Origin of the sequence: Rufibacter sediminis (assembly GCF_014269285.1) — a bacterium.
Lineage (GTDB): Bacteria > Bacteroidota > Bacteroidia > Cytophagales > Hymenobacteraceae > Nibribacter > Nibribacter sediminis.
In genome coordinates this window covers 115,343-173,013 of record NZ_JACOAF010000008.1, presented here as the reverse complement: position 1 = coordinate 173,013, position 57,671 = coordinate 115,343, and the positions used below count along the sequence as shown (strand labels likewise).

Genomic DNA, 57,671 nt, shown 5'->3' with positions numbered 1-57,671 from the left:
CGGCCGATGGCTTTCTGGTCTACCCGCACCAGCCGCTTGACGAGCTCCATGCCCACCACGATTCTGCCGCCGGTGGTTTGCGGAGCAGGGCTTTCTAAGGCTTCGGTTTCTTCTTCGGCTTCTGGGGGCAGGTTTTGGCCCAGGGTTTCAGACACCAATTCTACCAGCACCTGGCTCACCAGGCTACTCTTGCCGGAACCCGATACGCCGGTGACCGTGGTGAACACGCCCAGCGGGAACTCGGCGGAGAGGTTCTGGAGGTTGTTGCGGGTGACGCCGCTCAGCTTGAGCCAACCGAAGGGCGTGCGGCGGGTGCGGGTCATCGGCCGCGCCGTCTCAAACAAATAGGCGGCGGTTTGGGAGGCGGTGATGGGCTGCAGGCCTTCGGGTGGACCGCTGTAGAGAATTTCCCCGCCTTTCTCGCCGGCCGCCGGGCCTACGTCCACGAGCCAATCGGCTTGCCGGATCACGTCCAGGTTATGCTCTACCACAAACAGCGAGTTGCCTGCTTTCTTGAGGTTCTCCAGCGCCTGTAGCAGGGCCACGGTGTCACTGGGGTGCAGCCCCGCCGAGGGTTCATCCAACACGTACACTACGCCAAACAAATGCGAGTACAGCTGGGTGGCCAGCCGCAGGCGCTGCAGTTCGCCGGGCGATAAAGTGGGTGTGCTGCGCTCCAGGGACAGGTAACCCAGGCCCAGATCCAGGAGCACCTGCAGGCGGGCCGTCAAATCCTGGGCGATGCGCTCCTTCACCAGTTGCTGCTCGGGGTGCTGGTCCTGAGGAGCGGCGGTTGTGGCGGCGGCGGGTTGGGTGTAGGGCTGCAGGAGCTGGAACACGCGTTGCAGCGGCAGGCGCGACAGCTCGGTGATGTCATAGCCTGCGAAGGTGACGGAGAGCGAAGCGGGGTTCAGGCGTTTGCCGTGGCAGGTGGGACAGTCTGTGTGGAGCATGTACTGCATCACCCGCTTTTTCATCTGGGGGCTGTTGGTGTTGGCGAAGGTATGGAACACGTGCCGCCGGGCGCTGGTGAAGGTGCCCATGTAATTGGGTTCTTCTTTGCGTTGCAGGGCGCGACGGGTTTGGGCTGGGGTATAGCCGGGGTACACGGGCACCACGGGTTGCTCCTGGGTGAACAGGATCCAGTCGCGGTCTTTCTGGGGCAAGTCTTTCCAGGGGGTGTCTACGTCATAGCCCAGGGTCACCAGGATGTCGCGTTGGTTCTGGCCGCCCCAGGCGGTGGGCCAGGCGGCAATGGCCCGCTCCCGGATGGTGAGCGAGGGGTCTGGCACCATGCTTTCCTCGGTGACGTTATAGATGCGGCCCAGGCCGTGGCAGGTGGGGCACGCGCCCTCGGGGGTGTTGGGCGAGAACGCCTCGGCGTAGATGATGGGTTGGCCCGGCGGGTAGTCTCCGGCCCGGCTATACAGCATGCGCACCAGGTTAGAGAGGGTGGTCACGCTGCCCACGCTGGAGCGGGTAGTGGGCGTGCCGCGTTGCTGCTGCAGAGCCACGGCCGGGGGCAGGCCCTCAATGGCGTCTACCTCGGGCACGGCCATCTGGTGGAACAGCCGCCGCGCGTAGGGGCTCACACTCTCCAGGTAGCGGCGCTGGGCCTCGGCGTACAGCGTCCCGAACGCCAGCGACGACTTCCCCGACCCCGACACGCCCGTGAACACCACCAGCGCGTCTCGGGGAATGGTGAGGTCTACGTTCTTCAGGTTATGCTCGCGTGCCCCGCGGACGGTGACGAAGCCGGTAAAAGGGTTAGAGCTGCTTTGGTGCGGTTGTTTTGCCATCAGGCGAAGTTAATCACCAGAGTTTACATACCTGAAGGACCAAGAAAACTTATAGATAAAATGTCTACTACATAGGTAACCGCTCTGCAATTATTAATATATTGCTATATTAAGTATCGCAACTATGCCCCAGCCCTACTCCTATCTTAAATTCATATTTTTATTCTCTCTCTTTCATCTTTTTGCCCCCTGTAGCAAAGCTCTAGCACAAAGTAAAAGAGCCAACAACTGGTATTTTTCGGATTACGCTGGAATAAATTTCAATCTTAATCCGCCAACTCCAGCATTTGGAGGCCAAGTACACTCCGCTATAGGTAAGCCAGCCACTATTAGTGATGAAAGTGGCAATCTGCTTTTTTATACCAATGGTCATTCAGTTTGGAACAAGAACCATGTTCAGATGCCAAATGGTTTTGGATTAACAAAGGAAGGAGCAGGCGGAAATACCCAAACCTCAGTGATTATACCTAAGCCTGGTTCTTCCAATTTATACTACATTTTTACCACCAACCCAACCGGCACCAATGTGATAGAGGGTTTCTACTATGCCTTAGTAGATATTTCCTTACAGAATGGGCTAGGAGATGTCACACAGAAAAATATTGCCCTCCAGCAAAATATGAATGTTGGGCTAACAGCTGTACAACATGCAAACGGGAGAGACTATTGGGTAATTTGTCACCCATGGGAATCTTCCAATTACCTAAGTTATAAAGTAACGAGTGAGGGAGTAAGCCTAGAACCAGTTGTAAGTAAAGGCACAGTTAATCAGACATGGTGGACAGGCTGGACAGGGGGACAACTAAAAACCTCTCCAGATGGAGCTTGGCTTGCTTCAGTTGCTGAGAATGGAATCGAATTGAGTAAATTCTCCACTCATTCAGGAAAGCTGGAGAATCCTTTTATTATTGTAGATACAGAGGTGACATATAATTCATTTAGGGGAGTAGAATTTTCACCAAACTCAAACGTACTATATGCTTCAAGTTTGTATGAAGGTTTTTTTCAATTTGATTTAACTAAAGAAACCCAAAATGGAATAATTGAGTCCCTTAAAAGAATAAGAGAACCTCAAAGAAATATCAGCGAAGAATTACAATTAGCTCCTGACGGAAAGATTTATGTAGGAAAGGGAGGCGGAGATATGGATGGTGGATTAACCATAGGTATCATTAATAACCCCAACTCATTAACTACAAGTAATAAATTCAACCAAGATGCTATGCACTTACAAGGCTTATACGTTGACTACTGGTTACCAAATTTTATTACTTCTTATTTAGCTGCTCCGGCAGCTATTAGCTATTCAAATATTTGCCTTGGTGAGACAACTGCCTTTTCAGCAGCAGGCATTGGCAGCCGTGACTCTATCAGATGGTTCTTTTCAGACCCTAGCTCAGGAAGCGCGAATACCTCAACTACCTTGAATTCTGACCATACGTTTACCTCTCCAGGAACTTACAAGGTGTCGCTTAGAGTCTATCTGGGAGGTTCTTACAAGGAATTAGAGCAACAGGTAACCATCAAAGAAAAACCGCTAGTGAATCTTGGGCCAGATATCAAGGTATGTTCTAATGAAAAAGTAGAATTGGATGCCGGCGAAGGCACCCCGTATCTATGGTCTACCGGAGAAACGACCAGAAAGCTCATTGCGAAAGTCACTGGCGATTATTGGGTTGAAGTAAGCAACGGATTTTGTGCCGCCAAAGATGAAATCAAGGTAGAGATTACCCCCTTACCAATAGTGAACTTAGGACCAGATCAGCAACTCTGCTCCACCTCTCCTATCACCTTATCTGTAGGTAGTAATAACCAGGAATATAAGATTCTGTGGTCTACGGGAGAAGTCACTCCTACCATTACAGTACAGGAAAGTGGCCTTTATTGGGCTGAGGTTACCAATGAGTTTTGCAAAGTAAAAGATGAGATACAAGTTAGCTTCACTGGATTAACTGATCTCTTGATAAAAGCCTCCTCTACTTCCCCCAAACATGGCGAGACGATATCCTTAGAAGCTACCGGTGATCGCCTGACCTCTTTCAGATGGGATTTAGGGGATGGCACCTCATCAGATGCAACAACCCCTTTTCACACCTATGAATTTGCTGGCACCTACCCAATTACGCTTACAGCTTATAATGATTTTGGCTGCACGGCCGAAGCTTCAACCGAAGTGGTAGTAGCACCCTACATATTCATACCTAATATCTTCACTCCCAACGGTGATGGAAAAAATGAGGCATTCCAAATCACGTACAACGGCAGAGGCCCTTTTGACATAAAGATCTTCAACAGATGGGGCAAACAGGTGTACCAAGCCCAAAACAAAGACTTCAAATGGGATGGTTCAGGCTACAGTGACGGGGTTTACTATTATTTAATAAATTCAGAAACCGGCACTTACAAAGGGTTTGTAGAAATGATTCACTAGTTTGTCCCGAACGCCAGCGACGACTTCCCCGAACCCGACACGCCCGTGAATACCACCAGCGCATCTCGGGGGATGGTGAGGTCTACGTTCTTCAGGTTATGCTCGCGTGCCCCGCGCACGGTGACGAAGCCGGTGAAAGAAGCAGTAGGGAGAGAAGTATAATCTTGTGCCATGTTGTAAAAATAGGAGACTTAGGTCCACCCCGCTTACGAAAGGCTTAAGCAGCAGTTTTACTTCGTTTTTCTACCTATATACAAGGCAATTCCTGTTTGTAGGGTATTTTTGTGAAATCAGCCTATAAACAGGACGTACTTCCAGTTTTATTGAAGGGGTTTAAAGTATTCTCTTGTTAATTCAAGTAGTCACTGATTTTCTCGATCATTTCTGGCAAGCAGTCTTCTATCTCCGCTTTATAAGGATTATCACTGCTGAAGAGCATACAGGCGTACACCGTAGAAGAGTTGGCAATAGTTGCTTTGATGATATTCTTCACTCGGTACTGACGGAACCAGCTATCAAAAAGCTTAGCCCGAACACCTTGCCTGCCGTCTGCTTGGTCACATACGTACAGTAGCACCGTTCTTTTGTCTTTGAATAACTCCTGAATGAAAGAAACAATGGTATCTGAAATTCTGGGGTCAAAGGCATTAGTACGGGACTGAGGGGAAGACTGAAAAGGAGATGTAATCTCTTCTAAGGAACGTTGGCTTTCACGCAGTGGCTTAAAGCCAAACATAAGCGTATGGGCAGCAAAAAGGGTACCTTCTGGAAAGTACCCTTCTGCTTCGGTGGTATATACAATGTATGCTTTGCCCTGGTCTGTAAGGAACTGAAACCCGCTACTTACTTCTAGTAGCTCGTATGGATTCAGGTTTGACGAAGGTGATGTCATTGATTTGCTTCGCTTCAGGGTTCTCCAGGTAAGCATCAATCCGCTTTTTGTCAGCGGCCATTTGCTTCACTATGTTATCCCAGTCTACTTTCCGTTTTGTTTCGGTTGCCATAAGGCCCTCCTTTCTTGTTTACGTGCTTTGTAAGCGACTTTGCTTTCACCAAGACAACAGCACTATTTACAAAGTTATTATAATTTATACAAAACTATGCCCCAAAAGGTTTGGTGTATCCTACATACGAATCTTGAAAGTTTGACTTCTAAATGATATCGTTCTGTTTAAGGACTGTTTTCAGAAAAGTAGTACTTAAACAGAACGTTAGCAAAAGGTAGGTAGCGGCGCTGGGCCTCGGCGTACAGCGTCCCGAACGCCAGCGACGACTTCCCCGACCCCGACACGCCTGTGAACACCACCAGCGCATCTCTCGGGATGGTGAGGTCTACGTTCTTCAGGTTATGCTCGCGTGCCCCGCGAACGGTGACGAAGCCGTTGAAAGGAGTTTGGGAGGAAGAAGAATCTAAAACCACGTAAAATTTATTAGATGAAAGTTTAATTTTTTTAAAAATGAGAGGGATTATTCATTAAAAGCATCAGTATATTTATTTAACATATTATTAATAAACTTTTTAACCCTCTCTTGTCAACTGCGTAACCAATAATATTGACAGTACTAGCAGCTTTATTCTTTTGAAATTTAATTGAAAAAAGTAAATTGCTTCAAATATGGAAAACATAAAAGATAAAGTTCGCGGATTCGAATATGTAATTCACCAGTTAAAAAATTGGCATGATACAGTTTATGAACATCACCCTGTAGAAAACGATTTAAGCAAACTAAAGGTCATTAAATTACATTTTTTTATCTCTGCTGTATGTGCTGGATCAGACGATGACCTATTAAATTTCTTTGATTGTTTTTATGCGATGCCATACGGACATGTTGAAGGTGAAGTATATAGTAATTTAGACAAAATGGAGGCTTTCAAACTAACAGAAAGAAGGCTTGAAATTAGAGAAAATTTTAACAAAGACGAATATTTTAAACTTATTGATATTGGAATTAAAAATAAAATAGACAATTCAATAGCTAAGCTAAAAGAAATAAATATAAATTTAGTTAAATACGTCGCAATGGATTTAGTAGAATTGAGCCATAATTGGTATTCATGGCGAGCAATGTATAATTTAGCTAGAAGCTTTAACAAACAAAGTATAGCAATTCCAGTTGAAGTTATTCGCAATGAACCAAAAATATACAGTTTAGCAACTGTAGAATCACTATATGCAGTATATTGATAATTGTATCACTTTAATTAACTCATCTTTTCCTCAAAGCTTCTTCCAACCTAATCAATTAAGTACAGGCCAACAAGGAGAGCTCCTGTTTCTACAAAACTTAAAGTTAAAAGTAGACACTTTAGCTTTTTCTGTTTACGAAGCATTGCATTTTACAATAATCACAGGTGATTACATAAATTTCAATGTAGCAAAAACAAAGCTTCTCGAACTACAACAAGCAGTTGGTTCGGTGGGACCAGTTGTAGAACAAGGTTTATTAACAGCAGCTGGAAATCTAGGACAAACTTTATACAATGAAAGATTAAGTCATTCTTTTTCTTATTCCTTTAGCGGAATAATCAATGACAGTATAACCCTATTTAGACATTTAATTCAGCAAATAGAAAGTGAATTAACTAATCCAGAATTAACTTCACTTTTTAGGACGCACCAATTAGATGGAGGGCGAGAAAGCGCAGTAGCGCAAGTTACAGTCGCGCTCATAGGGATTGAATTTGAAACAAAGGTCCATTATGAAAGACTGAAGTTAAACCTAAGGATTGCAGCGATAGACCATAAGTTAATAGTTGCAAGGGAACCCTTAAGTGAGTTGCTACAAATAAAAGAAGCTTTGGGACTCCCTCAGGCTACTGACCCCTCTTACTTACTCTTGTTGAGAGACAAATGCAATTTCCTTTTGTATAAGATTTTGAAGAGGCTAGAAGAAGATGATCAGCGATACTTTTATACTCATGACTTACAAGACAAAGAAGTTAAAAAGGAAAACTTATCAATAAATTTCTATAGTAGCTTTAAGCAACTAACTGATTCCCATTACCAAGAGAATGAAAGACCAAACTTAGTACAAAAACAAAGATTTCAAAACTTTGAACCCCTATTCAGAAATAATGCATTAAACCTGTTTTCAGGTTTTCACACTTTAATTAAATATAAAAAAGATTTTCATCCTGATTTAAACAAATTAGATGAGGTAACTAAAAAGTTTGATTTGCTAGTTGAACAAACAATAGCAAATCAGACCCACACCCATTTATTTGATTCTAGAGCATCCTTGATATCACAAAATTATGCTCACAATAATTGTTTCTCTTTATGTTTACAAACTTGTGATATTGATTCAATTAAATCAAGACTGAAGGCGATCGAGGAATTACAAGACACAACAGAAGTTCACAATTACTTTCCCTTCTTTTATTACGCTTCTTTTTTAGAAAATAAAATTAAAGAAGCAATACCTCTTGCTGAGTCAAAGCAAGACCTCAACAAAATACACCAGACAATTAGGTTACTAGGCGAAACTTTAAAGAAGTGTTTCATAAGTTATGAATGGTGTAAAGACAGAACATTATTAGCCTTTCAATTACCTTTCAATGAATGCATCAAACCGATTATAGTTCAAGGCACAACTATAAACATATTTTTATCCTCGTCCTTCATATTACCATTAAATTACAACACAATATTACTCGAACGAGACAGATTAGAGCGGGAATACCTAAGACTTCAGACCTTATATGAAGTAAAGCAAGAAATCGTACAAGAAAAAAATGAAATTAAAAAACAAAAGGAAGATCTACAAAACTTCATCAACAGTCACGACAGAAAGCAAGTTGAAATATTGAGCATATTTGCCGCCTTTGTTTTCTTTACAGCTGGAAGCATCAAAGTTTTTGAAAAAGCGGTCTTGTTTTCAGAAGTTGTTTTATTCATGCTAGCGACAGCATATTCTTTAGGGCTTTTTGTGATATTAATCTGGTTGATTACCAGAAACTATTCAATTCCTATAACTTGGGTACATTTCGTCTTAATAGGCTGTTTCCTTGTATTTACACTTTTTTTAATTAGTTATTTAATGCACGTTCCATGGATTCATGGTATAATAACGTTTTTTGATTTTACTAGGCAAAGTTAACCAAGACTAACAAACCATTAAATCATAAAAAACGCATTAAAATAATTTTGCTAATTCAAAATTATTTTAATGCGTTTTTTATGATTTTCCACTTCCAATTTTACTATTCCCAAATGGTAATTAAATAAATATTATTTTATATATTTTAGTAAAATTATAGAATAGATAATTGATATTTATTAGCCTTCCCGCCTATGCTCCGCACTGAAGCTTCTACTCCGCTGGCGCAAGCCCGCCAAACCCGGGTCTCTTCCATTGATGTGGTGCGGGGATTGGCCATTGTCCTTATGGCGCTGGACCACGTGCGCGATCTGTGGCACACCACCTCGCTGGCGCAGGACCCGCTGTCGTTTGACACCACTACTCCGGCCCTGTTCCTGACGCGCTGGGTCACGCATTTCTGCGCGCCCACCTTTGTGTTCCTGGCGGGCACCTCGGCGTACCTGTCGCTGCACCGGGACGGAGACTACGGGCGCGCCCAGCGGTTCCTGCTTTCCCGAGGCGTCTGGCTCATGGTGCTGGAGGTAACGGTCATCAGCTTCGGGATCTGGTTTGACATCTTCTTCCGGACCACCATGTTCCAGGTAATCTTTGCCATTGGGTTCGGGTTTGTGGTGCTGGCGGCGTTGCTGCGGCTCCCGGCCCGGGTGATAGGCGGCATCGGGCTGGCTATACTGCTGCTGCACAATTTGCTCCCCCAGGTGGGTCCGGCCGAGGGCATGGCTGGTAAATTCGCCTACTCGTTTCTGTTCCGCCAGGGGTTCTTCCCGGCTACGGAGCATTTCGCGTTTCTGGTGGCGTACCCGGTGATTCCGTGGCTGGGCATTCTGCTGCTGGGCTTCGGCTTTGGGCCTGTTTTTCGGAAAATGGCCCCAGAACGCCGGAAGCTGCTGTGGATTTCGGCCGCCGTGGCCTTGGGTTTGTTTGCGGTGCTGCGGTTGGTGCAGGTGTACGGAGACCCAAGCCCCTGGGCGGTGCAGAAAACGGCGTTGTTCACGTTCCTGTCCTTCCTTAACGTGACCAAGTACCCGCCTTCGCTCCTGTACGCGGCCATGTTTCTGGGCCTTATGTTTTTAGCCCTGGTGTTGCTGGAACGGGCCCAAAACGGTATGGCCCGCTTCTTCACTACCTACGGCCGGGTGCCGCTGTTCTTCTACCTGGCGCACTGGTACCTCATTCACACGGGTATGCTGGGGCTCATGTTCTGGCAGGGCCTCACTTGGCAGCAACTGCCCTTCGGGACGCTGGAGTTTGGCCGGCCTAAAGTTGGGGTGGGCGTGGAGCTGCCGTATGTATACCTGGTCTGGATAGTGGTGGTGATGGTGCTCTACCCCGCCTGCCGATGGTACAGCCGCTACAAAGCCGCCCACCCCCAGAACCGGTGGTTGAGTTATCTGTAATTGGGCAAAGCCGTTGGCTACCGGAACCTCCGCGGGTAAAGCTGGAGCCAAAGAGTTATTCACCGGCCTCCGCGCCAAAGTAATTTTCTGGTATCTTGCTTCCTGCAAACATCCCAACCCGGTTTTGTCCGGCACCGCCCATTATGAACAAAGGAAGGTTAGAAGCATTCAGTGACGGCGTTTTGGCCATCATCATCACCATTATGGTGTTGGAAATAAAAGTACCGCACGGGGTTACCATGGCCGCCCTGAAGCCGCTGCTGCCGGTATTCCTCAGCTACGTGCTCAGCTTTATTTACCTGGGCATTTACTGGAACAACCACCACCACATGCTGCACAGCACCACTAAGGTGAACGGCAGTATCTTGTGGGCCAACCTGCACCTGCTTTTCTGGCTGTCTCTGATTCCGTTTACCACCGGCTGGATGGGCGAAAACGCGTTCGCTCCGGCTACGCTGGCGCTCTACGGTGTGGTGCTGCTGTTCTGCTCCATCGCGTACTGGCTTTTACAGCGCATGATCATCCAGAAGAACGGGGCCGATTCGCTCCTGTCCCACGCCATTGGCAAAGACCTGAAGGGCAAGCTCTCCCCTTTTCTGTACCTGCTGGGCATTGGCCTTTCCTTCTGGAGCCCCTGGGCTTCCAGCGTGGTGTACGTACTCGTGGCCTTCATGTGGCTCATCCCCGATCAGCGCATTGAGCGTACCTATGAGCTGAAGCAGTAAGCCCTTACTTCCCCTTGCCCCGGTTGAACAGGCCGGCTCCGGTTTCATTGGGTATAAACCATGAACTGCCCTCGCCGTTTAGGGGCCCTTTTCCGGAAAGCAGGCCCTAAACGGATGATGGTTTCTTGTGGTAAAAAGCGTCAATTCTTTCGGCTTCACCGGGCCGCCTGCTTTGTTTCGTTTTCCTGCCATACTCTATTGCCCTGCCTACCGGTATTCCCTCGGCAAAGTGCTCTTACAAGCCTGAGTTTTCTTTACAGCGAAGCAAGGGCTTTCTTTTTATGAAAGCTCTTTTTCTGCCCTCTTCAGCAACAAAATAGTGGAATAGTGCCACGGGTACTTTTTCAGGGCTGCGCTAATTACGGAGTGCGGCACCCTGTAAATACTGAATTTTCTTTTTAGCGGGTGATTATCTGCTTTTAAGCCAACGTTGGGTTGGCTGTTTTTCGTAAGGGCACCAATAGCAGGAACCGGACTGTTCCTCCCGAGGATATCAGCGCCTGCTTTTGGGCCCTTTTGCCTCACCCGCCAATACGCCCAGGTCACCGGAGTACCGGCAAAATGCAAAAGCAGAAAGCCAGCCCGGGCCTCCTCAGCGGACTGAGGCAGACCGCAGGTGCTTACCGCACCTGTTTTGAAACGAGGAGCAGATACCTCAACCAAACACAAAATGACACCTACCGACATGGATGAAGCTGAGCGCCAGAACCAGACAAGTGAAGTTTTCCGGAATTACCAGATTCCGCCGCAGTTCTTAGATGAAGTTTTCCGGGCCCCGGGCGCGGTGCACCCGCACTACGAGACCGTGCTCCAGCATTTCCTGGAGTTCTCCAAAGACGAGTTCAAAGAACTCAACGAGCACGCCAAGATGTCGTTTTTCAACCAGGGCATCACGTTCTCGGTGTATTCAGACAAGGCCAAAGGCGTGGAGCGCATCTTCCCCTTTGACCTGTTCCCCCGCATCATTCCGGCCGCCGAGTGGGCCCGCGTGGAAGAAGGCCTCGTGCAGCGGTGCCTGGCCCTGAACCTGTTCATGCAGGACATCTACTCAGACCAGCACATCCTCCGCGACAAAGTAGTACCCGCCGACCTGATTTTCTCGTCCAAAAACTACCTCAAAGCCATGCTGGGCTTCAAACCCATCGGCGGCATTTACAACCACATCTCCGGCACTGACCTCATCAAGCACTCAGATGGGCAGTATTACGTACTGGAAGACAACCTGCGGTGCCCGTCGGGCATCAGCTACGTGCTCTCTAACCGGGTGGCCATGAAACGGACGCTGTTCCAGATGTTCCGGCAATTCAACGTGCGCACCGTGAATGAATATCCGCAGGAGTTGCTGGCTACCATGCAATCGGTGGCCCCCCGGGGTATTGACATGCCCACCTGCGTGGTGCTCACCCCCGGCGTGTACAACTCGGCTTACTTTGAACACGCGTTCCTAGCCCTCACCATGGGCGTGGCGCTGGTAGAAGGCCGCGACCTGTACGTAGAGAAGAACTTTGTCTACATGAAGACCATCAACGGCCCCAAACGGGTAGACGTGGTGTATCGCCGCCTGGACGATGACTTCCTGGACCCCATGGCGTTCCGGGCCGATTCCATGCTGGGCGTGCCCGGCATCATGGCCGCCTATAAGAAAGGGAACGTGAATTTACTCAACGCGCCCGGTACTGGCTTCGCCGATGACAAAGCCGTCTACACCTACGTACCCGACATCATCCGGTATTACCTGCAGCAGGAGCCTATTCTCAACAACGTGCACACCTACCGCTGCGAGAAAGATGATGACTTCCAGTACGTGCTGGAGAACATGGCCAACCTGGTGATCAAACCCGTGGATGAAAGCGGCGGCTACGGCATCCTGATCGGGAACAAGGCCACCAAGGAAGAGCTGAGCGAGTTCAAAGCCCTGATCACCGAGAACCGGCGCAAGTACATTGCCCAGCCCATCATGAACCTCTCCATGCACGCCACCTTCATTGAGGGCGAAGACCAGTTTGAACCCCGCCACGTAGACCTTCGCTCGTTCACGCTTTTGGGCAAAGACCGGCAATTCGTGCTCAAAGGGGGGCTCTCCCGCGTGGCGCTCAAGAAAGGCAGCCTGATTGTGAACTCCTCGCAGGGCGGCGGCTCCAAAGACACCTGGGTGATGGCTGAAGACGGCCCCTCCATGTCTATGGAGCAGAACGGGTCCATGGAGCAAAGCATGACCATGAACGGCCAAACCATGACCATGGGTCCGCAGGGCATGTCCATCGGGACGCAGGGCAGCCTGTCTTCCCAAGCCCCCGGGGCGCAATAGAGCCGCTGTATAGGTAATGATCAGCAAAAGTAGGTCATCCCCCTACCCCCTTCCAAGGGGGACTTATCAGCTAATGCTTTTAAGAATATATAAAAGAACTGGCGAAAGAAGATAAGTCCCCCTTGGAAGGGGGTAGGGGGATGACAAGGCAGCTAAGAGGAGCAGTAACCGGTAGCTATGAAACAACCCGGAAGAACCTGAAAAACGACAATCTACCTATGCCTCTGAACCACTACTACAACAAAAATCTGAAGCACTTTGCCAGAGTAAATAGATTAGATTCTACCAAGGCAGAGATAAGGATGTGGTGTGAGGTGCTGGGCAAAGGCAAAACGGGATATACCTTTCTTAGGCAGCGTCCAGTTGATAGGTTCATTGCTGATTTCATGTGCCAGGAACTAAAACTGATTATTGAAGTAGATGGGTACTCCCATCAATTTAAAACCGCAGAAGACCAAATGCGGGACAGAGCTTTAGCAAACATGGGTTTCACGGTCTTAAGGTTTACCGATGAAGAGGTCATGAAAGACATTTCAAATGTGCAAAGATCAATTGAGCAATGGATTGAGGAAAATATGCCCACTAGGTAGCGCTTACCTAAAGAAGTAAAAATATTTAAGGAGAGATGATCAGCAGAAGTAGTTCATCCCCCTCCCCCCTTCAAAGGGGGACCACCAGATAAAGTACAAACAGAATAATTATCTAACTCAGGACTCAGAACTATATATACCGTATGCTTTCACGAATTGGAAATAGCTTGTTTTGGATGGGGCGCTACATTGTGCGGGCCGAGCACATTGCCCGGTACACCCGGGTGCAGTACGTCTCAATTGTGGATGCGCCGCTGGGCCAAAACCGCGAGGTCATCCTGGAATCCATCCTGAACATGGCGGGCAGCAAAGAGGCGTACTTTGGGGTGCATGACAAACTCGAAGACGACAAAGTCATTGACTTTATCTCCATCTCAGAAGCGAACGACTTCTCCATTCTCAGCTACATCGGGCGCATCCGGGAGAACGCGCGGGGCTCCCGCGACAACATCTCCATAGAACTGTGGGAGGCCATCAACCGGTTTTACCACAAAGTAAACGAGCTGATGAGCGCCGAGATGCCCTCGGAGGAAATTGAGTTCTTCGCCCGCCGCATTGAGGAAAACAGCTACATCACCAAAGGCTACATTGAGAACACCCTGCTGCACAACGATGTCTGGCAGCTCATCTCGCTGGGCATGCACCTGGAACGCGCCATTCAGGTCATCCGGATTCTGCAGACCAAGCTGGAGGACATTGACAAGCTGGATGCGCAAGTGAACGAGAGCGCGCTGGAAAACTACCAGTGGAGCACCACCCTCAGAAGCACCGAGGCTTTTGACATGTTCATGCGCTGCCATAAAACCAGCCCTACCCGGTCGCACGTGCTGGACTTTCTGCTCTTTGACACGCAGTTTCCCAAGTCTGTGGCGTACAGCATGGAAGGGATCAAGAAATGCATTGAAGGCATTGCCTTTCAGCAGGAAGAAGGCAAGCGCGAGTCACTGGAGTTTATGGCCGGGAAGCTGGCCTGCCGGTTCCAGTACCTCACCATTGAGGAGGTGGAAGACCGGGCTCCCCAGTTCCTGAAGCGAACGTTGGACAATGTATATGAACTTGCCAGCCTATTAGACGTTAAATACCTGAAATACAACTAGTGCCCACGGTGGCCTTGCCTATATGAAGACAGAATACGAGGTGGTGTACCGTACCCACAACACGTATGAGCAAAACGTACGGGAGGCCTTTTTCTCTTTCCTGATTCAGCCGTGCCCAGATGCCTCGCAGGTGGTCAAGAGCGTCGCGTTCTCCAATTCACTGGAAGCCGAGGTGTTTTCCCATGCCAACTCCTTCGGGTTTGAGGTGATGAACCTGCACACCATGAAGCCTTTCACCGAGTTTGAGTTCCAGATGAAAGCCGTGGTGGAGAAAAGTCAGCCGGTGTACCCCTTGGGCAGCACCCTGCCCGTGGCCGAAGAGCAGCAATTGTTAGGCGATCACCTGTTCTACCTGCAAAACCACTTGTACCTGGGCTTCGCGCATTATACCCGCCTGCAGGAGAGCCTCCGGAGCAAGTTACTGATGCGCGCACCAGACCAGGGCGTATATGACTACCTGCAGGCCCTGAACACGTTCATTTACGAGTTGCTGGAGTTTGACCCCGAACCAACGCACGTATGCACCTCGGCGAACGAGGTACTGAAACTGGGCCGGGGCGTGTGCCAGGACTACACCCATTTGTTTATCGCCATTGCGCGGCTGAACAAGATTCCGTGCCGGTACGTCTCGGGGTATTTGAACCAGGGCCTGAACCTGACCGGCTCGGCGGTGATGCACGCCTGGGCCGAGGCGTTTCTGCCGGGTTTCGGGTGGCAGGGCTTTGACCCCACCAACAACCTGCTCGCTGATGAGCATTACATCAAGGCGGCCCACGGATCTGATTACGCTGACTGTAGCCCCCTCAAAGGCACGCTTAAAACCAATGGGAGCCAGAAAACCAGCTACAGCGTAAAGGTAACGCCCTGCCCGCTCCCGGAAACAACTCCGCAGCCGCATAGTATCTCCAGCCAGATGATGTAACGGCTACCCGTCACCCTTCAACTCAGGTAAGGCTGCCGTCCTTTCACCCGGCCGCCGGCCGCTTAACAGAAAAAAAATGAAAACATATCACTGCACCTGTGGCAATAAATTGTTCTTTGAGAATTCCTTCTGCGTTAACTGCAACCGGGAGGTGGGCTGGTGCCCCGTTTGCCAGGGCATGCACGCCATGGAACTGGACGGCAAAGGCGCGTACGTGTGTACCAACCCAGCGTGCCGGGCCCATGTGGTGAAATGTTACAACTACTCGGTCCACAACGTCTGCAACCGCATGATAGAAGTGCCGCAGTCGCAGCGGCCCAACTTTGAGCAACTGTGCAGCTATTGTCAGCTCACCGAAACCATCCCTGATTTAACCGTGGAGGGGAATGCCCAGAAATGGTACGAACTGGAAGTTGCCAAGCAGCGCCTGCTCTACCTGCTGGACACGCTGGGTCTGCCTTACGGCTCCAAGGCCGAGAACTTTGAACTGCCGCTTTCCTTTGACTTCAAAGAAGATGTGGAGCCTTCCTCTATCCTGGGCTGGGTAGGGCTGGAGAAGGGAGAAAAAGTGTTCACCGGTCACGCCGATGGCAAGATCACCATCAACATTCGCGAAGCTGATCCCGTTGAACGCGAAAAGCTGCGCGTCTCCTTCGGGGAAACCCAGCGCACCCTCATCGGGCACTTCCGCCACGAGATCGGGCACTACTACTGGCAGCTGCTGGTGCAGGGCAAAGACGAGGAAGCGTACAAGGCCGTGTTCGGCGACCATGAAAACCCCTCCTACTCCCAGGCCATGGACCAGTATTACCAAAACGGCCCCAAAGCCAACTGGCAGAACAGCTACATCAGCGCCTATGCCACCATGCACTCCTGGGAAGACTTCGCCGAAACCTGGGGCACGTACCTGGACATGATGGCCGTACTGGATACCGCCGACAACCAGGATCTGTTGAAATTACCCGGCGAAAACCTGGTAGATTCCCAACTGGAAACCATGCTCACCCGCTACGCTGACCTCAGCCTAAAGGTGAACGAGGTAAACCGCTCCCTGGGCCTCCCCGACCTGCTCCCCGAGACCTTCTCTGACCCCGTAGTGGAAAAGCTCACCTACATTCACCGGCTCATCCAGAAGAACCGGAGAAAACCGGACTAGAAATAAATTGAAATTCAAAACGGGATGGGGCGCTGCAAGTTGATTGCAGCGCCCCATCCCGTTTTAGCCCTCTTTTCACCAAAACAGCCCTAAAACAGACCTGGTTCTTATTTCTTAGCTAACAGAAAAGAAGAAACACCCATTATTGCTAGCGCTCCAGCTTCTGCCCTGTGATTTTTAATGGAAGGTATAATCGTGTATAGCACGAACGTTTATAGCACGAAATCCCAAAATGAAGGCAAAACCATTTGCTAACAGAAAAGCTTCCTTATACCATCATTGCTGAATGCCTACCAAGTCTTTCCTACGAAGGTTCTCTTTATTCTGACCCACAATGGCCTAGCCCTCTATGGCGCGGAAGTTACTTCCGTGCCTAAAAGAGTTGTAAGTCACGGAAGTAACTTCCGCGCCATAGAGGGGACTTCGGAGCCAGCCTGGAAATCCAAGCCGTAGGGCTTTGCCATACATGAAGCGTTACGAAAAAGCTATTTGATAATGGTGTCTCCCCCCTTCTTAGAACCAGAAGCCTAGCTTTTCGCTTTGCTGTCTGGGTACTGAATGCTGTTTCTGAGTTCCTGGATGCGCTCGGGAGTAAACTTGGGCAGTTGCAGTTCGCCGGCCTCGCGCCATTGCCTAACCTGCTCCTCGCTGGCCTGGGTTTTCTCTTCGGACAGTCCCGTGTCACGGCCCAGGTACACCGTCTGTGACGGGAAGGCAAAGCCCGAGCCGCTGGCGTCAATCACATCCATCATGCGCAGCAGCAGGTCTTCCTGAATCTCCAGGAACTCATTGAAATCGGCGGTCATCACATAGGAGAACACTTCTAGGTTAAACGAGGAGGCCCCAATGCCCACAAACCGTACCCTTGCTGATTCTGGGTCAATCTTGGGGTGCGCGTACAAGATGGCCCTGAGCTCCACCAGCAGGTACCGGATCTGGTCTGGGCTGGTGTCACAGCGTACGCCAAACGTGGGGTGAAACCAGACGCGGTCACGGTGTGCGAAGTTCTCAATACGCTGCGAGGAGAAATCGCCGTTGGGGATGGTCACCACCGTGCGGTCGTTCGTCCGGATGCGGGTAGAACGCATGCCAATGGTTTCAACGGTGCCCACCGTATCGCCCACCTTGCAGAAATCCCCCACCCGGATGGGCTGATCGGCGATGAGCGTCACGCTGCCCACAAAGTTCTCCACGGTTTTCTGCGCACCCAACGCCAACGCGATACCACCAATCCCCAGCGCGGCCAGGCCAGTAGTCACATCAAAGCCCAATGTGCCCAGGAAAGCGATGATCCCGAACACGATGATCGCGATTTTGGACCCGCGCCGCAGAAACAGCACCGCCGACAAAGCCGCCTGGTTCCGTTTGCGGGTCAGGCGCCGCTCCAGGTACTGCGACATCACCTCAATCAGCCGCCACAACAAGAGCAGGAACACCATCAGGCCAATGAGCACCGTCAACTGACTGAACTGCTGGCGCACAATAATGGAGATGCCCACCCGCTGGGTGGTGGCAATAAACAGCCACAAGGCCAAATACAGTTGCAGAGGCAAGGTAAACGCCTGGATGATGCCCGCAATGTGTTCTTCCCGTGCCCTCCGCCAGCCACGCTTGATCAGAAACACCACCAACCGGATGGTCACCCAAGACGCCGCATACGCCAGGGCCACAATCAGCAGCAAGAAAAACCATTGCCCCACGGGCACGCCGTTCCATTTGGTATCTACCGCCACCTGAGGCATTACTTTGTCGGCGAGGGGCTTGCTGGCCTGTTCAATCACCGCCGGAATGCGTTGCACCGTCTGGGAGGAGAAAAGCCAGATGGGGCCGCCTTCGGGGTCTTCCAGTTTCTCCAGGAACAAGTCAAACTCTTCGCCGTTGACGGTAGCCGAGCCCACCCGGTCCAGATTAGGCCCCAGGTTATCGTCTTCGCGCCCGCTGTACGTGTCATTAATCAACGAATACGGGATAATCTCGCCACCCTGGTCCAGGAGCCGTTGCAGGGCGTGCGCCAGTTTGGCCCCGTCCTGTTCCAGTTGCAGGGTACTGTCCAGATTTAAGTACAGGGCGGCTTTGTCATAATTCTCGTCAGCGATGGATTTGATGAAGCCCTGCACCGTCCCGCGCGGCGTACGGCGGCCCAAAGAGTCCAGTGGCCAATCGGGGGTGAGCACCTCCGCCACGGTGGTGTCTTTGGGTTCCTCCTGCGCTTGCCCGGGCAAGGTGCTCATGGTGAACAGTAGCAGCACCAAAAGGACTATCCGGCCGGGGGCTGAGGCTCGTTTCAGGAAAAGGCAATGGAAATAGGAAAGAAGATGGGTCATAAACGGCATCTGTGGTTAAAATAGTACAGAGGCAGGGGGACAACCTCAGGTATGATTCTATCGCACCAACTGGCGGCACGGACGAGGAGCTGTTTTTACTCCCCTCCCTATAAAACGTGTCATCCGCCCCGGAGTTATATAGAGATCTTCTGGAACCGAGGATCATCGCCGTTCTCCTTCCCTTCCGTTCCTCTCAAAACATCAGAAAATCAAGGTTTTTTAATCAATCGAGAGCACCACCCAGAATCTTCCCGTTTCCCCGGAATGGCCCAGAAACTTTTGTGTAGTTGCGGCAAAACTGATAATCTACAGGAGCCTGTCCTGCAAAACGGCGGAAGAACTTAAGCTTCTACTGAGACGCAAACTCAGCTTAAAATTCAAACAGATTTGGCTTGCCCATCACTGCCGTTGGCTGGAAGTAGTGAGTTGCGGTAGGCTATATAAACCAAAAAGGAACAGATCGCTTTCGGGCCGTTTTGATGAAACGAGGCCTAAAGCGATCTGTTCCTTTTTACTTATGATTATGCTCGGTAATATGAGTGTTGCAGATTCTCCCGTTCCGAAAGAACAATCAACTTCTGCAGCGGAATACCAGTCACACGCAATAGGCAACAATCAGAAGAGTCTCTGCTTGTTGTGTTTTAGAGCAGTTTTCTGAAAAACGGCTCCAATTCGGCTGCCATGATGCCATGCTCGGCCACGCTGGGGTGACCGGTGCAGCCGCTGGCCTGCATGGGTTTAAAGAAATGCAGGGCGACGGGTTTGGAAGTTGGATACGCCGCATCAATCTGGTTTTTTATAGAGGTCAGGCAGTTTTCCAGGGTCTGCCTTCTGGCTCCGTTCATCATGGGGCTGCTGAGCAAAGCGATGCTGGCTTGCGGGTATTTCGCTTTTACGTTCTGTACAAACCCTACGTAGGCCTTCACGAAAGCGGCGCTGTCGAACGGTAGCCGAGGGGTTTTCCCGTCTCCGTCGCTGAAATCGTTCGTGCCCAGGGCGATGCTCACAATCTTCGGAGTGAACTTTGCAAAATCCCAGCTCTGTAGATTATGGGCCTGGAAATCAACTTTCTCGTAGACCTGCGGCAAGGTGGGGCCATTGCTGTTCCAGTTTCGGTAGGCTCCGTACCCGCTCACGCTGCTTAACACAAAACTGGCGTTCAGGGCCCGGGCCACGCGCGGACCGTACGCCATATAGGCATTGTGCTGATCGTGGTACTCACCGGTACCGCAGGGCACTTCAGACGGATCAGCCGCCGCGCCGCAGGTGATGCTGTTCCCGATGAACTCGATCAATGGAAGTTTTGGCGCGGGCAAAGCCGCCAAGTTGGTACCGGTGATTTTGTGCAGCACCAAGGGCCCCGAGTGGGCTTCGGTGGTTTTATAGACCCACACGGTATGCTTGCCCGCCGCCGGAGCCGTTATTACCAAGGTATCCTGCTGCCCCGTCACCCGTACCCGCTTCTGGTACATGCCGTCCACCTCGTACTGCAAATAACTATGGCCGCCGGCATAAGGTGCGGAGGCGATTACTTGCACCTGAGTTCCCTCAAACCGAAAGCCCACGTGCGCGGCAGACGAGAGTAACTCCAAATTTTGGTCTTTGTTCACCAGATATCTGCCCAGCGGCTGCAACGAGGCCGCCGACAGTTCCTGCCCCGCAGCTGGATTATCGTTCCTTTTGAGGGTCGTGCACCCTATGCACATGGCACAAAAAGCCACTGCCAGAGGCCAGTACTTAACTTTCATAGAGAGGATGTAAAATGAAGGGGCTGGAGCCTAAACAAGGCTCTTGTTTCCTTTGTAAAAATAGCAAAAGAAGGCAGATCTGACGCAGAGAATCTCTTTCCCTGAATCAGACCGCCCATGTTTGAGACTTCCTCCTGAAAGGCAGGGCCGTTGAGTTCTAAAAATAGAACTGGTTCAAGTTTGCAACTTGGACCTAAAATGAGCTGAAGTTTTCAACTTCAGTGAGGCGACAGCCTCAAACTATCCAAGGATGGCAATGGACTTAACCTCAGTTTAAGGCTACAACGTAGAACTTTACGGCCCTACCCCTGAAGGGGTATCTGGCATAGATGGGTTTCAGGAATGTTCTTTGGTTTGGCTTTCGTTTTAGGAACTGCAGCAAAGCGGTGAGGCACCCCTTCACGAGGTGGAGTTTCAATCCACTGCCGAACCAATCATTTAACTCTTTTCAAGCAGATCTCATCTACTCTCCGTTTTAAGCCTTGTTTTGGGAAAAGGCATCCAAAACGCTTCGGACGGGTTGAAAAGCAAAAACGCCGCTGCCAGGGGAATCCTGACAACGGCGTTCTGCTATCGAAAAGATATTACATCAATCAATCATCGCAGTGGCCGGGTCCTTTCGTGCCTTCGTTGTACGCGCCCAGAATGCCCGCCCAGGCGGTAAGCTGCGCTTTGGAGGCGGTAGTGTAAGGAGACGAGATGGTGTTGCGGTAGCTTCCGCCCGCCTTGGCTGTGAAGTAAGCGGTGGCTTGCGCGAAAGCGGCGTCCACCTCCGGAGTAGAAGAGGCTTGGGTCATGTTCAGTTTGGCGGCAATGTATTGGTGCGCCAAAATGATGTACCCGTTGCCTCCTTTCGGCGGCGTGTTCAACAGTTGCAGGTAGGTCATGCCGCTTCCGTAGAAGATATCATCATGTAAACCACCCCAGTTGGAATCGGCTTTTTTGCCGGTGGCGTGGTTTTTCCAGTAGCCTTGGGTGTAGGTACAGCCATACACTTTAGGCGGGCAGTTGAAGACGATGTTGTCCACGGCCCCGGAGCCTTTGAGCGTACCACCGGCACCCAGGTAGATTTCCATTCTGGCCACCCCTGCGGTACCGCCCAGGTTAACGATCTGCTTGCCGTTGTCTCCGCTCACTTGCAGCATCACGGTTTTCAGGACGTTTCCGCCAGTGCCGTACAGCACTACTTTTCCGCCGGCTTCGTAATCATCCACGTCCAGCACGGTCACGGAAGTCAGCGATACCGTTCCGAAGGAAGTGAAGTCAAACACCATTTTTCCGCCGGTGTTGGAGTCATAGGCCATGGATGGGTCATTGGTGCGGTTAATGATCATCACGTTGCCCAAGGCAGTATTGTTGGCATACGGCCCTGAGGCACCTCCGGTCCCTACGCCGCCACCGCCAAAGGCTTGGTTCGGGGTAAGGATGTCATCAATTTCGTTGACATCGTTCACTGGCGTTGGCTGGCCTGAGTTGAAGATATTGGGCACATCGGCGGAGGCGTAGGTGTTAGTGCCTGTTCTTCTGAAGGCACTCACGTAAATAGGCGTTGAAGACTGGTCGCTGGTCACGTAAGACAGGAAGCCGTCCTGACCGCGCACGTACCGGTTGAAGGTCACGGTTTCGCACTCAGATTTTGGCAGGCAGTTGAACACGATGTTGTCAATTGCGCCGGAACCGGTCATGGAAGCGCCTGGTCCCAGGAAGACTTCCATGCGCACCACGCCCGCGGTATTGCCCAGGTTCACGATCTGCTTGCCGTTGTCGCCGCTTACCTGCAGCATCACGGTTTTCAGCACGTTTCCGGAAATCCCGTACAAAACCACTTTCCCGCCGGCTTCATAGCTATCCACGTCCATGACGGTGATGGAATTCATGGTGACGGTGCCGTAGCCGGAGAAGTCAAACACCATTTTACCCCCGGTGTTGCTGTCATAGGCCTGGGCCGGATTAGTAGACCGGTTGATGATTAACAGGTTGCCCAACGCGGTGTTGTTCTCGTATAGGCTGCCTTTGGCCCCACCGGCCCCCATTCCGCCGCCGCCAAAATCTTTGTGCGGGGTAAGAATGTCATCGATCTCGTTGACATCGTTCACGGGAGTTGGCTGGGCCGAGTTGAAAATGTTGGCCGTATTGACTGAGCTGTAGGTGTTCGCCGCTGTTTTACGGTAGGCGCTCACGTAGATGGGCGTGGAGGCCTTGTCACTCATCACTGCATTTACGAAGCCGTCTGAACCCTTGGTAAATTTATCAAAGGTTACCGTTTCACAGCTCTCACTGGTCATCGCGTTTTGGCTGGCACTTCCCCCCAGAACCTCTGGTTTCGCCAACTCTTCTTCCTCTGGGCTACACCCAAATACCACAGTAGCCGCAGCAACGAACATGCTGATTTTGAATAAATTTGCTTTCATAATAGCTTACTGTTAAGGTTAAAGATTGATTAAAGAATAGATAGCTTAATTTACATAATGTTCTCGTCTCCACATCTACTATTTGATAACAAATATTATGATTTTTATAAAAATCAGTATTTTATACATCTATTTTGCGCCTGTTTTTATTAAATCGATAGAAAATCGTCATAAAAACACTTATTTTATCATCAAAATTACTTACCAGTAAGTAGTGCCTGTGTAGGTACTTGAAACAGATCAGCCCTCTTCCGCCTCCCCCCTGCTGCGGCCGGAAATCCTGGCTCCAGCCTCTGGCATTTCCCGCACCCGCTAATTCCCATCCTCCGGAGAGCTCCTTTCCGTTTATGGCCCATTTTTGGCAAAAGGGCTCCTATCTGGATACTGCCTCCACCCCCTGAAAAAAGAAACGCCGTTGCTAGAAGTTCTAGCAACGGCGTTTCAGAAGGTACTCCCGGCAGCGGAGCCCGGCATCAGGGCATCGGGAAATGATTTTCCTTTACCAGGTCCTTTGTTCCGGAGTAGGCAGGGGTTAGATGCAGTTAAACATGATGTTGTCAATGGCACCTGAACCGCTCAGGCTTCCGTTAGGCGAAATACCGTTTGGTCCCAGGATGATCTCCATTCTGGCTACGCCCATGGTACCGCCTAAATCCACCAGCTGTTTCCCGTTGTTGCCGCTTACTTTCATCATCACTTCTTTGATCACTTTGGAAGAAGCATCGTAGAGCACCACCTTGGTACCAGCCTCATAATCATCCACGTCCAGGATGGTCAATGAGCTCATGCTTACGGTACCGTAGTTAGAGAAGTCAAACACAATTTTACCGCCCAGGTTGTTATCATAGGCTTTCATTGGGTCAGTGGTACGGTTACAGATCAGCATGTTGCCCAGCGGCAAGTTGTTCACGTAAGCGCCGGCGGCACCGCCGTCACCTACCCCGCCGCCACCGAAGTTCTGGTGAGGAGTCAGGATATCGGTCACTTGGTTTCCGATGGAGGTTGGCTGCGCCGAGTTGAAGATGTTGGCCGCGTTCACTTTGCTGTACACGTTGGTAGCCGTTCTTCTGAAAGCCGATACCAGGATTGGCTTAGTCGATTGGTCGCTGGTTACTGAGTTCACAAAGCCGTCTTGGCCTTTGTTGAATCTGGTGAAGGTGATGGTTTCACACGGTGGTTTAGGTCCGCAGTTGAAGGTGATGTCATCAATGGCACCGGAGCCGTTCAACTGGCCGCTTTGCCCCAGCGTAATGACCATTTTCACCACGCCTGCGGTACCGCCCAGGTTAACTACCTGCTTGCCGTTGTTTCCGCTGACCGCCAGAGGCACGGTTTTGATCACTTTGCCCATCATGTCCTTCAGTTCTACTTTTCCGCCGGCCTCATAGGAGTCCACGTCCAGTACGGTGATGGAATTCATGGTCACGCTGCCGTACCCCGAGAAGTCAAAGTACAGTTTGCCGCCGTTGTTGGTGTCATAGGCCGGATTCGGACTATCAGTGCGGTTGATGATCATCACGTTGCCCAGGGCAGTGTTGTTGGCGTAGGTCTTTCCTTTACGGCCGCCATCCCCTACTCCCCAGCCGCCAAAGTCTTTGTGGGGCGTCAGGATGTCATCCACTTCGTTGCCTAGGGGCCCGGTCTGCCCAGAATTGAAGATGTTCGCCGAGTTCTTGTCCATGAAGGTGTAAGGCGCTGTTCTTCTGTTCGCAGTCACCAGAATAGGCGTGGTGGCCTGGTCACTCATAACAGCCGTCACAAAGCCATCTTTGCCCCGCACCACCTTGTCAAAGGAAATAGTCTCGCAGCTTTCCATCATGGGGTTCTGGTCAGATGATCTACCCAGCACATCGGGTTGGATCGCATCCTCGGCTTCTGGGCTACAACCGAAGACCATTGCTGTTGCCGCCAGCAACACAGTGGATTTTAGTAAGTTTGTTTTCATGATACGTGAAAAAAGGGGTTGAATTGAATTGGTGATTAAATGGTTTATATTTTTACTTTAACTAGTGCTATTTAGTCATTATTTTACATTTTTTGTTAAAATATTGTTATTTATTTTTCTAAAAAAGTTTTCCTTCTTTTCAACATACAACTCCATAACTGACATACTACCTGATAATCAATTGCGTATTCCCAAAAACTCCTTCAGAACTCAATCAAATTATTCGTTCGAGCAGGTTCTCCGTGAGTAGTGAGCCAGCATCTCTGAGGGCCCTCTTTCCTCCCAAAAGGAGTAGACTTGATGAATAATTGCGGTTTATACTGTTTCGAGACCTTTTTTGTAAAAGGAAGCTCAAAACAGAAAAGGTTAGGGAATGACTAAAGGATACTTAACTGGAAAGTATCTACGCAAATCAGTGTAATATGGTCGCAAATCTATAATAATTAAATTATAAAATTAGACATTTTTAATATTACATAATGTTTACAGGAAAATGATGCCTTTTCAGCGAAAGAGGGACACCTGTAGCAGGTAACTAGAAGCTCCTCGTGTCCACATGATGCCTTCACCTTCTTTTATAGAGGCAATGATAGAAACGAGGTCTCCAATCTAGTAAAGGAGCTTACCCGTTTATGAAGCTTTTTAGCTGGACCACACCGCACAGAAACTTGACCTAAGTAAGCACCTTCGTATTACTGAGGTCCAAAAACCTTTCACGTGACGCGGAACACCTGGCATGTAGAACCCGCGTTATTTCCCGTACCTTTGGAGGCAGGCTTTTAGGGAAAGAACCTGCACATATATCTTCAAAATCCGTTCGCTTGACATTCGATCCATTTTCCATAGACTTACCCGTTCGGGAGATCATTCCCGCCGTGCGGGAGCACCTGGCGGCTCAGAACACGCTCATCGTGAACGCGCCTCCGGGAGCGGGCAAGAGTACTTTGCTGCCGTTGGCCCTCTTAGAAGAAGCCTGGCTGAAGGGGCAGAAAATCATCATGCTGGAACCCCGCCGGCTGGCCGCCCGCACCATTGCCGAACGGCTGGCGCAGCTTTTGGGCGAAGAGGTGGGCCAGACTGTGGGGTACCGCATCCGGTTTGAGAACCGCATCTCCGAGAAGACCCGCCTGGAAGTAGTCACCGAGGGCATCCTCACCCGCATGCTGCACTCAGACAATGCCCTGAAAGGTGTAGGGCTGGTCATTTTTGACGAGTTCCACGAGCGCAGCATTCACGCCGATGTAGCCATGGCCCTCAGCCGCGAAGCCCAGGCCACGCAACGCCCCGACCTCCGCATTCTGGTCATGAGCGCCACGCTCAACATGCCCCAACTTACCCGTCTGCTCAACGCTCCGGCGGTCACCAGCCAGGGGCGGCAATACCCCATAGACGTGCAGTACGCCGGCGAGACCGATGCCCAACTGCTGCACGAGATGACCGAGCGCGCCGTGCGCAAAGCCTTGCAGGAAAAACAAGGCGATGTACTGGTGTTTCTGCCCGGCGAGCAGGACATCCGGAAAGTGGAGGACCTGCTGCGGCGCGGCCTGCGAAATGTGGCCATCCACCCGCTGTACGGCATGTTACCGCCCGGCAAGCAGTACGCCGCCATCATGCCAGACCGCAACGGCAAGCGCAAAGTGGTGCTGGCGACCTCCATTGCCGAGACCAGCCTGACCATTGAAGGCGTGACGGTGGTCATTGATACCGGCTTTGCCAAGACGCAGCGCTTTGATCCGGCCACCGGCCTTAGTCGGCTGGAAACAGTACGCATCTCCAAAGACGCCGCCGACCAACGCGCCGGTCGGGCCGGCCGGTTAGGTCCGGGTACCTGCTACCGCCTCTGGACCGAAGCCCTGCACGCCCGTCTGGCTCCGCACCGCACCCCAGAGATTCAGGAAGCCGATCTGGCGCCGCTGGTGCTGGACATGGCCGCTTGGGGCATCACCGACATAAGGGCCCTCACCTGGCTCACGCCACCGCCTAAAGCCGCCCTGTTGCACGCCCAGGAAACATTGCACCAACTCAATGCGCTGGAAAACGGCCGCATTACTGAGCACGGCCGCAAGATGCACGCCCTGCCCACCCACCCGCGCTTGGCCCACATGCTGCTGGCCGCCCAGGAATCGGGGCAACTGGCGCTGGCCACGGATATTGCTGCCCTGCTGGAAGAGCGCGACCCGCTGCCCCGCGAGGCCGGTATTGACCTAAACCTGCGCATTGAAGCCCTCCGAAGAACCCGGAAAGAGCAGCTGCACCAGAAACGCTTCGCCAAAATTGACAAGATTGCGGCCTCTTACCGCCGCATGTTCCAGATAGAGGCCGAGAACACCGTCGTGGACCCGTACGAGACCGGTTTGCTGCTGGCCAACTGCTACCCAGAGCGCATTGCCTTCGCCCGGCCGGGCAATAACGCCCAGTTCCAGCTCGCCAACGGTAAATACGCCTCGGCCGGCCACCGTGATGATCTGGCCCATGACCCGTGGCTGGCCATTGCGCACCTGCACGCCGGCGGCGAGAACGTAGGCCGTATTTTCCTTGCCTCGCCGCTCAACCCCAAGGACCTGGCCCCACTGGTGAAGCAAAAAGACGTAGTCACCTGGGACCCTGAAGAAGGTGAACTCACCGCTTCCCGCGACATGCGCATCGGGAACATCGTGCTCCAGAGCAAACCTTTACCGGAGCCCGATGAACGCTTCCTGCTCCCGGCCATCTGTGATCTCATCAAGCGCGAAGGCGAGCACTGGCTCAATTTCTCTGACGAGGTGAAGCAGTTTCAGAATCGCGTGTTGAGCTTAAGGAAATGGCACCCCACCGAAGGCTTCCCTGATCTCAGCACCCCTACCCTGCTGCTCACCTGTCACGAGTGGCTGGCCTACCATCTGGAGGACGTGGAGATTGGTCAGGATCTGCTGGACATCGACCTGCTGCCCCTGCTGCAAAACATGCTGAACCAGGAACAACGCCAACGGCTATCTGAACTGGCTCCCGCTACCCTGGTGCTGCCAGACGGCCACGAAATGGAACTCGCCTACCCCGGCAACGGGCAACCGCCGCTGCTGGAGATCCGGCTGCAAGACGTGCTGGACTGGGAAAACAACCCCACCGTAGACGCTGGTGACGTAGGCGTGGCGCTGCACTTGCTCACTCCAGATCTAAAGCCCTTGAAAGTGGTCAACAGCCTGCCCTACTTCTGGCAAGAGGAATACAGCTTAATAAGAGGCTCCCTAAAAGCCCGCTTCCCCAAGGTAAACTGGCGCTAAAGACCTATTGCGTTTACTCCGCTGAAGCTTGAGAATGATCCGTGACAAATGCGGATCAGGTTTACTGAGAACAGGAAATCAAGCCACTTCTCGCCTCCGGCACCCTCTATCTAGTAGCGTATTCCCGTTTCGGGCCTGTTTTTCTAAATCAGGCCCGAAACGGGATTCATATTTTAAAAGCTTAGCGATGGAAGCAGGCACCCGGAATCTCTCCAGAAACCTGTTTAGTAAAGAAACAGCGATTAGCTTTTACCCTTGCTATGTGCTCTCATCAGCAAGTGGGACGGCTCCTGTGCCTGGTTTGTTGGTGAGAACACCAACAATGACGGGTAGACTCGCTTCCTTTCTGCTTTACTAAACAGGTTCTAAGTAAAAGAACATCCCCGTCCGTAGCGATGACCCGCTCGCTTCTACAGTAGCGGACTACCGGGCAGTTTAGCTCTAGTGTCAGGAAGCAGGCGCTGAAGATCCTGCTTAGTTTTTGGCCTCTTTTCAGAAAACGGCCCCAAAATGGCTTTTGGTGCCCGGCAGTTCATGCGAAGGGGTTAGTTTTACTTTTGCGCTTCTGCCATTAGTTTGCAACGTCAGGTATTACCTATATTTACGTCTGCAACCAATTATTGTAATTATGTACACAGGACTACAGCACGCGCACTCTGGTTTGGCGTATCTGGTGCTTTTAGGGGTAGCGCTCTCGTTTATCGCGGCTTTGGCCGGATTATTCGGGGGGAAAACCTTCACGGATAAAAATCGGAAATTTGGTTTGTTGGGCTTGATCCCCACGCACCTGCAGTGGGTGATCGGGTTGATTCTTTATTTCGTATCTCCGCTGGGGATGTCCAACGCATCCGGCGCCGCCATGAAAGACGCGACTTCCCGTTTATACTTTCTGGAGCACCCCTTGATGATGGTTCTGGCCGTGGTTCTGATCACTATTGGCTATTCTAAGTCGAAACGTCAGGTGGGTACCAACCGGGGCTTCAAAACCGTGGCCATTTTCTACGGATTAGGTTTGGTGCTGATTCTGAGCCGTATTCCCTGGAACGCCTGGTTAGGTTAATCACAGATACTACAATAAACAAAAGCCGCTCTTACTCCTTTGTAAGAGCGGCTTTTCTCTTTATATATAGAGTGAATGTTAAGCTTCAAGTTGTTATGCAACAATGAAGGCCGCGTGGTTAGGCGCTAGTGAAATGCTCTCTGGGGAGATCAATTGTTGACCTCATACAAATCAGCAGCCCATAGGTCCTTTTAAAACTCACTTCTTAGGTACTACCGCCAAAACCTGCGGGGCACCTTCCACCTTCCGAAGCACCCACTCCCCTACCTCCAAACCTTGTTTGCGGCCGTTGTCAATGGCGTCCATGAAGTGAATGCCGCCATAGAAACGAGAAAGCCCGGCCTCAATGGCGGCTTCCTGGAAAGAACTGAACGTACGGCTCGGCAATCCGAAACGCTCCTCCACAGTATCGATGTATTCAAATGCATCCCCGAAGTAATGGCTCAGGATAACCGCCGAGGCCGCCGAGATGGTGGAATGTCCGCTGAGGTACTCCGGGAAAGGCGGCGTTTGCAGCAGTGGCCGGTACGACGGATCAATGTACTTGCGGATGGCGGTTTCGGGACGGATGCGGTTGCTGCGGAATTTCTCGTCCCAGCAGGCTATGAACCCATCCATCAGCGCAATGGACACCATGGCGTGCACCTTCATGGACTTGGCGAAATCGGCTTTGCTTTTCTGGCAGGCAATGCCCGTGATCCCCAGCCAATGCGCGCCGGGCGAAATCTTCTTCAGGCCGGCCTGCAGGTGCCCGTTGTCCTGCAAGGCGAAGGGATTACAATCCCAGAACAAAGCCGCCTCCAGATGCTCCTTTGACAAGTCCTGGCTTTGTGTATAGTTCTGCCGCATCAGCTTATAAAAACCAGAATTCTTGTTTGTGGAAAAGGCGACCGGCGCGGCGGGTTTGAATTGCGTGCAGGTGTCCAGGGTAAATGAGCGGATGGTGTTGAAATACGGCTCTACCGGGGCGAAGTAGGCGGGCGGCGTGGGATACCAGTTGCCTTCGCCTTCTTTGGGCGTGTACCTGGGGTAATTGCTGATGCGGTTGTATTTATCGGCTTTGGCGTAGGCGAGCATCGCTTTACTCACTGATTGAGCATACGCCAGGGAGGAAGTGATCACTTCTTCGGCGAGGCCTTCACGGCGGCAGGAATCCAGAAACTGAACCTCCAGCGAATCCAGCAACACGCCCGAGGGCTGCATCTTTTTGGCCGTTTCCAGCATGGCCAGCACGGCACTGAGTTCAGTGGAATAGCCCGTGATCTCCTGAGGTTTGGTGAGCTGCGGATAGTTCTTCAGAAGGCCGTGCATGCTTTGGTAGCTGCTGTCGTTCTGCGCGATCACCTCATACCCCGCGAGGGTGGCATACGAGAAAAAGCGCGCCGCCAGCGGCGGATTGGTGACGTCATTCACCATAATATCCGTCATCTTATCAATGACCAGGCTGATGTGCTGGCTGCTGAACGCCAGGTTCTGTTTTTTCTGCTGCCCCGGAGCGGTGCATCCCCACAGCGCCACCCAAAGCAGCAGGACCGGTAAAAACTTCTTCATTATTGTAGACGGTAGGCTTTGACAGGCATCTGGTTTATCCCAAAAAACACGGTATTCTTCATCGGTAGGATACTCCGCACATCTCCCGTTATCCTGAACCCCGATTTCTGCTGCGGCACGCAGGTAAAGTTTCCTTTGCCGTCGTTTTGCAGTAGCAGGCCGTAATTGGCATCGGATTTCCCGAACCGCAGGCGGGCTTTGTTCACATTGCCGCCCAAAAGCACATCCGGGGCACTGTCCTGGTTGTAATCCAGGGCGGCCAAGGCAAAAATGGGGGAAAACTGAACTTCCACTGGCAATTTCATTTCCTTGAACTTTCCGTTTTCACTCCCTTGAAAATAAGCGGTTTGCAGGTAGTTGCAAGACAATCGGCCCGCGTCCTTAAGTTCCTCGGGGGAGAAGATGTTTTGCAAGGTGGCGTTGGCGTAGCTGCCGTAGTCCTGGAAGCGGGTGCGCATCATGCTCACCTGGTCCAGGAGTTCGTCGCGGGTGACGTACGGATAGCTTTTGCCTTGCATGTAAAAACACAGGATAGGGTCTACCGCGCCGTTGTCATCAAAATCTTTGTACACCAGCTCGGCGGGTTCTTTGGCGGAGGCCTTGCACTGGGTGTTCAGCCCCTGGTTCCCAATGATCAGATCTGGCCGCTTGTCCTGGTTGAAGTCCCCGATGAGCAGTTTGTTCCACCAGCCGCTGTAATCTCTGGAGAAGAAGGCACGGGTGTTTTCGGCTAGTTTTCCATTTTTGGGGCTGAAAACGGTGATGGGCATCCACTCGCCCACCAGAATCAACTCCGCTTTGTTATCGCCGTTCAGGTCATGCCAGGCCGCATCCGTGACCATCCCGATGGTGGCGAGTTTTGGGGCTATTTCCTGGGTTTTATCGGTAAACTGACCTTTGCCATTATTGAGCAGCAGGTAACTTCTGGGGGCCTCCGGGTACCGGCCGGGCGTCACGCGGCCACCTACAAACAAATCCTGAAATCCGTCTCCGTTCACATCCGTGGACCGTACGCAACTCTTGCTTGTAAGCATCGGCGGCAAGGCCTGGGTCGCTTTAGTGAAATTGCCCTTTCCGTCGTTCAGGTACAGGCGGTCCTGCAGAGCAGCGTCATTGGGCATAAAGTTATGATACCCACCACTCACCACGTATAAGTCTAAGATCTGGTCATTGTTCGCATCAAAGAAGAGCGCATCCACGTCATCGCTGGCTTTATCGGCGGCAAAAGCGGGGTTGGGTTTTAGGGCGAATTTTCCGTTTTGGGCCTGTAAATAGACCGCTCCCTGCTGCCCGGCGGCTCCTCCGGCAAATACATCCTCCAACCCATCGCCGTTTACATCGCCTTTTACCAAACACGGCCCCGAAAAGGACATAGGATTGATGAGGAGCGGCTGACGTTTGAAATCGTTCAGAGGGGTTTTCTGGTGCGCGAAGGTCACCGGTGAAGCAACCTCTGTGAAGTACGGCTTGCCCGCTGACGGCGCGGAGTAGCTGGAGGTGGCGTTTTTCTCTTCCAGCGTGAGCACCTGGTTGGCTTTAACCTGGGTGAGTACCTGCTGCTTGCCCCCTACCCACACAATGCGCAGGGAATCAAGGGCGGCGTCATTACCCAACCCGAAATGCAACACCGGCGATACTGTGGATTGGTAGCCGCGGGAGGGCATCTGCTCCTGGTACTGCTGCTGGCCTTTGTGGTACAGGGTCACTTTGGCGCCTAGCCCGTTGGTGTTCTGGCCGGTGCCCACCAGTTTCACTTGCAGGTAGTGGTGCTTCAATTGCTTGTCAGACTGGTTCTGGTAGATAAAGGCCGGTTGGTTCACGTTGTTGGCCACCAGGTCCAGGTCCCCGTCGTTGTCCAGATCGGCGTAGGCGGCTCCGTTGCTGTTGGATGGCTGGCTGAAGCCCCAATTCTGGCCCATGTTTTGGAACTGCAGGTTGCCCGTGTTCTTGAACATGTAATTGTTCACGTTGGAAGCGGGCATTTTAGAAAGCAGGTTCATCACGCTCTGGGGCGTCACCTTGCCTCTGAGGTACTGAAAGTAGGCGCTCCGGAACTTGATGAAGTCCATGTTGGTGAAATCCTTCAGGAAGCCGTTGCTCACGAACAGGTCTTTGAGGCCATCGTTATCATAATCGGCGACCAGGGGAGCCCAGCTCCAGTCGGTGTTGGAGACGCCGCTCAGCTGCCCTACCTCGCTGAAGGTGCCGTTGCCGTTGTTCACCTGCAGCATGTTGCGCATGTACTGGTGGTTGAACCCGGCCCGCACGATCATGTCAAAATACTCGTAATTGTCTGGTCCAAAGAGCAGTTTCTGGCGTTTGTTGTCCTCGGGCAGCATGTCCAGGCTCATGATGTCCAGCAGGCCGTCGTTGTTGATGTCGGCGATGTCGTTGCCCATGGAGTAGATGGAGGTGTGCTGAAGGCTGGCCTTCGATTTATCCGTGAAGGTGCCGTTCTGGTTGTTGATCAGCAGAAAATCCGGGGCCGAGTAATCATTGGACACATAGATATCGGGCCAACCGTCCTGGTTGATGTCCGCGACGCCCGCCCCTAACCCATACGAAAACGCCGATTTGTGCAGCCCGGCTTTATCAGAGACATCCTTGAACATGCCTTTATTGTTCTGGAACAGTTTGGTCTGCATGTTGCGCTCGGGCTTCTTCAGGATTTCCTGAATGGTGACGTCGTCCAGATTATTGAACTGACGGGGGTTGTGGTTCAGCAGGAACATGTCCAGGTCATGGTCGCGGTCGTAGTCAAAGAAGACGGCGTGGGTGCTGTACGAGGAATCGGCGAGGCCCATTTCCCGGGCTTTGTCCACGAAGGTAGGCACGCCGTTCTTATCAGCGCCCTGGTTGATGAACAGCTGGTTTACCCGGGCACTGCCGGGCATGTTGCCTGAGTAACACTGGTAAATATCCGGGAGGCCATCGCCGTTGACATCGGCAATGGTGGTGCCGGTTTTCCAGGTGCTTGGCTGGCCACCTACACCGGCCGCGGTAGTCACGTCCTGGAACCGCATCTGGCCTTTGTTCAGGTACAGTTTGTTGGACACCATGTTCCCTGAAAAGTATAGGTCCTGCAATCCGTCATTGTTCAAGTCCCCGATGGCTACCCCTCCCCCATTGTAGAAATACTGGTAGGAAATGATGTTGGCGAAAGGCGTCTCAGATAGGGTATTGTTGAAGCTGACGTTGGTTTTTTCCGTGGTCAGCAAGGTAAAGAGAGGAGGTTTGGCAGCTTGGCTAGCCTCGCCCCTTGTTTCTTTATCCGGGCTTTTCTTCTGGCAGCCAAAAACCCCCAGCACCACCAGGGCTATCCCCCACAGGGAAGTACGATGAAACAAATACATGATGGATTATTAAAAAGCCTATAATAATACAGAAATTTTTTCACATCTCCTTGCCCCATTTTAGGCTCAAATTGAGAAAATGGCCTCAAAACGGCTTGAGGTATGCATTGGAGAGTGGTGCCCGTTCTAGCCATGAACTCCTCTTACCAGGTTGCAACAGCTTATTAGGCATAAACAGATGAGAATTGATTGACAGGAATAACTCGCCAGGGAATTATACCCATAACTGAAGAGGTAGATGGAATCTCTAGAACCGTTTTCTCTGCATCTAAAGATCAGGGCAGTGTCAGCTGTTTTCAGCTCGTTTTCTATAAACTAGCCGCAAAGCTCCCAGTCAAGGCAAATTGATTGATCAGGATAAGAAGTTGGTTTATAACTGCTTTCATGTAGAGGAATGGAGGTCTGCGCACTGAATATTTCGTCTCTGGTGGGTAGAGCATTATCCATAGCCGCTGGGATTGGCTTATAAGTCACATTGTTTACAAAGTGACAAGTTGATTTGTAAACAATGTTACAAAGTGACTTGTCGACAAATATATAAGCAGGTAGAGACATCTTTCAAGGGCGAAAGCCGTACCTAACTTCTCATAAACCTTTATAACTATGGAAGATAATCAAGAAACCAAAGCCCTTACAGACCTTATCCAGAATCCGCAGGAAATCTCCAACATCATCAACAATCCGGCCGATAACGGGATGAGATTTTACCAGTCGCTCCGCAACAAAGACAAGCAATACGTGGCTTTTGCAGCTGGACTGGGCCTCATTGCCTATGGCTTTTTCCTGAACAGATCAAGCAAAAAATCCAGCCCGAGCCAAGCGAGCTACGGGAAAAAAGGCAAGGGAAAAAACCAAGGCAGTAACCAGGCCAGCTTAGACCAAAGCACCGCCACTGGTGCGGGAGCCGGTTACGGTGGAGACCTCAACGGCGCCCCTCAGCAAAGCGGAGACTACAACGATGGTGGCTATAACGGAGGTGATTACAATCAAAACCAAGGCTAGGCAAGCCTAAGCTCATCATGCAAGGGGTGCGGGTCTAAGGGCTCGCACCTTTTTTTGTGTCTTTTCTGAAAACAGCCTTAAAAGATGCCTCGGCTCTCTGTAGTGGTGCCATGTAGTTGTAGGACGCTTTAGGCTTCCTTTTAAGAAAACAAGCGAGAAACAGTTCCCCAATCTCTCAGTTAGATCTCAGTTTGAATGTAAGATTAGAGAGAAGATTTGCCAAGTCTTTGTTACACCCTTTCGGTTTGATCATTTTCACTGATACAACATTTACCTAACCAGTATATCAACGGATGCTTTATTGAGTGGCTAAAACAAATTCATTGGTTACTTTTGTAGGACGCTGCTTCTGGTCTATCTTTCACCTGAAGTATACGCATATTTTGTACAAGAATAAATTCAAAATTCCATCATTGCCTACCCCAAAATGATTTCCACTTTTCAAGAACTTACCACGAAGGAGAAAGGGCTTTTTGTCCTGATACTTTTGTTCTTCATCACGCTCTACTTCGCGCATTTAAGCGGCATCAATGCAGTGGTGACCGGTGCTCTGGTTGTGTACAGTTTTACCATGGGCACCCTGAAAGACAAAAAAAGGGTACTTCAACAAAGACCCTACCTTCAATGGATGCTTTTATTTTTCCTTGCCTTGGTTGTGAGCACCTTGCTCTCCGATGACATTGGCCGTGGACTTCATCATCTAAAAATCAGGCTACCGCTGTTGCTCTTTCCGGCCAGCATCGGGATGCTGGAGCTCAGAAAAAGCTTCAAGGACAACGTCCTGCTAATGTTTGCCTGCATCACCACGTTAGTAGCTGTTCTATGTATTGCCACCAGCATTTATTCCTCCACCACTCTCCATAGACCCGATTACATGTATAACGATGCACTCACCAGCATCACGAGACAACAATCCATCTATGTAGCGCTAGCGATCAATATTGCCATCTTCATTTTTGCGAAAGTGATCTTTTTTGGTAAAAGTAACTACAAAGGAACTATGACATTGGCTGTGATAGTGCTTTTTGCCTTCAGCTATTTATTGGCTAGCAGAGTCATGTTTGCACTGCTGCTGGTTACCACCCTCAGCTTTAGCTTCTATTACATTATCCGTTACCGGAAAATATTAGAAGGTGCCACACTCGTTTTAGGCTTATTTATGGGAATAATAGCTATAAACAAGCTAATGCCCTCTACTTTCAATCGGTATAAAGAACTGACGTACCAGAGCTTTGACTTTGAAAGTCGTGGTAAAGAAAGTCACTATAACATGGAAATAACCCCCGATCAGTGGAATGGGGCAAATTTCAGGTTGGCGGCCTGGACCTGTGGGCTAGAGGTATTTCAGAGCAGCCCAGTTAAAGGAGTGGACCTAGGCGATAAAGAGGCTGTCCTTCTTGAGAAATACAAAGAGAAGAAGTTTTACATGGCCATAGAAACTGAAAAGAATGTTCATAGCAACTACCTCGATATCCTTTTCAGCACAGGTATGATTGGCTTTATTATGTTCTTAACCGGCTGGTTACTACTACCCTTCTTTTCTGCTTACAAGAACCAAAATGTTCTAGCGATTATTATCATTTTAACCTTCGCTGCCGCTTGGGTAACTGAAGTTTATTTTGGGAAAAACTTAGGGACTATGCTGGTTGGGTTCTTTATTCCGTTTTTATTAACAGAGAGCTATAAAAAAGAGACAGCCCAGCAATAATCCGCTGGGCTGTCTCTTTTAACAATACAAATAACTTACTGGTTATCTTGCATGTAAAGATCTATCGCTTTTTCAGTATCACCATAGTAGATCAACTCACCATGCTTAAGGAAGGCCGCTCTAGTACAATACTTCTTTATAACTTCCATACTATGGCTTACAAGTATGACTGTTCTTCCTTGTATCCACGAGCTTTCAAAAACCTTTATAGCCTTATCCTGAAATTTAGCGTCTCCAACAGCAAATATTTCATCAAGAAACATAATGTCAGCACCAGCTTTTACTGCAATAGAGAAAGCTAATCTAGCTACCATTCCAGAGGAAAAGAACTTAATCTTTGTATCTACAAAGCCTTCAATCTCTGCAAATGCAATTATTTCGTCAAAAATAGCATCTACTTCTTTAATCTTCATTCCCATTACAGAACTAGACACATAGACGTTTTCTCTAGCAGTCAATTCATGGCTCATTCCAACACCAAGGTTCATAAGCATTGTTGTCCCATTGATTTGGATATAGCCACTATCTGTAGGATAAACACCTGCTAAAATTCTGGTAAGAGTAGATTTACCACTTCCATTTCTACCAATCAAACCGATGCATTCTCCTTTTCTAACTTCAAAACTCATATGTTTTAAAGCCATTATTGCTTTTGATCTAGGAGGGTTAAAGATATTAAATAATCGGCCTTTAACTGTATTGTGATTATCTTCAGTGATATGAAAGACTTTACTAATATTCTCAGCCTGAATTGCTATTTCTTGCGACATATATTATAGTTTTTCAGCAGCTTTGGAGCCAATTCTCTTCAGAAGGAACAATCCGAGCAAGAAAAGAAACATTGCATAGCCTAAATCAAGCATTAATAAATAAAAGTCTGGAGAGGTATTCTGCAATACAATTCTCCTGAAGTTTATAATGATTCCTGCCATTGGGTTTAACTCAGCAAAAACGGGCAAAGCCCTTAAGTAATCTTCAGTTTTAAATACAATAGGCGTTAAAATAAAAAATAAACCTGCCACAACTTGCCATATCTGATGAATATCATGCATAAAAACATACAACGTAGACAAAACCAATGAGAAAGCGATGGAAAGCAAAAAGAGGTTAAAAAAAACAGGAATAAGGTATATATAGTTGCTAAAAACTGCTAAGTGCAGGTTATCACCCTCCTTATCAATAAGGAAAAAATAGGCGAAAAACATACAAATGTTAAAGAACAAACCTATACTGTTAGCCAGTAGAGTAGATATATAAATATCTATCTTTTGCATATTATTATACTCATATAGAAATTTTTTTGTTCTTAGTATCTGCACCGTTCCAGTAGTGGACTCAAGAAAAAAATTCCAAAGGATCAGACCACTAAATAGGTAAGCAACAAAAGATGGAATATTCTGTTTAATTACGACATTAAATGCTATATAATAAATAGTGATGTCTGTAATGGGTTTAATTAGAGCCCAGAGCAATCCTAATTTATTTTCATAGTACCTAAGTTTAAATTCAATTTTAGCTAAAAGCCAGAGCCTTTCAGCCCTATTAGTAGAGAAGTAAATCATAAAGATAAAAATTAACCTATCCCCATTGATCTTTTAAGATCAATTAGGTATTTATCGACTAAATAAGTGTCGGTGTACTCATTCCAAATATTTCTATATTGCTCGAATTCAATCTCTACATTTCTTTGTTCCCCTGTATCAGCTCTGCCACGACGTGCTTTTTTAATAAATTCTTCAGCAGATTTTGTGAAATAATGATTCATTTGCACGACATCTATAGTATGATTCTCATTGAAAGCACTTGTAATAGGGGAATGCTTAGCATCAACATAATGAGAGCCATCTTTCATAACTATGAAATGAGGATTAGCAGCATATAAAGCCTTCCTAGGATTCACTATTGATTTAATGTGAACATTCTGACGAAATTCTCTCTTGATGTAATTCTCAGTTACTAACCCAGCTGGCTTAATTTCATGATCATTATGTCCAAAAAGAACCCAATTTACACCAAGTGCATCTGCATATTCATAATCCTTCAAAAACTCAGTAAGAGAATATGTTGTCTTAGGAACAATGAATTCATCTAAGTCAATGAAACCAGCCCATCTAGAATCTTTACCATAATAAAACAGGAAATGCTTATAAGCCTCCATTTGCTTAGCCTTACCTACTATTTTGTTTATAGTTACTGTTTTGTTATCATATTCTTTAAGAATACTTTTCACTGGCACAGCACTATCATTATCATAAAAATAGAAATGATCAACCCCTAACATTCTATAGTATTCAATGAATTCTTTTAGATAAGCATCTTCATCTTTAACAATGATAACTAGGGACAAGAAATTCTTCATTCTCTTATTTGTTTAATTTAAAAAGTTGCATTGCGCTTAATAAGGGCTTCTTTAAGCCAGGGTATTGGGTGACTAACCTTTTCATATAAGGCACTAGTAATTTAAACTTGTTATTATACTCATCAAGTGTAGGATTATCATAAGTAAATCCAGGCCCGTTTGCATTCTGTATATTTATAACCGAAGTAGCGAAAGACTTAAAGTATTGCTCGTGTTTTTTAGCAATGTAGCTATAGGAGTACAACCACTTTTCAGTTCTAATTTTACGTATCATTGATCCAGGTCGGATACGGTAGTGAAAATGCACTTCTGGAATAACTACACCATTAAAGCCACAACTAACCATATTTAACACACTCTCATAATCTTCTAAACCATAGTCTACAAACTTATCATTTTTCCCGTTCAATAGAAAAGCATTGCGCTCGTATACAAGAGCACTACTATTTACTGTATTATGAACTAAGAGATAAGGTGGCTGGGGGTTCAAAGTAGGCCATATTTGACTACTGTCACCAAAATATTTAACCCAACATCCTACAAAGAAAACGTTTTTGTACTGATTTAGAATAGCTATAGCTTTAGAATAGTAGCTTCTTGACACTTTGTCATCTGCATCAAGGAAAGCTAAGAACCTACCATTTGCATTTTCTGCTCCAAAGTTCCTAGCATCAGCTACCCCGGAGTTTCTTTGGTTTAGAATAACAACTTTAGACTTTGACTTTATTTCTTCTAATTTGTTTAGACTAGATCTATCTGTTGATCCATCATTGACGATGATGACTTCAAGTGAAGTATAATCAGATGATAAAACCGATTCTACACATTCTTCTATGTACTCCCCCATATTAAAATAAGGTATCACAACAGACAAGAGGTCATCATTTAGTGTATTTGTCTTAGAAGTATAATCTTCTTGAAACTCAAATGGATAAGTATCAAGACCACCTTCAATAGTAAAGTTTTTAAGAACATCTAACTTCTTAGTTAGAATATAATCTGGATAATATCTATCTAACCCAGCAAAAGCATTAGTTGTGATCTCTGTCAGCTGCTCTTCATTCATTTGCAATACTTTGAGTAGTTTAGATGAAAAGCTACCCGGCTCTGAATGATCAAAAAGAAAACCATTAACACCATCAGTAATAATTTCCCTTTGGCCTCCTTGTACTGAAGCAAGAACTGGTCTTTTGTTGGCCATTGCTTCTAAAACCACGTATGGAAGATTATCAACTATGCTTGGGACCAAAATAAGGTGGGCATCGTCTAAATATTCAGAGATCTTATTAGGTGAAATTTTTCCTTTTAATTCTAGAAGACCACTACTTATATAATTCCCATACCGCTCTTCTACTATCTGCCCCATTGTCCGGAACTCTGGATAATAAACGATATCAGTTCCACCGATAATAGTTAATTTATAATCATTTCCTTCTCTCCATAATTCGTCAAAGTATTCTAATAATTGAAAAGTGCCTTTCTGGGGAGAGAGTTTGCCATAGTAAACCACCTTATTCCTCTGGAAGGAAAATGGTTTAGTATATTCATTAGAAACGAATGGATTAGGAATTACGTGTACAGTCTTATTGTCAATATTTACGTATTTTTGTATCTCATCTACTAAAAACTGAGTAGGAGAAATTAGAATATCAGCAGATAAGATGGAGGACTTCTCCATTTCACACGTCCAGAATTCTGGAAACCGATATGTAGGGACTCTATTATAGTCTAAATATATGAATGCTGGAGAATGTAATGTAAGAACAATGGGTACGTGCTCTAGTTTAACAACACTCGTTAATTTATATTGAAGTAGATAATAGGCTATACCTAAATAATCCTGAGCTTCTATAAAGTTAGGCTCACTCTCACTTTTGATAAATTTTTTTACTATCTCAGCGAATGATAAGCTTAGATTAGCTACATACCCCAACGAATCAGCCTTTCCACTATAATTCGGGCTGAATTTAACTATTCTAACTTTATCTTCATTCACTATCACTTCAAAACTGGAGATTGTAGCATCAGGTACAAACACAGTTACATCTATTTCTGCCTTTACCATTGATTTAGCAGTAAAGTAACAGTAGGTACTTATACCTCCTCCATAAAAAGGGGGATATTCACTCGTTAGAATCCAATATTTCAAATTACTGTACTTAAAAGGGAAATTTTAATTTCCTCTTACCTGATAATATTTTAATTATATGCCCAAATCTTTTATACCACAAAGGCAGAACCTCGTATTGTTCATTATAAAATTTTAAAATGGTTTGAGATTCATTATTAGTTCGGAGCAATTCATTGAACATTTTTAAGAACGTAGATTCATTCTGCAAGTAAGAAATAGAAATGCGGCACAAAAAAATTTCACCTTCTAACTTTGACGTATATTTCACCAATGCAATAGCATTAGGATATTTGTTAGCAATCGACAATTCATGCTTCTTGAAAACATCCATTAATTCAAGATAACTTTCAAAGTTATTTATTCTGATTATTGTAGGTTGCAATAAGCGCTTAATAACAGTAGATTCAGGAAGAGAATCAAAGTCAACAAAATTTCTAAAATCTGTCTCTTCTAAATAAGAAATGTCTTTATCTAAGGTTTCAGGCTCTGCTATAGTGTAGTTTATAACTTTAGGTTTAAACAAACTCTGAGAGATACACCAAGAGTTAAGTATCTCATTATTTAAACTAGAGCTACCATTTAATAACAGTATAACTGGTGTACTTACACTTGAGAGTTTATAATTTTTTAAAAAGAAAAACCTTCCTAAACTTTCAATATAAGAAGAGGATAACTCACCAAGTCCATTCATCACAAAGAAGAACTTATTATTTAGGGGTTTCCTTACTCCGGCTAACGCGGAGTACAACCTATCCAATACACCTTTTTTGGTCGGGAGTTCAATGGCAAAATCTATTTTAGAAGAAGAGAAGTAGGAAAATTCTTCTAAAATAGTCTCAGCTTTCATTAATATACTAAGATTCTGCAATAAATTCTCCACTTCTTCGCTTTTTGACACCTTTCACTTTAAATATCACCTGTTTTTAACTCTTTTAAGCAGCCTTTCTTTGACAATTCCCAGAACACTTCTTTCTTCATAGGTTCTTCTGTACCATGCAAGATCATTCCTTAGTTTACCAATCTCAACAAAAAGCCTTGAACAATCTCTTTTGATTTTCTCAACATCATCTGAAGAGAAATGTGACATTGAAGAAGTATTATAATTGGACTCTGGCAAAGAGCCTCTCAGCAAACTATTATACAGTTTATGATTATTGATTTCTATTTCCTGAAACCTAATTATTGTTTCATTTTTTTTCTTCTCACTCTCAAATCTTGCTAGTGTTTCTAAAACAAATAAAACACCTGGATATTTATCTTGCAAAAGCCTTGATAAATCCTTGAAGCAACTACTGACATATTCCCAATCTTCTAATGAAGAAATTGGTAATAAAATTTTTTGAGATAACCATTCAAGAGCAATTACCTTTTCAAAGAAATTAGAAAAAAATACTTCGTTTGAAACCGAAGGAATGTAAAGCAAGCTATCCTCATCACTAGCTTTATTTTTTAAAGAATCAATGATCTCACAATAAACTGGCTCATCGTACCCATGAGTAAAGCACCAATTATTTAGGAACTTGACATTGACTTCATTCACCTCCCCTTTAAGCACGATGACAGGAGAGTTATTCTTAAAGCAATAATTCTTAAGAAAAAAGAATCTTGTCATAAAGATCAGAAGGCTTATAGGCTTTTCTCCTGAAGACAAAACAAAGGTTATTGAATTATTACCTTTATTTGCAATTCCGCTATATAATTGAATAAAAATTTCCTCATTTTCGGGCAAATGTATAGCTAAGGTAGAATTAAGATATTCTTTACCATTCAGTAAAGAATAAGCTATTTCTGGCGTAATATCTAAATAGATATTTTTAAATAAATTATCCAATTCCTTCAATTTTTTTTGTTTCTCCTAATGCAATCCAACTTAGAAGTCGTTCCCATGAGTGGGCATTTGTTCCAAAATGATGATCTAAAACATTACCTTTTTCTAAAGTGGATCTAATTTCAAGTGGACTATACTTACTGAAAAAGTTTTTTAAGGGATCACTTTTCGCCCAAAACATAGTACCAGCAGCAAATTCATAAGAAGAAGGATTAATTTGATATTTACTCTTTAATTCTAAAATTTTATCATTATTTATCGTTTTGAATTTATTTTGCTGAGCATCCCATTCATTCATTATATAATTTTTATGAGTAACAACACTAACATTATTACTCTCCATCTTCTTCAAAATAGATTCTTTATTTTTGATATCAATAATTGAAAATAAAGAATCCCTCCAGAATTTACCTGTTGTTGTATGAGGACTATTCTTATCATGAAGAAAAACCCAAAACTTGCTATTATCCTGCATAGTCAGGAGAGAATCAATTAAAACAAGTTTACCTCCAATATCCTTACCTACATTAGAACTTTTTAACAGCGTTAAATTATCAAAATTATCAAAGGCACTTTCATCGAAAGGTGCATTATTAACTAGGTTAATATAAAGCTTATTCCCTACTAAAAAATCCTTACTTATTTGTGGCAAAACAGTCTTTACTGATTCAGGATAATAGAGATGCAAAAGAACGCTAATCATTATCTACAAAAATTAGTTTATAAAAGAGGCATTTAAAATAATTAAACAAATCAGCGTTTTAATACTTTCTCCTTCAGCATCCCTAAAAAACTACGACGTTCGTACGTTCGCTTATACCATTCTATATCCTGCTGTCTCCTAACCACTTCATTAATCAATTTCTTATTAAGCTGTTTGTTCCCTTCGTTTTTTCTCTCAACTTCTTGGATTTTTTTTTCAAGAATCTCAATGGCCTCATGACTACACCTCAGCTCCTCTTTTAACGTAGCTATTTCTTTATCTTTAGCAGATATAACATCTTGTTTATAGGCTATTTCAGAAAGCAACTGCTGTTGAATTGCCTTTAAGGATTTATTAATATCCTCTATAGGGTCTGGTTTTGAAGTGAAATCATGAAGTAATAAGGTATTTCTCATCTATGTAATCTTAAATAATATCCTGTAAAATGATCATGCTACTCCAATCAAAGGAATATGTTCCTTTTGCCCTTCATCCATTTGATAAGCCTTTCTATAATGCTTGAAGTTGGAGTCCACATTAAATTTATCACTGCAGACCTCAAAAGAATATTCGCCCATTACTTCCAGCATCTCCTGATTGTTGAAGTAGTTCAGAATTTTAACGATTGCTTCTGTTTCAGTATTGAATACGTCTCCATTTAAACCGGTCATGATGATATCTGCATTTCCTACACATTCGCTCAACAAGACTGGCTTTTTCAAGGCAAGTGCTTCCAAGACACTAAAAGAAAGACCCTCAAACAAAGAAGTGGAAATAAACACGTCGGACTGGCTGACCAGTTCCTTGATGGAGCTTGCGTCTTGCCAACCAGTGACTGTGATATTTTTTGAAGTCAATACAGCTCTATCCTTCCCGTCACCAGCCCAAATGAATTCTATCTGATCGTAGTCCTCAAAAAATGAAGCAATAGCATTAAATAAGGCGGGATTCTTTTGCTCCTCTATCCGACCTGTGGTAATTACTTGAAATTTATCCTTTTTGCCGCGCGGTGAACTTAGCGGGGCAGTTTCTTTTAGGGAAACTCCGTTGTTGATAAAACTTGCGTCAATACCTATCTTTTGATATTCAGCTAGCTCGGACGCGGAGCAGCAAACAACTTTCCCGCCGACTTTATTTCCAAATCTTTCAATTTGTTTAAATAGAAAGTTCGTAAAGGGATTACTGCCTGATAGGAATGGAGCTCCGTTTGGAGTATAGACTACATTCTTGATTCCAGCAAACCTGCAGGCGAGTCTTCCCAAGAAACCACTTTTAGAGGAATGCAAATGCACTGCATCCACAAACCCTTTCTGGGAAAGTCTTTTAAGAATGTTGTGCAGTTCTGTGAACGCACGAAAATCTTTGAAGGGATTGATGGAACGTTGAACAGATTTCCACCGGATGAAGCGCACGTTCTGCTTAGGGAAGATTCGCTTCACCTCTTTGGCAGACATGACTTGCTTCCGCTCGCCATGAATGACGATATGCAGGTCTTCGGGCATTGTCTCTGTAAGGGACTTTACAAAAACTGCTACTCCAGAAGCAAAAGGCTCTATTATGTGTACTATCTTCATTAGCCTGGGGGGTTCAGCACTAATAGTTACCATTAACTCTTCACTACTATATGAAGCAAATATAACTATAAATAATATATTAAAATTGGCTGACTACTATTTAGACTGTTCCTATACTGTACAGACCTGTTGAAATGATTTTAACCCTATTTAGAATAGAAAGATTATTTAATATCTATTTCAGTCATGCGTTTATACGCTTTCAGATCATAAGCAAAGATTGAAATACTATAATTTTATCAAATCACTTCTTTATGGTGAAAATCTATTAGTAGAGAGATCTCACATTTAATTACGGGTTTAACACCAAGATCTAAGACAAAATTAATTTCCACGTCTCCTTTAACTCAGCTTACTTTTTACCAAATGAACAAGTCCATATGGTAAAAAACTCAGGAACAACAACTTAAACTCACCCGCAATCTTTTTAAAAGCAAAGACTCCGTAGTCAGACACAACGCTTCGTCTACCAAATAATTGTTCCTTCCGGTTAGATAGAGAAATGCCCTTCGGGTTTAACTCACAGGTTACTAAAAAGTCGTTTAAGATAGCGCCCTTGGTTTTGTGCAACATTTTAAAAAATAGGGCATAATCCTCTACATAGGGATATTCTATTGGATATTTTCCCGTCTCTTTAATAAGCTCTGATCTGAACACAACTGTGGGATGGATGAATACGTTCCTGAAGTGCATTTCCGAGAGAATAGAGGCATGCTCCAAAGGAGTGGTATAGGCGTATTTCAAACCTGTTTGCGGATTATGAAACTCACACCAACTTCCCAATAAACCTACCTGGGTATTTTCATCTAGAAACTTCACTTGCTTGAAAAACCTCTCCTGGTGGCAGAGATCTCCACAATCTAGCCTTGCTACGAAGCGCGTCTGCAGGTGATCTTCAATCCATTGCAAACCGGTGTTTAAGGCATGGGTGATACCTTCGTTCTTGTACAACCTGATGACGTGAAAGCGAAAACTAATTCCTGTTGAGGCGATTGCTTCCTCTTGGACAGGCATCAAGCTTCCGTCATCCACAATTAAAACCCAGAGTTTCTCCGGCTTATAAACGATACTCTGAAGAGACTTGATTAGGCCTTCCTGATTGTTGTAACAGGGAATGAGAACACATAAATCTATTTCAGGAAGTGATTTTGACGTGTAAGAATTCAAAATTGGTATAAAATAACAGTATTTTTAGCTGTATAGAAGTATGGCTTTGTTTTCAGTTGTCAAAGGTACGGGGACCTATAGAGGATCACAATGAAACCTACCTTAATAAAGGACTTGTAACTTATTTATTTTTTAATAAGTTCTCTCGTCTATGTGAGTGCGTTAAAAAGACTAAAGCGCCACTTCATTACAATGCACCACGTATCTCGTTGCGTAGTTTATCAAGTAAGATATCAGTGAAAATCAAGCATTCAGTAGAAAGAAGAGAAGGATGCACTATTTTGTAGAACAAGGATCTGTGGTTAGGGAGATTTGGGGGAAAGGAGATACAGTCCTCTTCATATTCGCGGGCTCTTCAGCGGAATTTGCCTTAAACAAAGCGGTGGACTGGCTTTACTTTACCGGCCGATTACCCGCCGATCCGTTAGGTCGGCTATTCTCTACCGTGGCGTATGCCCGGCAGATCGTATTTTCGTCCATGGATGTGGCGCACAGGACTATTGACAAGATGGCAAGTATTCATGGAGCGGTGGAGGCCAAACGCGGAGCTTCCATTCCGGATTGGGCCTACCGCGATGTGCTCTTTATGCTGATTGACTACTCCATCCGTTCGTTTGAAGTGCTGGAAAGAGTCCTCACAGAGGAGGAGAAAGCCGAAGTCTTCGAAGTTTTCTACCGAGTAGGCGACCGGATGGGGCTGACGGGCCTGCCAATCACCTACCCAGAATGGATACGAATGCGGGAAGAGCACTTACAGCAAGATCTTGTGGTGAGCCATTTTACGCATGATTTGTTTAAACAATATCAAAAACATTTAGGCACTGTGCGGTACAGGTTATTACTAGAGGCTCAAATCCTGGTGGTTCCAGAGCGGGTTAAGGCATTATTAGGCTTCCGGAAAACCTCACTTATCTCTCCCCTGCTGCAGGGTTACAAAATCAGTCGGAATCTCAAGTTAGATTGGTTTTTGAAATCCATCATTTTACCTTCCGCCTACAAGAAAGAAATCAAGGATCTGGATCAAGCGCCCGCGTAACCAACGGTAACCTTTTAAGCACATTACTTTATTATCCGTCGGTTTTAAGCTTATTTTCTGAAAACATGCTTAAAACCGATGCTTTGTTGGCCGTATGCATTCCAAATGCACGGCAACTTCCCTTCCTGCACTAATGTGCAGGAAAACTTTAACTTATCCATCAAACCTGCTTTGCAGAAAGCCGTTCTAAAACTAGAATTTAGTTTCCGCTTCTCTTTTGCTCGCATAGCATATTCCCATTTTGGGTTAACCCATGAATGCTGCAATTCAGGTAAAAGGAAGGGACACGTTTCTACACCGAATTCTTCACATTCAAGATGCCACATGCCTAATAAAGACATCACCATTGGTTACCATGCTTCCCATGAGCAGTTCAAGCCCAGCCATTTAATCACCTTGGTTCAGAAGGCAGAACAGGCCGGCTTCGGCAATATTCTTTCCTCCGATCATTTCTATCCTTGGAGTGAAAATCAGGGCGAAAGTGGGTATGCCTGGAGTTGGTTGGGGGCAGCCATGCAGGCTACTTCCCTTCCTTTCGGGGTGGTTTCGGCGCCGGGGCAGCGGTACCATCCGGCAGTGGCGGCGCAGAAGGTAGCCACGTTGTGCGAGATGTTTCCGCACCGGTTCTTTCTGGCGGCAGGCAGCGGGCAGTTTCTGAACGAGCGCATCACCGGACAGAAATGGCCCAATAAACAGGAAAGGAATGATCGGCTTAAACTCTGCGTAGACATCATGCGCGCGCTTTGGCGGGGAGAAACCGTGACGCACAAAGGCCTGGTGGACGTGGAATACGCCAAACTGTACACGCTGCCTGAGTACATGCCTCCGGTCCTTGGCGCTGCCATCACTCCAGAAACCGCCGAATGGGTAGGCAGCTGGGCCGATGGCATGATCACCATCTCCAAGCCTCCCCAGGAGTTACAAAAAATGGTGGACGCTTTCCACAGAGGAGGCGGTGAGGGAAAGCCCATGCACCTGAAAGTTCAGTTGTCGTATGACACGTCCAGGGAAATGGCTCGCCAAGGCGCTCATGAGCAATGGAAAAACAACGTCTTCCCCTCCTCTCTCCTCTCAGACATCCCTACGTTGCAGGGATTCGATGCGGCGGGCAGCATGGTCAAACCCGACGAGCTGGAGCCGCACGTACGTATCTCAGACAGCGCCCAGGAACACCTTGACTGGCTGGCCAAAGACTTGGAACTTGGCTTCACCCAATTACACCTGCACAACGTGAACCTGAAACAGGAGCAATACATTGAGTTCTTCGGTGAGAAAGTTTTACCGGAGCTCAATTCCATTGCGAAGCGTCTGTAGTATAGGTCGGCTCTTTTAAGCCTGTTTTCTCTAAACTGCCCCAAAAACGCCCCTTTGCTGAGGATCGTTTTAGGGATAGTTGAATTTATACACCTATGCAAATTAACATCAATCCGAACGCAGGGATCAATGAATGGATTACGGGACTTGGCTTTCGGCGAAAACACGAATAAAGCAGGTGAGGCCTCAAGCATCTTCTGCTTTACCGCCTAAACCCTACTTTATCATTTAGTGATTACCTCTTCGGCGTCAATCAGCAACCCGTTCTCTTGGGAGGCAGGGGCAAAACCATCTTGCCGTAAGCCGTTGGTTACCGTTATCTTCTCGGCGATGGCGCGGCTATTGGTCATTTCAAAAATAAGCTGCTTGACATATGGCTCCGGCACCCAACTGAAATGCGAAATCGGCACGCCAAATTCATCCCAAGACCGTGTAATGCCAAAGTGGCGAACAAATACATCTTCAGGGGGGCGGATAAAGGCGATTGATGTTACCTTCTCAGAATAATTGTCTTGCATGAAGGCTTTGAACTTGGCATGTTCGTGCACGACGGGCTTTAAAAACAGGTAATTGAAATTATACCACGCATTCAAGGCAAACAAACCGGACACACCATACACCAGCATCTTTTTACTATTGAAGCTTTTAAAAAGGCTCAGCAGGGTCTCGGCCATTACAAGAAACACGCCCATATTTAAGGCCAGCATGGTACGGTTGGAAGCATAGTTTTCTTTTACAATCAACGGAGGGATGTACATCAACAAGAATATTGCTCCAATACCAAGGACATAAGCCACTTTCTGCCAAACATGAAGAGCTCTATACCGGAAGAAAGTATAGATCAGCAGTACAGCCAACAGCACACGATAAAGCAGGAGGCCCAGCTTGCTGTTTTCATTGAAGATATAGGTAAAATGGAAAGCCGCCGATAAAGGTTGGGAGAAGAAGAATCTCAGTTTCCCCCCAATATTGATGTACAATCCGGTTCGTTGGTTCGCCTCCATCCCGTTAAGCGCAAGGCATAGCTTGAACACCACTAAATAGACAATATAGGTAAACAGGTAAACGCCTAAGCTGATGAGTAGCGGGCGAGAGCTTTTCTGCTTACCTAGAAAATGAATCAGCAGGGGAATCATAAAACAGCCGAAACCACTCTGATAGCTGAACAATGATATCAGCCCCAAAACGATGGAAACCAACATCGCCCCTACCGGAAACCGATTGTTCCCGCCTTGGCTGTAGGCGGTGGAGTTCAGAATGATATAACCAGAAAGCAAACCAGCAGTATTGGCAATGAAAAGCTCAAGACAGGTAGCCCACCCGATGGAAACAGCCATTGGCGGCATGGCGACCAAGTAAAACACTGAAAAGAATGCCAGTAAAGAGGGAAGGTTTTCTTTGGCCGTTAATCGCTTAATCACAAAATACCAGACAGGGAGGCACAGCACCCAACCAAACAAGGAGAATACACGCAAGTAACGGATGTCTTTGATGGTAGTGATAGTTGAGAAAAGCGCCTGCATCAATTTCTCCGTTAAGTACCGGCCCTGCGGGATAAACATCTCTAGGCTTCCGGCTTGTTTGTAAAACCAGATCTGAACGGCCTCATCTGTATAGAGATATTCTGTATAAAATACCGGATAAAAGATAGCTAGAAGGACAACTATTAAAATACTGATCTTTATAAAGTCATTTCTTTTCATGCAGCGAAAACGTAGGGGGGACTGGTAGGTGAGGAAGGATGGTATTAGAATTTGATCTATAATTTGATATTACTTTCATTCACAATATACAGCGGCCGGTTTCGCACATTATCACTTAGACGACTGATATACTCTCCTATAATGCCAATGGAGATCAGCTGTACTCCTCCCAGAAATAACACACTAAGCATAATGGACGACCAGCCGGGCACATAGTCTTCGGAGACAAACCGGGCATATAGGGTGTACAGCATCAATAAAAATGCGATCCCGGAAACTAGGAAACCACTAACCGTGGCCATTTTCAAGGGCAAATTAGAAAAAGAGGTGATGGCATCCAGCGCAAGCCGAATCATTTTCCGGTAAGTGTACCCAGTCTCTCCACCGGCCCGCCCGGCTCGGTCATACTCCAGAAACGTTTGCCTGAAACCAACCCATGCGATCTGCCCCCGGACAAACTTCTGCTTTTCCGGCATCTGGCGCAGCACCTCCACCACCTTCTTATCAATAATCCGGAAATCACCGGTATCCAGCGGGATTGGGGTAGAGGTAATGGTGGCCATTATGCGGTAAAACAAGCGGGCGGTTACTTTCTTAAGGATACTTTCCCCCTGACGCTGTTTACGGCGCGCGTACACTACTTCATACCCCTCCTGTAGCTTGGCGTATAGTTCAGGGATTAACTCGGGCGGGTCTTGTAAATCACTGTCAATGATCACCACCGCATTTCCATGGGCATGATCTAAACCCGCATTCACAGCAATCTGATGCCCGAAATTACGGCTGAAGTCAATGTACTTCACTCCTTTTTCCTGAGCCAGCCCTTTCAGAAGATTCAGGGACCCATCTCGGCTCCCATCGTTCACAAAAATTAATTCGTAGGTTAGATGCAGCGAAGACAAGGCTATCTCCAGCCTATTATATAAATTGATTAAATTCGCTTCCTCATTGTAAACAGGGATCACGACCGAAATATCCACAAGCTCAATCTGTTTTAGGTCAAAGATACAAGTTTCATGTAATGAATGGGCAGTATTTGAGCACCTCCAAAAAGAGCATGGGATAATCTTTAGGTACAGACACTTCCATGTCTTCTATCACACGGGAGCCACAAATGAAGATAATCTAACCAGGCAGCACAAGTGACCCAAGATACCAGCGAAGTAGTTTTACCATACATAAAAGCACAGCGCAGGACTGCAAGAGAAAGAAATAGCCACTAAGAGTAAAAACAATGAGATTGTACCAGAAGAACACCTGTTCCTAAAGTGATTTTATGATTTCCGTGACGGCCTGCAAACGAACAATTGAAACAGAAACAATCCCTTATACCCTTTCCATGAAATTCACCAAACCCATCACTTTCCTCTTCTTCTTTTCCTTGGCGCTGTTCTCCTGTCAGCGGCAGGGCACGTTGAAGGCTTCAAAAACTGCTAAGCAGGATTTTCAGGTAGACTTTGAGAAGTTCACCTTAGCCAACGGCCTGACCGTGGTTTTCCACGTTGACAAATCTGATCCGGTGGTGGCGGTGGCCCTTACCAGCCACGTGGGCTCGGCGCGGGAGAAGGAAGGCCGCACGGGGTTCGCCCACTTGTTTGAGCACCTGCTTTTTCTGGAATCGGAGAACCTGGGCAAAGGCGGGCTGGACAAGATGAGCGCCCGCATTGGTGGCTCCGGGGCCAACGGCTCCACCAGCCGCGACCGGACCAATTACTACCAGACCGTTCCCAATGATGCGCTGGAGAAAATGATCTGGGCCGAGGCCGATAAACTGGGCTTCTTCATCAACACCGTCACCGAGCAGGTATTGGCCAAGGAAAAGCAGGTGGTGAAGAACGAGAAACGCCAGAGTTATGACAACGCGCCCTACGGCAACACATCCTACGTGATTGACCAGAACCTGTACCCCAAAGACCATCCGTACCACTGGCAAGTGATTGGTTCGCTGGAAGACTTGCAGAACGCCACCTTAGCTGATGTCAAAGAATTCTACCGGCGCTGGTATGTGCCCAACAACGTGACCTTGGTGGTATCGGGTGATTTTGAGCCGGGTCAGGCTAAAGCGTGGGTGGAGAAGTACTTCGGGGAAATCAAAAAAGGCGAGAAAATCCCGGCGTTGGAGAAAAAACCGGTGGTGTTGTCCCAAACCAAAAGCCTTTACCACGAAGACAACTTCGCCCGATTGCCGGAACTGACCATGGCTTGGCCCAGCGTCTACACCTACCACAAAGACTCTTACGCCCTCAGAACCCTCGCCACGCTACTGGCCGACGGCAAGAAAGCCCCGTTCAACAAACTAATTGTGGACGAGAAGCAGTTGGCGGGCCGCGTGAACATGTACCAGAACAGCGCCGAGCTGGCCGGACAATTCATGCTGAGCATCAGAGGGTACGAGAAAGTAGACCTGAACCTGATACATGCCGCCGTACAAGAAGCGTTCCAGCGCTTTGAGCAGGAAGGCTTCTCAGACGATGACCTCAACCGCATCAAAACCTCGCAGGAAGTAAGCTTTTACAACGGCTTGTCCAGCGTGCAGGGCAAAGGATTTCAGCTGGCCCAGTACCAGATCTTCGCGGGTGACCCCGGATTTATCAGCAAGGATATTCAAAATATGCTTTCCGTAACCCGTGATGATGTCATGCGGGTGTACCAACAATACATCAAAGGCAAGCCTTACGTGGTGACCAGCTTCGTGCCGAAGGGCCAGGTAAACCTCGCCCTGAAAGGTGCCCAGAAAGCCAGTGTGGTGGAAGAGAAAATTGTGGAAGGTGCCGAGGAGAAGTTTGACGCCTCGGCCAAAGCCGATTACCCGCGCACTCCTTCCCGCTTTGACCGCACCGTGGAGCCGCCTTACGGCAAAGCACCCGAAACCAGAGTACCCAACGTTTGGGAGAAAAAATCAGAAAACGGCCTCAAAACGCTGGGCATCACTGACCGCGAAGTTCCGCTGGTGATGTTCAACCTGCGCATGAACGGCGGATTGCTGCTGGAAGATTCCTCGAAAGTGGGCGTTTCCAACCTCCTTTCTGAACTGCTCCTGAAAGGCACCAAAAACAAAACCACGGAGCAGCTGGAGGAAGCCATGGATGCGCTGGGCGCTTCCATCAGCATCTCGGCCAATGAGGAAAGCTTCACCATCAGCGGACGCACCCTGGCGCGCAACTACCTTCCTACCATGGCTTTGGTGCAGGAGATCCTTCTGGAACCCCGCTGGGATGAACAGGAATTCAAACTTGCCAAGCAACGGGTGGAAAGCCAGATCAAACAGCAGAAAGCCAACCCCAATTCCATCGCTGATAATAGCTTCAAGAAAATCCTGTACGGCAAGGACAACATCCTTTCGCGCAACCTCCTGGGCACGGAAGCTTCTTTAAAAGCCATCACCCTAACCGATCTCCAGCAGTATTATGCCGCAAATCTTTCGCCGTCAGTGGCTACTTTCCAGGTAGTGGGGGCGGTAGATCAGCAGGAAGTTGCTACCTCGCTGGCTGGCCTGAACCAGAACTGGAAAGTCAAAACGGTTCGCATGCCGCAATTTCCTTCGCCACCGGCCCCCAGCGCTTCGCAGGTCTATTTTTATGATGTGCCGGGCGCAAAGCAGTCGGTGTTGCGGTTTGGGTATCTGGCCTTGCCCGTGACGCACAAAGACTTTTACCCGGCGCAGGTGATGAACTACATTCTGGGCGGCGGCGGCTTCGCCTCGCAGTTGACGCAGCAGCTACGTGAAGGCAAAGGCTATACCTACGGCATCGGGTCTTCTTTCTCGGGCTCCAACGTACCGGGGCCTTTCGTGATCCAGAGCGGGGTGCGGTCAAACGTCACGTATGAATCGGCGGATCTGATCAAGCAGATTCTCCAGAACTTCGGCCCCGCGTATTCTGCCCAGGACCTGGAGGTGACCAAGGGCTTTCTGATCAAGAGCAACGCCCGGGCTTTTGAAACCATGGGTGCCAAACTGAACCTGCTCCACAACATCAGTGCCTACGGTCTGCCCTATGATTACGCCAAAGGAAGAGAAGCATTGGTGCAGGAGATGACGCTGGACAGAATCAAAGCCCTGGCACAGCAATACGTCAACCCCAACAAGATGTACTATCTGGTGGTAGGCGATGCCGCAACGCAGCTTCAGAAGCTGGAGCAGCTAGGCTTCGGTAAACCCATCCTTTTAAAGTAAGAAGCCATTCTTCTTAAAGCAGCGGCCCCTTCTGGTTTATTCCGGAAGGGGCCGCTGCTTTAGTGCCGTTTTCGAGAAAAGTGGCTGAAAACAGAATTTCTTCTCTCATCGGTTTTAAGCCTGTTTTCCCTAAATCAGCTTAAAAACAGCAGGAAAGTTGTACCTAGGCTAACTGCTTCAATCCTAAGCCATACCTTATCTGCAAACCTGGATTGACAGAAGGAATACACAGGCCAGCAGGCCCAGCAGCAAAAACATAGTTTTGCATTTTTACTTCAGGCGGAAGGCCAACCTCCGGGGGAATGAGCGGCGGAGCTTCGGTTTATAAGTAGAAATTAGTATATTTGAATATGCGCGATGCTATTTCCGTCGCCTGCCTGCTATGCTACTTTACCAAAATAGTATACTGCTACTTGAGTATGATCCGGCCACGGATATCCTGGAGTTGGCCTGGCCTGATCTGGAGCCGTCGGTTCTGCCAGAGGTAAAACAGGCGTTTCAGGTCTTGATGGAGGCCATCGTTGACTATGATGTCAAGAAGCTACTGGTAGACTGCAGCAAAGCCACGGTTTCTATTCCTGACGACGAGAACACCTCGCTCATGCTGAAACTGGCCCAGGATTTAAACACCACCCGGCTGCAGAAGATTGCCAGAATAGCGTCTTCTGACGCGGTAGATGAAACGCGGGCCGAAGAAAGCCTTATGAAAATTCAGCAGAACCCTGCTATCCACTTTCAGCTACAGAACTTCTCTGACCGTACCTCTGCTATGGAGTGGTTGAAATCTGCCTCCTGAAATTTCTGTGATCAAATGCACAAGCGCACCTTACTACAAGAGCCCCATATCACCATCAAACTAGATCTCCTCACGGATATTCTCTATGTAGACTGGACGGGAAAACAGACCGAGGAAACCGTGAGAGACGGTTGCGACAAAATGCTGAAGCACGTGGCCAGCACCAGATCCACCAAGGTTTTCAATGACAATACCCTGGTCACCGGCAACTGGTCTGGCGCAGCCGAGTGGGGCGCGAAAATCTGGTTCCCGGCCATGTACAAAGCCGGCGTTCATTACTTTGCCTGGGTTCTCTCCCCCGAACTCTACAGCCAACTCTCCACCAAAGAAACGCTGAAGTACACCATCAACGGCATCCTTATCCTTAACTTCGAGGACCGAGATGCCGCCGAGAACTGGCTGAAGGTGATGTAACCCCCCGCCGAGAGGTTTGCTGTTGGTAGCCCTTCTATTTCCCTTGAAATAGGTATATCGCTGAGATTACGGCATAAAAAAGGCCTTGGCTATGGTAGCCAAGGCCTTTTTTATGCGTGAACGTTGAAAGTTACACGTCCCTTAGATGGAGTCTGTCACCACCAGAAGCGCATAAATCACACCTGGGATGAAGAACAGCAACGTGAGGAGCAAGCTGATCCAGAATCGGCTGTTCACATCTCCTTCGTGCAGGAAAACCCCTAACGGCGGAAGCAGAATGGCCAGGATGATCTCCACGATGTTGGTGGAGGCGTTGGCATCCCGAAGCGCCGTTTTCACTTCTTTCTTGAATTCCTTTCTCTCGGCTTTGGTCATGCTGGCGAGGCGGTGCTTGGCAGCATCCAGAACCTTGGTTTCCTCTACGCTCAGGGCAGCAGCAGAGGCAGCCTTAGCATCTGTGGTGGCAACGGTTGTTTTTTTGGTCTCAAACAACACCGGCTCGGCTTTTTTGGCGCTGGCCTCCAGAACCGGCTCCACTTGTTTCACCTGGGCGGGCATTTCTGCGGCGGTCACTACCTTCTCCTCCTCCAGGACAGCCGGAGCAGCTTCTTCTAATTTCTGATCTGCGGGTTCTACTTTGGCAACCGACCGGTTGTAGGTTTCTGGCTTGGCAGAAGTGAACCGGTAATACTCGGCTGAGCTACAGGAAAACAGGAACTGCCCAACCACGGTGAAGAGAACCAATTGAAGTAAACTTTTCAATTTCATAGTACATTAAATTAGGTGAAAAGAAAACGTGGAACTGACTTGCCAGGAAGTTGAACTGACTTTCAGCTCGGCCTCAAAAACAACTCAGTAAGCACGCACCATCGTTTGTACTACAGATATCTGATTTTTGTTATAAAACAGTTCAGGGAAGCGATTGCTCAATTATTAAATAAATAAAATAAGTCAGTGTGTTTCAGGGCCTTTTTCCTAAAAACGGCCCTGAAACACACTGACTTATTTTAGTCAAGTAGCGGATGTCACCTCGCCGGGCAGTTTGATTTCCACCTGGGTGCCCTGGTCTAATTTGCTGCGCATCTCTATGGTACCGCCCATGCTCTCCACGTGCGTCTTCACCAGAAACAGACCAATACCCCTACCCTTTTTATTGCTGTGGAAGCGCTTGTACAGCTTGAAGATGTTATCGCCGGCCTTCTCCATGTCAAACCCAGAGCCATTATCGGTGAAGTAAATGCGCACTCCTCCTTCGCGGCAAACCTCGCACTGAATGGTCACCTTCAACAACCTCGCCTCTGAGCGGTATTTGATGGCGTTGGACAGCAGGTTGTAGAAAATACTGTAGATATACGCGCGGTTGGTGTGGAGCTTGGTTGACGGATCAATCTTCACCTCCAACTCTCCCTTGTGGTGAGCCAGAGACTCCATGAAGAACTGGCGGACCTGCTCGAAGACATCGGCAAGCACGACCATTTCCCGGTCCAGAATATCCTGATGGTCTCTGAGCGAGAGAATCATGTTCAGGTCGCGCAGCACGGTATCCAGTTTGAACACACTGGCCTTGAGATGGGCCAA

At 47.8% G+C, this 57,671-nt stretch carries 44 protein-coding genes and 1 pseudogene (2 of these 45 running past the window's edge); 19 read left to right on the top strand and 26 right to left on the bottom strand.

Going from position 1 to position 57,671, the window contains the following annotated elements:
* Positions 1 to 1,799, bottom strand: the 5' portion of a protein-coding gene (uvrA, locus tag H7U12_RS03590; RefSeq protein ID WP_186633003.1) for an excinuclease ABC subunit UvrA. The gene continues 745 nt to the left of window position 1, outside the view; 1,799 of the gene's 2,544 nt are visible here — the first part of the coding sequence; its start codon is at positions 1,797 to 1,799; its stop codon lies off the left edge, out of view.
* A gap of 124 nt (positions 1,800 to 1,923) precedes the next feature.
* On the opposite strand from uvrA, the gene H7U12_RS03585 reads away from it, so the two are divergent.
* The gene (locus H7U12_RS03585) at positions 1,924 to 4,230 is read left to right on the top strand and encodes a PKD domain-containing protein (protein WP_186633001.1); all 2,307 of its coding nucleotides are present in this window, start codon (positions 1,924 to 1,926) and stop codon (positions 4,228 to 4,230) included.
* Here the strand turns inward: H7U12_RS03585 and H7U12_RS03580 are convergent.
* From H7U12_RS03580 to H7U12_RS03565, 4 genes and pseudogenes are all read right to left on the bottom strand, one after another.
* The gene (locus H7U12_RS03580) at positions 4,227 to 4,403 is read right to left on the bottom strand and encodes a hypothetical protein (RefSeq protein WP_186633329.1); all 177 of its coding nucleotides are present in this window, start codon (positions 4,401 to 4,403) and stop codon (positions 4,227 to 4,229) included. The genes H7U12_RS03585 and H7U12_RS03580 overlap by 4 nt on opposite strands.
* Positions 4,404 to 4,579: 176 nt before the next feature.
* Positions 4,580 to 5,122, bottom strand: coding sequence for a DUF6169 family protein (locus tag H7U12_RS03575; protein ID WP_186632998.1), 543 nt, complete (start codon positions 5,120 to 5,122; stop codon positions 4,580 to 4,582).
* The gene (locus H7U12_RS03570; protein WP_186632996.1) at positions 5,070 to 5,234 is read right to left on the bottom strand and encodes a hypothetical protein; all 165 of its coding nucleotides are present in this window, start codon (positions 5,232 to 5,234) and stop codon (positions 5,070 to 5,072) included. Before H7U12_RS03570 ends, H7U12_RS03575 begins: the two co-directional genes overlap by 53 nt.
* A gap of 197 nt (positions 5,235 to 5,431) precedes the next feature.
* Positions 5,432 to 5,650, bottom strand: a pseudogene (locus H7U12_RS03565) (hypothetical protein); the annotation flags it as partial.
* Between the two features lie 196 nt (positions 5,651 to 5,846).
* Between H7U12_RS03565 and H7U12_RS03560 the strand changes: the two are divergent.
* The 4 genes from H7U12_RS03560 (at position 5,847) to H7U12_RS03545 (ending at position 10,459) form a co-directional block, all read left to right on the top strand.
* The gene (locus tag H7U12_RS03560) at positions 5,847 to 6,419 is read left to right on the top strand and encodes a hypothetical protein (protein WP_186632993.1); all 573 of its coding nucleotides are present in this window, start codon (positions 5,847 to 5,849) and stop codon (positions 6,417 to 6,419) included.
* A complete protein-coding gene (locus tag H7U12_RS03555) occupies positions 6,406 to 8,334 on the top strand; it encodes a hypothetical protein (RefSeq protein ID WP_186632990.1) in 1,929 nt (642 codons plus the stop codon). The genes H7U12_RS03560 and H7U12_RS03555 overlap by 14 nt, the downstream gene beginning before the upstream one ends.
* Positions 8,335 to 8,528: 194 nt before the next feature.
* Complete coding sequence (locus tag H7U12_RS03550) at positions 8,529 to 9,734, top strand: DUF1624 domain-containing protein (protein WP_186632987.1); 1,206 nt, start codon at positions 8,529 to 8,531, stop codon at positions 9,732 to 9,734.
* A 143-nt stretch (positions 9,735 to 9,877) separates the two neighbouring features.
* Entirely contained in the window at positions 9,878 to 10,459 is a 582-nt protein-coding gene (locus tag H7U12_RS03545) for a TMEM175 family protein (RefSeq protein ID WP_186632984.1), read from the top strand.
* Between the two features lie 279 nt (positions 10,460 to 10,738).
* Here the strand turns inward: H7U12_RS03545 and H7U12_RS03540 are convergent, their stop codons facing one another.
* A complete protein-coding gene (locus H7U12_RS03540; protein ID WP_186632981.1) occupies positions 10,739 to 11,146 on the bottom strand; it encodes a hypothetical protein in 408 nt (135 codons plus the stop codon).
* On the opposite strand from H7U12_RS03540, the gene H7U12_RS03535 reads away from it, so the two are divergent.
* The 5 genes from H7U12_RS03535 to H7U12_RS03515 all read left to right on the top strand — a co-directional run bounded on the left by H7U12_RS03535 (position 11,130) and on the right by H7U12_RS03515 (position 16,532).
* On the top strand, positions 11,130 to 12,767 hold the full coding sequence (locus H7U12_RS03535) for a circularly permuted type 2 ATP-grasp protein (RefSeq protein WP_241749092.1): 1,638 nt from the start codon (positions 11,130 to 11,132) through the stop codon (positions 12,765 to 12,767). The genes H7U12_RS03540 and H7U12_RS03535 overlap by 17 nt on opposite strands.
* 218 nt (positions 12,768 to 12,985) lie before the next feature.
* Complete coding sequence (locus H7U12_RS03530) at positions 12,986 to 13,357, top strand: endonuclease domain-containing protein (protein WP_186632980.1); 372 nt, start codon at positions 12,986 to 12,988, stop codon at positions 13,355 to 13,357.
* Positions 13,358 to 13,500: 143 nt separating this feature from the next.
* Complete coding sequence (locus H7U12_RS03525) at positions 13,501 to 14,454, top strand: alpha-E domain-containing protein (protein WP_186632977.1); 954 nt, start codon at positions 13,501 to 13,503, stop codon at positions 14,452 to 14,454.
* Between the two features lie 22 nt (positions 14,455 to 14,476).
* Positions 14,477 to 15,376 carry a transglutaminase-like domain-containing protein gene (locus H7U12_RS03520; protein WP_186632974.1) on the top strand — a complete coding sequence of 300 codons (900 nt, stop codon included), beginning with the start codon at positions 14,477 to 14,479 and terminating at the stop codon, positions 15,374 to 15,376.
* 76 nt (positions 15,377 to 15,452) lie between these two features.
* Positions 15,453 to 16,532: a zinc-binding metallopeptidase family protein gene (locus H7U12_RS03515; RefSeq protein WP_186632970.1), complete on the top strand. Its 1,080-nt coding sequence runs from the start codon at positions 15,453 to 15,455 to the stop codon at positions 16,530 to 16,532.
* Positions 16,533 to 17,059: 527 nt separating this feature from the next.
* On the opposite strand, the gene H7U12_RS03510 is transcribed toward H7U12_RS03515, so the two are convergent.
* From H7U12_RS03510 to H7U12_RS03495, 4 genes are all read right to left on the bottom strand, one after another.
* Entirely contained in the window at positions 17,060 to 18,856 is a 1,797-nt protein-coding gene (locus H7U12_RS03510) for a mechanosensitive ion channel family protein (RefSeq protein WP_241749089.1), read from the bottom strand.
* Between the two features lie 641 nt (positions 18,857 to 19,497).
* Positions 19,498 to 20,604, bottom strand: a complete 1,107-nt coding sequence (locus H7U12_RS03505) for an SGNH/GDSL hydrolase family protein (protein WP_186632967.1) — start codon at positions 20,602 to 20,604, stop codon at positions 19,498 to 19,500.
* A gap of 593 nt (positions 20,605 to 21,197) precedes the next feature.
* A complete protein-coding gene (locus H7U12_RS03500) occupies positions 21,198 to 23,015 on the bottom strand; it encodes a hypothetical protein (RefSeq protein ID WP_186632964.1) in 1,818 nt (605 codons plus the stop codon).
* 532 nt (positions 23,016 to 23,547) lie between these two features.
* Entirely contained in the window at positions 23,548 to 24,960 is a 1,413-nt protein-coding gene (locus H7U12_RS03495) for a hypothetical protein (protein WP_186632961.1), read from the bottom strand.
* Between the two features lie 821 nt (positions 24,961 to 25,781).
* Between H7U12_RS03495 and hrpB the strand changes: the two genes are divergently transcribed.
* Positions 25,782 to 28,220 carry an ATP-dependent helicase HrpB gene (hrpB, locus tag H7U12_RS03490; protein ID WP_186632958.1) on the top strand — a complete coding sequence of 813 codons (2,439 nt, stop codon included), beginning with the start codon at positions 25,782 to 25,784 and terminating at the stop codon, positions 28,218 to 28,220.
* Positions 28,221 to 28,848: 628 nt separating this feature from the next.
* A complete protein-coding gene (locus tag H7U12_RS03485; protein ID WP_186632955.1) occupies positions 28,849 to 29,280 on the top strand; it encodes a hypothetical protein in 432 nt (143 codons plus the stop codon).
* Positions 29,281 to 29,478: 198 nt separating this feature from the next.
* Here the strand turns inward: H7U12_RS03485 and H7U12_RS03480 are convergent, their stop codons facing one another.
* Complete coding sequence (locus H7U12_RS03480) at positions 29,479 to 30,831, bottom strand: vanadium-dependent haloperoxidase (protein ID WP_241749088.1); 1,353 nt, start codon at positions 30,829 to 30,831, stop codon at positions 29,479 to 29,481.
* The gene (locus H7U12_RS03475) at positions 30,831 to 34,184 is read right to left on the bottom strand and encodes a VCBS repeat-containing protein (RefSeq protein ID WP_186632952.1); all 3,354 of its coding nucleotides are present in this window, start codon (positions 34,182 to 34,184) and stop codon (positions 30,831 to 30,833) included. The genes H7U12_RS03480 and H7U12_RS03475 overlap by 1 nt, the downstream gene beginning before the upstream one ends.
* Before the next feature lie 603 nt (positions 34,185 to 34,787).
* Here H7U12_RS03475 and H7U12_RS03470 point away from each other — a divergent pair.
* Both H7U12_RS03470 and H7U12_RS03465 read left to right on the top strand, forming a co-directional pair.
* Positions 34,788 to 35,186 carry a hypothetical protein gene (locus H7U12_RS03470; RefSeq protein WP_186632949.1) on the top strand — a complete coding sequence of 133 codons (399 nt, stop codon included), beginning with the start codon at positions 34,788 to 34,790 and terminating at the stop codon, positions 35,184 to 35,186.
* A gap of 427 nt (positions 35,187 to 35,613) precedes the next feature.
* Complete coding sequence (locus tag H7U12_RS03465) at positions 35,614 to 36,894, top strand: O-antigen ligase family protein (RefSeq protein ID WP_186632947.1); 1,281 nt, start codon at positions 35,614 to 35,616, stop codon at positions 36,892 to 36,894.
* Between the two features lie 35 nt (positions 36,895 to 36,929).
* Here the strand turns inward: H7U12_RS03465 and H7U12_RS03460 are convergent, their stop codons facing one another.
* The 10 genes from H7U12_RS03460 to H7U12_RS03415 form a co-directional block, all read right to left on the bottom strand.
* Positions 36,930 to 37,664, bottom strand: a complete 735-nt coding sequence (locus H7U12_RS03460) for an ABC transporter ATP-binding protein (protein WP_186632944.1) — start codon at positions 37,662 to 37,664, stop codon at positions 36,930 to 36,932.
* A 3-nt stretch (positions 37,665 to 37,667) separates the two neighbouring features.
* The gene (locus H7U12_RS03455; protein WP_186632941.1) at positions 37,668 to 38,456 is read right to left on the bottom strand and encodes an ABC transporter permease; all 789 of its coding nucleotides are present in this window, start codon (positions 38,454 to 38,456) and stop codon (positions 37,668 to 37,670) included.
* A gap of 11 nt (positions 38,457 to 38,467) precedes the next feature.
* On the bottom strand, positions 38,468 to 39,253 hold the full coding sequence (locus H7U12_RS03450; RefSeq protein WP_186632938.1) for a glycosyltransferase family 92 protein: 786 nt from the start codon (positions 39,251 to 39,253) through the stop codon (positions 38,468 to 38,470).
* Between the two features lie 4 nt (positions 39,254 to 39,257).
* Complete coding sequence (locus H7U12_RS03445; RefSeq protein ID WP_255897402.1) at positions 39,258 to 41,402, bottom strand: glycosyltransferase; 2,145 nt, start codon at positions 41,400 to 41,402, stop codon at positions 39,258 to 39,260.
* Positions 41,403 to 41,412: 10 nt separating this feature from the next.
* Positions 41,413 to 42,282 carry a hypothetical protein gene (locus H7U12_RS03440; RefSeq protein ID WP_186632932.1) on the bottom strand — a complete coding sequence of 290 codons (870 nt, stop codon included), beginning with the start codon at positions 42,280 to 42,282 and terminating at the stop codon, positions 41,413 to 41,415.
* Positions 42,283 to 42,297: 15 nt separating this feature from the next.
* Entirely contained in the window at positions 42,298 to 43,224 is a 927-nt protein-coding gene (locus H7U12_RS03435) for a hypothetical protein (protein WP_186632929.1), read from the bottom strand.
* Entirely contained in the window at positions 43,208 to 43,915 is a 708-nt protein-coding gene (locus tag H7U12_RS03430) for a rhamnan synthesis F family protein (protein ID WP_186632926.1), read from the bottom strand. Before H7U12_RS03430 ends, H7U12_RS03435 begins: the two co-directional genes overlap by 17 nt.
* A gap of 50 nt (positions 43,916 to 43,965) precedes the next feature.
* A complete protein-coding gene (locus H7U12_RS03425; protein ID WP_186632923.1) occupies positions 43,966 to 44,331 on the bottom strand; it encodes a hypothetical protein in 366 nt (121 codons plus the stop codon).
* Between the two features lie 33 nt (positions 44,332 to 44,364).
* The gene (locus H7U12_RS03420; protein ID WP_186632920.1) at positions 44,365 to 45,489 is read right to left on the bottom strand and encodes a glycosyltransferase; all 1,125 of its coding nucleotides are present in this window, start codon (positions 45,487 to 45,489) and stop codon (positions 44,365 to 44,367) included.
* A 342-nt stretch (positions 45,490 to 45,831) separates the two neighbouring features.
* Entirely contained in the window at positions 45,832 to 46,656 is an 825-nt protein-coding gene (locus H7U12_RS03415; protein ID WP_186632917.1) for a glycosyltransferase, read from the bottom strand.
* 271 nt (positions 46,657 to 46,927) lie between these two features.
* Here H7U12_RS03415 and H7U12_RS03410 point away from each other — a divergent pair, with 271 nt between their 5' ends.
* Complete coding sequence (locus tag H7U12_RS03410; RefSeq protein WP_186632914.1) at positions 46,928 to 47,692, top strand: oxygenase MpaB family protein; 765 nt, start codon at positions 46,928 to 46,930, stop codon at positions 47,690 to 47,692.
* 324 nt (positions 47,693 to 48,016) lie between these two features.
* A complete protein-coding gene (locus tag H7U12_RS03405) occupies positions 48,017 to 49,006 on the top strand; it encodes a TIGR03885 family FMN-dependent LLM class oxidoreductase (protein ID WP_186632911.1) in 990 nt (329 codons plus the stop codon).
* A 224-nt stretch (positions 49,007 to 49,230) separates the two neighbouring features.
* On the opposite strand, the gene H7U12_RS03400 is transcribed toward H7U12_RS03405, so the two are convergent.
* Both H7U12_RS03400 and H7U12_RS03395 read right to left on the bottom strand, forming a co-directional pair.
* Complete coding sequence (locus tag H7U12_RS03400; protein ID WP_186632908.1) at positions 49,231 to 50,709, bottom strand: glucosyltransferase domain-containing protein; 1,479 nt, start codon at positions 50,707 to 50,709, stop codon at positions 49,231 to 49,233.
* Between the two features lie 56 nt (positions 50,710 to 50,765).
* Entirely contained in the window at positions 50,766 to 51,689 is a 924-nt protein-coding gene (locus H7U12_RS03395; protein ID WP_186632905.1) for a glycosyltransferase family 2 protein, read from the bottom strand.
* 359 nt (positions 51,690 to 52,048) lie between these two features.
* Here H7U12_RS03395 and H7U12_RS03390 point away from each other — a divergent pair, with 359 nt between their 5' ends.
* The 3 genes from H7U12_RS03390 to H7U12_RS03380 all read left to right on the top strand — a co-directional run bounded on the left by H7U12_RS03390 (position 52,049) and on the right by H7U12_RS03380 (position 56,093).
* Complete coding sequence (locus H7U12_RS03390; protein WP_186632901.1) at positions 52,049 to 54,883, top strand: M16 family metallopeptidase; 2,835 nt, start codon at positions 52,049 to 52,051, stop codon at positions 54,881 to 54,883.
* A 382-nt stretch (positions 54,884 to 55,265) separates the two neighbouring features.
* On the top strand, positions 55,266 to 55,679 hold the full coding sequence (locus tag H7U12_RS03385; protein ID WP_186632898.1) for a hypothetical protein: 414 nt from the start codon (positions 55,266 to 55,268) through the stop codon (positions 55,677 to 55,679).
* 15 nt (positions 55,680 to 55,694) lie between these two features.
* Entirely contained in the window at positions 55,695 to 56,093 is a 399-nt protein-coding gene (locus H7U12_RS03380; protein ID WP_186632895.1) for a hypothetical protein, read from the top strand.
* A 141-nt stretch (positions 56,094 to 56,234) separates the two neighbouring features.
* Here the strand turns inward: H7U12_RS03380 and H7U12_RS22535 are convergent, their stop codons facing one another.
* Both H7U12_RS22535 and H7U12_RS03370 read right to left on the bottom strand, forming a co-directional pair.
* Positions 56,235 to 56,861 carry a YqaE/Pmp3 family membrane protein gene (locus H7U12_RS22535; protein WP_241749085.1) on the bottom strand — a complete coding sequence of 209 codons (627 nt, stop codon included), beginning with the start codon at positions 56,859 to 56,861 and terminating at the stop codon, positions 56,235 to 56,237.
* A 243-nt stretch (positions 56,862 to 57,104) separates the two neighbouring features.
* Positions 57,105 to 57,671 carry the 3' end of a PAS domain S-box protein gene (locus tag H7U12_RS03370; protein WP_255897405.1) on the bottom strand. It continues 1,971 nt past the right edge of the window, so only the last 567 of its 2,538 coding nucleotides appear in the window; the start codon falls outside the window, past its right edge; the stop codon is at positions 57,105 to 57,107.

Coding starts and splice junctions, on each gene's coding strand:
- H7U12_RS03585 (WP_186633001.1), top strand. CDS start 1,924: ATGCCCCAGCCCTACTCCTATCTTAAATTCATATTTTTATTCTCTCTC.
- H7U12_RS03580 (WP_186633329.1), bottom strand. CDS start 4,403: ATGGCACAAGATTATACTTCTCTCCCTACTGCTTCTTTCACCGGCTTC.
- H7U12_RS03575 (WP_186632998.1), bottom strand. CDS start 5,122: ATGACATCACCTTCGTCAAACCTGAATCCATACGAGCTACTAGAAGTA.
- H7U12_RS03570 (WP_186632996.1), bottom strand. CDS start 5,234: ATGGCAACCGAAACAAAACGGAAAGTAGACTGGGATAACATAGTGAAG.
- H7U12_RS03560 (WP_186632993.1), top strand. CDS start 5,847: ATGGAAAACATAAAAGATAAAGTTCGCGGATTCGAATATGTAATTCAC.
- H7U12_RS03555 (WP_186632990.1), top strand. CDS start 6,406: ATGCAGTATATTGATAATTGTATCACTTTAATTAACTCATCTTTTCCT.
- H7U12_RS03550 (WP_186632987.1), top strand. CDS start 8,529: ATGCTCCGCACTGAAGCTTCTACTCCGCTGGCGCAAGCCCGCCAAACC.
- H7U12_RS03545 (WP_186632984.1), top strand. CDS start 9,878: ATGAACAAAGGAAGGTTAGAAGCATTCAGTGACGGCGTTTTGGCCATC.
- H7U12_RS03535 (WP_241749092.1), top strand. CDS start 11,130: ATGACACCTACCGACATGGATGAAGCTGAGCGCCAGAACCAGACAAGT.
- H7U12_RS03540 (WP_186632981.1), bottom strand. CDS start 11,146: ATGTCGGTAGGTGTCATTTTGTGTTTGGTTGAGGTATCTGCTCCTCGT.
- H7U12_RS03530 (WP_186632980.1), top strand. CDS start 12,986: ATGCCTCTGAACCACTACTACAACAAAAATCTGAAGCACTTTGCCAGA.
- H7U12_RS03525 (WP_186632977.1), top strand. CDS start 13,501: ATGCTTTCACGAATTGGAAATAGCTTGTTTTGGATGGGGCGCTACATT.
- H7U12_RS03520 (WP_186632974.1), top strand. CDS start 14,477: ATGAAGACAGAATACGAGGTGGTGTACCGTACCCACAACACGTATGAG.
- H7U12_RS03515 (WP_186632970.1), top strand. CDS start 15,453: ATGAAAACATATCACTGCACCTGTGGCAATAAATTGTTCTTTGAGAAT.
- H7U12_RS03510 (WP_241749089.1), bottom strand. CDS start 18,856: ATGACCCATCTTCTTTCCTATTTCCATTGCCTTTTCCTGAAACGAGCC.
- H7U12_RS03505 (WP_186632967.1), bottom strand. CDS start 20,604: ATGAAAGTTAAGTACTGGCCTCTGGCAGTGGCTTTTTGTGCCATGTGC.
- H7U12_RS03500 (WP_186632964.1), bottom strand. CDS start 23,015: ATGAAAGCAAATTTATTCAAAATCAGCATGTTCGTTGCTGCGGCTACT.
- H7U12_RS03495 (WP_186632961.1), bottom strand. CDS start 24,960: ATGAAAACAAACTTACTAAAATCCACTGTGTTGCTGGCGGCAACAGCA.
- H7U12_RS03485 (WP_186632955.1), top strand. CDS start 28,849: ATGTACACAGGACTACAGCACGCGCACTCTGGTTTGGCGTATCTGGTG.
- H7U12_RS03480 (WP_241749088.1), bottom strand. CDS start 30,831: ATGAAGAAGTTTTTACCGGTCCTGCTGCTTTGGGTGGCGCTGTGGGGA.
- H7U12_RS03475 (WP_186632952.1), bottom strand. CDS start 34,184: ATGTATTTGTTTCATCGTACTTCCCTGTGGGGGATAGCCCTGGTGGTG.
- H7U12_RS03470 (WP_186632949.1), top strand. CDS start 34,788: ATGGAAGATAATCAAGAAACCAAAGCCCTTACAGACCTTATCCAGAAT.
- H7U12_RS03465 (WP_186632947.1), top strand. CDS start 35,614: ATGATTTCCACTTTTCAAGAACTTACCACGAAGGAGAAAGGGCTTTTT.
- H7U12_RS03460 (WP_186632944.1), bottom strand. CDS start 37,664: ATGTCGCAAGAAATAGCAATTCAGGCTGAGAATATTAGTAAAGTCTTT.
- H7U12_RS03455 (WP_186632941.1), bottom strand. CDS start 38,456: ATGATTTACTTCTCTACTAATAGGGCTGAAAGGCTCTGGCTTTTAGCT.
- H7U12_RS03450 (WP_186632938.1), bottom strand. CDS start 39,253: ATGAAGAATTTCTTGTCCCTAGTTATCATTGTTAAAGATGAAGATGCT.
- H7U12_RS03430 (WP_186632926.1), bottom strand. CDS start 43,915: ATGATTAGCGTTCTTTTGCATCTCTATTATCCTGAATCAGTAAAGACT.
- H7U12_RS03425 (WP_186632923.1), bottom strand. CDS start 44,331: ATGAGAAATACCTTATTACTTCATGATTTCACTTCAAAACCAGACCCT.
- H7U12_RS03420 (WP_186632920.1), bottom strand. CDS start 45,489: ATGAAGATAGTACACATAATAGAGCCTTTTGCTTCTGGAGTAGCAGTT.
- H7U12_RS03410 (WP_186632914.1), top strand. CDS start 46,928: ATGCACTATTTTGTAGAACAAGGATCTGTGGTTAGGGAGATTTGGGGG.
- H7U12_RS03405 (WP_186632911.1), top strand. CDS start 48,017: ATGCCTAATAAAGACATCACCATTGGTTACCATGCTTCCCATGAGCAG.
- H7U12_RS03400 (WP_186632908.1), bottom strand. CDS start 50,709: ATGAAAAGAAATGACTTTATAAAGATCAGTATTTTAATAGTTGTCCTT.
- H7U12_RS03390 (WP_186632901.1), top strand. CDS start 52,049: ATGAAATTCACCAAACCCATCACTTTCCTCTTCTTCTTTTCCTTGGCG.
- H7U12_RS03385 (WP_186632898.1), top strand. CDS start 55,266: ATGCTACTTTACCAAAATAGTATACTGCTACTTGAGTATGATCCGGCC.
- H7U12_RS03380 (WP_186632895.1), top strand. CDS start 55,695: ATGCACAAGCGCACCTTACTACAAGAGCCCCATATCACCATCAAACTA.
- H7U12_RS22535 (WP_241749085.1), bottom strand. CDS start 56,861: ATGAAATTGAAAAGTTTACTTCAATTGGTTCTCTTCACCGTGGTTGGG.